This is a genomic window from Streptomyces odontomachi (assembly GCF_024435355.1).
GTDB classification, from domain to species: domain Bacteria; phylum Actinomycetota; class Actinomycetes; order Streptomycetales; family Streptomycetaceae; genus Streptomyces; species Streptomyces odontomachi.
The window spans coordinates 115,054-172,724 of the sequence record NZ_JAMJWG010000018.1 but is presented as its reverse complement, the minus strand read 5'-3'; the positions used below and the strand labels follow the sequence as shown (position 1 = coordinate 172,724).

Genomic DNA, 57,671 nt, shown 5'->3' with positions numbered 1-57,671 from the left:
GGTCAACCAGGTGATGCAGCGCGACGTGCCCACCCCGACCTTCATGCGGGCGCCGGGCGAGGCGCCGGGGTCGTTCGCGCTGGAGGCGGCGTTCGACGAGCTCGCCGAGCGGGCCGGCATCGACCCCATCGCGCTGCGCGCCCGCAACGACCCCAAGACCGGCCCGGTGTCCGGGATGCCGTTCAGCACCCGCAAGCTCATGGCCTGCTTCGAGGAGGGCGCCCGCAGGTTCGGCTGGGCGGACCGGGACCCGCGTCCCGGACAGCGTCGCGACGGGCGCTGGCTGCTCGGGACCGGCACCGCGGCCGCGTCCTTCCCGTCGGGGTCCGCCCCCTCCACGGCGGCGGTGACGGCGGAGCCGGACGGCACCTTCACCGTGCGGATCACGGCGTCGGACGTCGGCACCGGTGCGCGGACCGCGCTGACGCTCGTCGCGGCCGACGTGCTCGACGTGCCCTCGGACCGGGTGCGCGTCCGGATCGGGGACAGCGACTTCGGCCAGGCGTTCATCTCCGGCGGCTCCATGGGCACCCGCTCCTGGTCGTGGGCGGTCGAGACCGCCGCACGTGACCTGCGCGAGCAACTGGCCCTGGGCGGCGTCGTCCCACCGGAGGGCATCACGGCGCGCTCGGACACCGCCGACGCCATCGGCGCGCTCGCGGCACGCGAACGGCACACGTTCGGAGCGCAGTTCGCGGAGGTCGCCGTGGACGTCGGCACCGGCGAGGTACGGGTGCGCCGGATGCTCGGCATCTTCGCGGCCGGCCGTATCGTCAACCCGCTGACCGCGCGCAACCAGCTGGTCGGCGGGATGGCCTGGGGCATCTCCATGGCACTGCACGAGGAGGCGGCCAGGGACCCCGCCTTCGGCGGCCTGATCGGCGCCGACTTCGCCGGCTACCACATCGCCGCGCACGCCGACATCCCGAACATCGAGGCGGACTGGGTGGACGACACCGACCCGGACGACCCGGTCGGGATCAAGGGCGTCGGTGAGGTCGGCATCGTGGGCGCCGCGGCGGCCGTCGCCAACGCGGTGTGGCACGCCACCGGCGTACGGCACCGGAACCTGCCGATCAGGCCCGACCGCGTGCTGACGGCGGGCACGGGAGCACCCCGTGCTTGATCTGGCCGGGCAGCTGAGCCGCTGGGTCGAGGAGGGCCGGGCCTTCGCCGTGGCGACCGTGGTGGCCGTCCAGGGCAGCGCACCGCGCGACCCGGGCGCCTGCCTCGCCGTGGACGGCGCCGGCACGGCCATCGGCTCGGTCTCGGGCGGCTGCGTGGAGGGTGCCGTCTACGACCTGTGCGTCCAGGCGCTCGAGGACGGCCGGACGGTGCGCGAACAGTTCGGCTACAGCGACGAGGACGCGTTCGCCGTCGGGCTGACCTGCGGCGGCACCATCGACGTCCTGGTCACCCCGGTCGGCGCCGACGCGCCCGCCCGTGGGCTCCTCGCCGCCGCGCTGTCGGCCGCCGCCCAAGGCCGGGCGGCGGCCCTCGCCCGGGTCGCCGAAGGCCCCGCCGAACTGCTCGGCAGGGCACTGCTCGTGCACCCCGACGGTGCGTACGAGGGCAGCCTGGGCGGCGCCGCCGAGCTGGACCGCAAGGCGGCGGCCGACGTCGGGGCCCTGCTGGACACCGGCCGTACCGGCATGGTGGGGCTCGCGGCGGACGGCCGGCTCTGCCCCGACGGCTTCACCCTGTTCGTGGAGTCGCAGGTGCCACCGCCCCGCATGATCGTGTTCGGCGCGATCGACTTCGCCGCGGCGCTGGTACGCGCCGGCCGGTTCCTCGGCTACCACGTGACCGTGTGCGACGCCCGGCCCGTGTTCGCCACCCGGTCCCGATTCCCCGACGCGGACGACATCGTGGTCGACTGGCCGCACCGCTACCTGCGCAGCACCGAGACCGACGCGCGCACGGTGCTCTGCGTGCTCACCCATGACGCCAAGTTCGACGTGCCGCTCCTGGAAACGGCCCTGCGGATGCCGGTCGCGTTCGTCGGGGCGATGGGCTCGCGCCGCACCCACGCGGACCGCAACCGGCGGTTGCGAGCAGCCGGCGTCACCGATGCGGAGCTGGCCCGGCTGCGGTCACCCATCGGCCTGGACCTGGGCGCCCGTACTCCCGAGGAGACCGCCCTGTCCATCGCGGCGGAGATCGTCGCGGCCCGCCGCGGCGGCACCGGCGTCCCGCTGACCGGTTCGGACGCCCCCATCCACCGCGACACGGAGCGGCACGGACGGGGCGTCGCGGTCGCCTGAGTGCGTGCGGGGCGGCCTGGCCGGTCGGGCGGCTTGACCGGTCGCCCCGCACGGGCCCGCTGCGGTCGGCGGGTGCGCGGCGTGCCCTGCTACGTGCTGGCGAACGGTGCCGTGACCTGCCGGATGTGGTCGAGGGTGCCCCAGCGGTTGCCCTCGTGGGCGAGCGTGCTCAGCATCTCCCGCAGGTTCAGGATCCGCAGGCGGTCGCGCCAGCCGTCGCCGAGCGGGTGCACCTCGCGGTACGCGCCGAAGAACCGGTCCCGCTCGTCCGGGGTTGCGGCGGGAAGGAACATGCTCAGGTCGACGTCGGGCCACGTCCAGGAGACGGCGGGGTCGATGAAGGCGGGGTGCCCGCCGGCGGTCATCATCACGTTGCCGCGCCACAGGTCGCCGTGCGTGAGCACCGGTGGGGTCGGCGGCACCAGCTCCGGCAGCCGGTCGCAGATCCGCTCTATGGCCGCCCGGTCGGCGGCGGTGAGCGTCTCCTGCACCTGCGGCTCGGGCAGGTAGCGCAGGATGCGCCGGGTGGCGAAGAACTCGTGGCCGTCGTCGCACCAGGCGTTCTCCTGCGGCAGCAGCCCCAGCCAGCCGTCCTGCGGCCAGCCGTGCCGCTCGCCGCGTACGGTGTGCAGGGCGGCCACCGCGCGGCCGGCGGCCTCCCAGAAACCGGCCGGGACGTCCTCCAGCGGCCGGAGCTCCTTCATCATCAGCAGCCGGTCACTGACATGGCAGACCTCGGGCACGGCAAGGCCCCCGGTGCCACCCAGCACCGCAAGGCCCTCGGCCTCGCAACGGTAAAGGCCGTCGGGCGCCGCCGGAGCGTACTTGACCACTCGCCGGGTGCCGTCGCGCCAGGTCACCAGCGACACCGTGTTCACCACGCCGCCGGTGAGCACGTCGGCCTCGACCACGTCATCGTCGAGGCCATCGGCGCGCAGCCGGTCCCGCAACCCGTTCAGCACGGGTGCAGTATGCCGGGCCTCACGGCGCGTCCGACAGGGCACGCAGCCGGAGCGCGAGATGGAGTTCGAGTGCGCGCTCCGGCTGGTTCCAGTCGGGGCCGAGCAGGGTCTGGATCCGGTCCAGGCGCTGCACCACGGTGTTGACGTGGACGTGCAGCGTGTCCTTGGCGCGGGTGAGGACCTGCCCTGCGGTGAAGTAGGCGTCGAGGGTGCGCACCAGCTCGGTGCCGCGTTGCGCGTCGTACCGCAGCAGCGGGCCGAGGGTGGCGTCGACGAAGTCGCGTGCGTCCCGGCCGCCGCCCAGCACCACCCCGAGGAAGCCGAGTTCGGGCGTGCTGGCGCCCTCGCCCGTGCGCCCCAGCGCCGTCATGACGTGCAGGCAGCGGGAGGCCTCCGCATGGGCCGCGACCACCTCACCGGCACCGCTCGCCGGACCGGCGGCGGCCACGGTCACCGGTGCCGCGGCGAAGGTGCTCAGCCGGGCCGCCATCTCCCGGGCCACCGCCCCCGTGTCGACGACCGGTGCGAAGGACCCGGCGCCGGCCGTGTCGTCGCCGGCCGGGTCCGGTTCGGCCGGCAGCAGCAGCACCAGCGTGCCGCGGTACTCGGTGCCGACCCCGCCGGGACGGCCGGCGGCGAAGCCCGAGACGGCGGCCGCGGTGAGCCGTTCGCGTGCCGGCTGCGCCGCCTGGGCGACCAGTACGAGATGCGGGCGCCGAAGGTCGATGCCGAGCCGGCGGCCCCGTTCCATCAGGCCGGTGGCGTCCTGGTCGGGGGTGTCGAGGAGGTCGGCGACGAAGTTCCCGCGCAGCCGGTTCTCGGTCTCGGCGGCCCTGCGGCGCAGCAGGAGCAGCAGCCCGGTGACGACGGCGGCACGCTCGAAGAGCCGGCGGTCGGCGTCCTGGAGCGGACGGCCGGCGTGCAGGACGAGGGTGGCCAGCAGCTCCTGCCCGGCCAGCACCGCGCAGACCCATCCCGTGCCGCGCTGCACCGCGCGTGCCGCGGCCCGTGACTCCTCAGCGGCGGCGGACAGCTCGTCGGCGGCGAACAGCCCGTGTGCGGTGCGGGGTTCCTCCGTCGGGAAGCCTTCTGCCGGGCGCGACGGCGGGCCGCTTGCCGCGGAGGGCCCTGCGGAGGCCGGGGGTTTTGCCGCGGTGGAGGGTTCCGCTGCCGGGTACCTGCGCTCGGCCGCGTACCGCTGCGACGGTGACGTGTCGTGTGCGGCGTACCCGCTCTCCGGGTCGGCGGGGGCCCTGGTGACGGGGCGGTCCGGGAACGGGCGGCCGTCCCGGTCGTTCCCGGCCAGCAGGGCACCGGCCGGATCGTGCAGGGTGATCGGGGCGTCCAGCAGGGTGGCCAGGGCGGTCGCGACATCGGGCAGGTCCCCGCCGCGCAGGACCAGGTCGGTGAGCCGGTCATGGGCCTCTTCGGCGCGCCGCAGGGCGGCGGCGTTCTCGCGGATGGTGCGGTTGGCCGACTCCAGTTCCCGCAGGGCGTGCCGGGTCTCGGCCACCGTGCTGGCGTTGTCGATGGCGATCGCCGCATGGGCGGCCAGGGAGAGCAGCAACGCGATCTCGTCCTGGCTGAACGCGCGGGGCGCACGGTCGGCCGCGAACAGCACGCCGATGACCTTCCCGGCGGCGCCCCTGCGGGAGCCCAGCAGGAGGGGCACCCCCAGGATGGCGACCAGTCCCTCGTCCAGGACGCCCGCGTCGATGGTCCCGGTGTGCCTGAAGCGGACGTCGGTGCGGTAGTCCGGGGTCGCGTACGGCCTTGCGGTCTGGGCGACGAGACCGCCGAGCCCGTCGCCGAGGCTGAGCCGCAGCCGCTGGAAGAGCGGGGATATGGAGCCGTCCGTCACCCGCATGTAGGTGTCGCCCGCCTCCTCGTCCGGCAGGGTCAGGTAGGCGGTGTCGGTGCGCAGCAGGCTGCGGGCCCGCCGCACGATGGCCCGCAGCACGGTGTCCAGGTCGGTGGAGGCGGCGAGGTCGCCCGCGGTGTCGAACAGTGCGGCCAGCTCCAGCTCGCGTCTGCGGTGCTGGTGGAGCGAGCTACGGATGCGCAGCGCGGCCTCGGCCGCCTCCTCCACCTGGCGCAACTCCGCCGCCCCGACCTGCTGCGCCCGGGCCTCCGAGACGACGGCGCTCAGCGCCTCCGCGGGCGCGCCGGCGTCCAGCAGGTCCAGCAGTCGTCTCAGGTGCGGTGCGGCGGACGGGGGTCGTGGCATGGCGGCTACTCGGGTCGGGCAGGGCGGGCGGATGGGCGTGCCCTCCCCGGCCCGCGCGGCGGGTGGGGAGGGCGGGTACGCGTCGATGGGGCGCAGACGCGACCACTCTAGGTGCCCCTCACCTGGCGGGGCACCTCGTGGCGCCCTGGACGGGCCCCTCATCCGGTGGCCCGCGCGGACCGCACGGCCGGCGCGGCTCTCAGGCAGAGGGAGCCGGCGCGGCTCTCACGCAGAGGGCTCGACGGCGCTCTCGTGCACTGCGGCCGGCGCGTGCCGCCCCGCGTCGTGTTCCGGCGCGACGGCGGCCAGGTCGCTTCCCCGGGTCTCCCGTCCGGCGAGCACCGCGATGATGGTGATCACGGCCGCAGCGGCCACGTACAGGGAGATCGTCCCCGAGCCGTGCGTCGAGCCGAGCAGGGCGGTGGCGATCAGGGGTGCCGGGGCACCGGCGGCCACCGAGGAGAGCTGCGCCCCGATGGACGCCCCCGAGTAGCGCATCCTGGTCGCGAACAGCTCGGAGAAGAAGGCCGCCTGCGGCGCGTACATGGCGCTGTGGAAGATCAGGCCCACGGTGACGGCGGTGATCAGGGCCGCGTACGACCTGGTGTCCGCGAGCGCGAAGAACGCCCAGACCCAGGCGCCGGTGCCGACGGCACCGAAGAGGTAGACGGGCTTGCGGCCGATCCGGTCGGAGAGCGCACCGAAGACGGGGATCAGGCAGAACTGGATGGCCGAGCCGATGAGCACCGCGTTCAGCGCGGTCTGCTTCGGCATCTCCAGGTGGTCGACGCAGTACACCAGGACGAACGCGGTGATGATGTAGTACGAGATGTTCTCCGCCATCCGTGCGCCCATGGCGACCAGGATGTCCCTCCAGTGCAGGCGTATGACGTCGAGGAACGGCGGCCGTTCGGCACGCTCCTTGGCCTTGCGCGCTTCCGCCTGGGCGAGCGCGGCCTTGAAGAGCGGCGACTCGTCGACGCTCAGCCGGATCCAGAGCCCGATGCCCACCAGTACCGCGGACACCAGGAACGCCACCCGCCAGCCCCATGACTCGAAGGCCGCCGAACTGATGTTGCCGGTCAGCAGGGAGAGCACGCCGACGGCCAGCAGGTTGCCGGCCGGCGCACCGCCCTGCGGCCAGGACGCCCAGAAGCCCCGACGACGCGCATCGCCGTGCTCCGAGACGAGCAGCACGGCGCCGCCCCACTCACCGCCGAGCGCGAAGCCCTGGATGAGCCGCAGCAGGGTCAGGATGATGGGAGCGGCCACGCCGATCGTGTGGTAGTCCGGCACGCAGCCGATCAGAACGGTCGAGCCACCCATCATCATCAGGCTGGTGACCAGCAGTTTCTTCCGGCCGATCCGGTCCCCGAAGTGCCCGAAGACAACCGCGCCCAGCGGCCGGGCGGCAAAGCCGATGGCATAGGTGAGGAAGGACAGCAGGGTGCCGGTGAGCGGGTCGGAGTCGGGGAAGAACACCTTGCCGAACACCAGGGCGGCGGCGGAGCCGTAGAGGAAGTAGTCGTACCACTCGACGGTGGTGCCGATCAGGCTCGCGGCGACGATGCGCTTCAGCCGCGGCGGGGTGGCGGGAGCCGCGCCGTGCGGGCTCGATGAGGTAGGGGCAGTCACGAGGCATCACCTTGCGAGCGATCGGAGGCGGACGGACACCGGCGCCGGGACAGCGCCGGGGGGCGCCGGTGGGCCGGGGGAGGGGAGTGGACGGCGGTGCGGGCCGGTGGGGAGCAGCCGTGGGTGTCGGGAGAGTGCGAGCGGAAAGTCGTCGTGCGGTTACTTCGCGTGGCGGCGCGTGGTCGTGCGGCGACAGGGCGGCGGGGGTCCGGCGGTGGGGCGGGCGGTCGGCCGGGTGTCGGTGGACGGCCGGCGGGTGTCGGTGGACGGTCCGTGAGCTGCCGCGGGTGGGTCAGTGGGCGGTCCAGCCGCCGTCGAGGACGAGGTCGGCGCCGGTGACGTACGCGGTGCCGGGGCCGCACAACCACACCACGGTGCGGGCCACTTCCTCGGGTTCGATCAGCCGCTTGATGGCGGGGCGCTCCAGCAGCACGGTGCTCACCACCTCGCTCTCCGGGATGCCGTGCACCTCGGCCTGCCGGGCGATCTGCCGCTCGACCAGCGGGGTGCGGACATAGGCGGGGTTCACGCAGTTGCTGGTCACGCCGTGCGGGGCGCCCTCCAGGGCCACGACCTTGCTGAGCCCTTCCAGGGCGTGCTTGGCCGCGACGTAGGCGCTCTTGTACGGGCTGGCCCGCAGGCCGTGCACGGAGGAGATGTTGACCACCCGGCCCCAGCCGCGTTCGTACATGCCGGGCAGGGTGCGGTGCAGGATCCGGAAGGGCGCCTCGACCATGATGCGCTGCATGGTGGCGAACGTGTCCGGGTCCAGTTCGTGCACCGGTGCCACCCGTTGCAGGCCCGCGTTGTTCACCACGATGTCCGCGTCCGCCGGAAGGCCGTCGACGGCCGCCGGGTCGGACAGGTCGGCCGGGTACGCGGTGCCGCCCACCTCGGAGGCGACCTTCTCGGCGCCCTCCGCGTCGACGTCCACCACCTGCACGTGCGCACCCTCGGCCGCGAGCGCGACCGCGCAGGCCCTTCCGATGCCGCTGGCGGCACCCGTGACCATGGCCGTCCGGCCGCCCAGCAGGCCGTCGGCGGTGGCGCTGGATGTCTGCCGCGTGCCGACGGCCGGGGCCGGCGACGGCTCATTCGTACGCTCCATGGGCGTCACCGTAGAAGCGCGCGGTGGGACGGCCCTATGGTGCCGTCCCACACAAAGCGTCGGAGGCAGGTGGCCTTCGACGCCATGACACGACGAATACGTCGTCGGTGCCTGTATCGGTGCCTGTATCGGGTGCTTGTGCCTCTGCCTCTGCCTGTGCCTCTGCCTGTGCCTGTGTCCGTGTCGACGGCGTACCGTTGCGCGCGGACGTCCACTCGGGCCGCGCGCCGCTCGCCCGTGCGCCGTCATCCGCGTACCCTGCGGGACACCGTCCCCCGCCCATCGCCGGTGCGCCGCGGCGAAGTTGGCCGGTGCACCGCCGATGGCGCCGCGCCCCATGCCGTGGCCTGACAGGGTGTGAGTTCGCCACATAGGCGCGGCCCTTGGCCGGACGTACCTTCTCCCTCACGGACGACGGCGGCTGCGTATCGCCCCACCACCGGCCGTCGGCACCGCCGGCTGCCCGCAGCGCGCCGTCCTGACCCCACAACGGTCCGGGAGCCCCCATGAGACTGTCGTTCTCCCCTGCCCCGCCACGCCCGCTCGCCTGGCCACGCCGGCTCGCCGCGGCGTGCGTCCTGGCCCTGCTGGCGGCGCTGGCCAATCTGACCGGCCCGCTGGCACGGCCCGCCGCCGCACAGTCCGACCTGCAAGCCGGCCTGCAACAGGTCACCAGCTTCGGCTCCAACCCCGGCAATCTCTCGATGTACATCTACGTACCGGACGGCCTGCCGGCCGGTGCACCGCTCGTCGTGGCGCTGCACGGCTGTACCCAGAGCGCGAACGACTACTACAGCCACTCGGGTTGGCCGCAGCTGGCCGACCGCTGGCAGTTCGCCGTGGTCTTCCCCCAGACGTCGTCCGCGAACAACATCCAGTCCTGCTTCCAGTGGTTCGACTCCACCAAGGACACCCGGGGCAAGGGTGAGGCCGCCTCGATCGCCAGCATGGTCGACAAGGCCGCGACCGACCACTCCTCCGACCGCTCCCGGATCTTCGTCACCGGGCTCTCGGCCGGCGCCGGCATGACCGCCGACCTGCTCGCCGACTACCCCGACGTGTTCGCCGGCGGCTCCATCGCCTCCGGGCTGCCCGCCCAGTGCGCCACCACCCTGACGGCCGCCAGCGGCTGCCAGCTCAACGACCAGAAGCTCAGCCCCGCGGCGTGGGGCGACAAGGTCCGCGCCTCCGACCCGGGCTACCAGGGACCCTGGCCCCGGGTCGCGATCTGGCACGGCACCTCCGACTACACCGTGGCACCCGTCAACGGCACGGAACTGCGGGACCAGTGGACCAACGTGTGGGGCATCAGCCAGACCCCCAGCGCCACGCAGAGCCTGCCGGGCAACACCACGGAGACCCTCTACAACGACCCGTCCGGCGCCGCCGCCGTCGCCCTGTTCTCCATCTCGGGCATGGGCCACGGCCTCGCCGTCGACCCCGGCAGCGGCGACACCCAGTGCGGCAGCACCGGCGCCTACTACCTGGACACCATCTGCTCCAGCTACTACACCGGCCTGTTCTGGGGCCTGGACGGCAACGCGCCGGGCGACGGGGGCGGCGGCACCCTCCCGGCTCCCACCGGCCTCACCGTCACCGGCACCACCGACACCTCCGTCACCCTGAACTGGTCGGCGGTCAGCGGCGCAAGCTCCTACACGGTGTACCGCAACGGGACCGCGGTCGGCACCACCACCGGCACCTCACGCACCGACACCGGCCTGACCCCCGCCACCTCCTACCGCTACACGGTCGCGGCGGCCGACTCCTCCGGCGCCGTCGGCGTCACCTCGGCCGCCGTGACGGCGACCACCACCGGGTCCGCCGCCGCCTGCTTCACGGCCAGCAACTACGCCCACGTCGCGGCCGGCCGCGCCCACACCACGGGCGGGCACGCCTACGCGAACGGCTCCGAGCAGGACCTCGGCCTGTACAACACCTTCACCACCCACACGCTCAAGCAGACCGCATCCAACTACTACGTCATCGCCGACGGCACCTGCTGAGACGTCCTCACGACGTCTTCGGGGCCGACCGTCCAGAGGGGCGCGCGGCCGCCAGACCGCCGTCCGGCAGCCGTGTCGCCGTTCGCCCCGTGCACCGATCCTGGAGGACCCCCATGCGTCCGCGCCTGCGCGACCTCACTCTCGCCGCCCTGGTCCTGGCCGCCTCCGCGCTGGCGCCCGCACCCGCGCTCGGGCAGGACCCACCGCCATCGGCCACCTCCTGCCCGGGGGCGGCCCGGGTCAGCGTGCCCGGTGCCGAGCGGCAACAGGCCGCCTGCCTGCCGGACATGACCACCGCGGCCCTGGCCGGCACGCCCTACACCGACACCGCCGACCAGGCGGGCCTGGCGGCGCAGGGCACGCACAACCCGACCGGGGCGCCGGGCGTGCAGATCGACGGCTACTTCCCCGACACCTCGCACACCAACCCCGAGCACGGCTGGAACCACGACGCGCAGTTCGTGATCCGGCTGCCCGACCACTGGAACGGCGGCCTGGTCGTCACCGGCGCCCCCGGCAACCGCAAGCAGTACTCCACCGACGCCCTCATCTCCGACCAGGTGGTGGCCGCGGGATACGCCTACGCCGCCACCGACAAGGGCAACACGGGGCCCGACTTCTACCGTGACGGCCGCCGGCCGGGCGACGCGCTCGCCGAATGGAACGCCCGCACCACCCAACTCACCCGTGCCGCCCAACGCGTCGTCCACCAGCGCTACGGCACGACACCGCGCCGTACCTACATGACCGGCATCTCCAACGGCGGCTACCTGACCCGCTGGCAGCTGGAACACCAACCGCGCCTCTACGACGGCGGCGTGGACTGGGAGGGCACCCTGTGGACCGCCCGGGGGCCGAACCCGCTGACCGTGCTGCCGACCGCCGTCGCCTACGGCAGCGGCGCAGCCACCCCGTCGGACATGTACGCGGCCGGGTTCGCGCCCGGATCCGAGTTCCTGTGGCCCTACCACCAGAGCGCCTACTGGGGGCTGACGCAGAAGGTCTACCGCGCCGTGTTCGACCCCGGTTACGACCCGGACTGCCCCGGTGCCTCGGCCGGCTCCAGCACCGCGGAGATCCTGGCGCCCTGTGCCTCGGACGCCCGCTACGACTACGCACGGCGCCCGGCCGCCGTGCACGCCGCGGTGGCCCGGGTGGGCCTGACCGGCGCCATCGAACGGCCGCTCCTCACCCTGCACGGCGACCTGGACACGCTGCTGCCGATCGCCACCGACTCGGCCGTCTACGACCGCATGGTGCGGGCCGCCGGAAGCGGCGCCCTGCACCGCTTCTACACCGTGGCGGGCGGCAACCACGTCGACGGGCTCCACGACTCGTTCCCGGACCGGGTACGTCCCATGCTGCCCTGTTACCGCTCGGCCTTCGCCGCGCTCACCGCATGGGTGGAGCACCACACGCCGCCGCCGTCGGACCGCGTCGTGCGCCCCGTCCCCGGCACCGACTCCGTCAACACCTGCCCCCTGCGCTGAGCGGCTCGCCCGGCCCGGACCCCGACCGGCGCCGGAGACGACACTTGCCGGGGCCGCGTTCCGCGATCAGGACGCGGCCCCGGCCATCAGGGCGCGGTTGCGCTCCTGGAGGCCGCGCGGCATACGCCCGACCAGGTCCGTGAGGGTCACCGCGCGCAGCGTGGCCCGCCAGGCGTCGTAGGCCTCGCTCATCACGCTGCTGACCCCGCAGGGGCGTGTGCACTGCTCCGGCCTGAGCGCGCCGGTGCCGCGCTGCCGGATCTCCTGGCAGACGAACGGCTCCCCCGAGCCCTCGATGGCGTCGACTACGTCCAGCATCGTGATCCGCTCTGCGGCGCGTGCCAACCGGTAGCCGCCCCGCGGACCCGTCGTGGCATGCAGGATGCCGGCCCGCGTCATGGCCTGGAGGTGCTTGGCGAGATAGGTGTCGGGCAGGCCGTAGTGCGCGGCGAGACCCTCCCGCCGGACCGACGTTCCCTCGGGCGCCAGCGCCAGCAACGTGGCACAGTGCACGCCCCACTCCACCCCTTGAGACAGCTTCATGAGGCCATTCTCCTATTGCGGACATTGAATGTCCGTGATAACTGTATCTAGGCATCTCGTCAATCGCAGTCACGGGGGAGGGGAGCGGTGTGCCGCAGCGAGGACCACGCACAGCTTCAGGCCGGGGAGCACGTCGACGCGCACCGGGAGACCCGACGGCGCCCGCGCCGCAACGCCCCGTGCCACGACCGGGCACGGTGCTCGCGGTGCTGCTGTCGGGCTGGTTCCTGACCCAGTTCGACTTCTTCGTGGTGAACGTCGCCGCCGACACCTTCCGGCGCGGGCTCGGCGCGGGGCCGGCCGAGCTGGAGCTGATCGTCGGCGGCTATGCGTTCAGCTACGCCGCCGGGATGATCACCGGCGGCCGGCTGGGCGACCGGTTCGGGCACCGTCGGGTGTTCGTGGCCGGCGTCCTCGCGTTCACCGCGGCCTCGCTGCTGTGCGGCGTGGCGCAGGTCCCCTTCGCCCTGGTCGTCGCCCGGCTGCTCCAGGGGCTCGCCGGCGCCCTGATGGTGCCGCAGGTCCTGGCACTGATCACCGCCGTCTTCCCGCCGCACGCCAGGGGGCGGGCGCTGGGCTGGTACGGGGCCGTGGGCGGGCTCGGCTCGATCGCCGGGCAGGTACTGGGCGGGCTGCTGCTGGACGCCGACGTCCTCGGGCTCGGTTGGCGGGTGATCTTCCTGGTGAACGTGCCCGTGGGCGGCGTCGCCGCGGTCCTGGCCGCCCGGCTGCTGCCCGAGCCCGGGACGGCGCGCGGCCGGGCGGACGGCCAGGACCCGGTCGGGGCGGTGGGGCTCGCCGCCGGTCTCGCGCTGCTGCTTCTGCCGCTGGTGCTGGGGCGTGAGCAGGGCTGGCCGGCCTGGACCTGGATCAGCATGGTCACGGGCGCCGTGCTGGTGGGTCTCGTCGCACGGTGGCAGCGGCGCCTGGCCGCCCACGGTGGCGCGCCGGTGCTGGACGTGACGCTCTTCCGGTCGCGCTCCTACCTCGCCGGGATCGGGGCCGTCATCGCGTTCATGCTGTTCTTCGCCTCGTTCATGTTCACCCTGTCCCTGCTGTTGCAGGGCGGGCTCGGCCTCGGCGCGCTCCAGGCCGGGCTGGTGTTCGCGCCGATGGGCGTGCTGTTCTCCGTCACCGCGTTGCTCGGCCCCCGCCTCGTCGAACGGTACGGGCCGCTGGTCACCGTGTACGGCTGCGGGATCGTCGCCCTGGGCCTGCTCCTGCTCGCGCTGCGGCTGGACGTCGCCGGCGGTCGGGTCGGGACGGGCTGGATCGTCGTCGCCCTGGCGCTGGTCGGGCTCGGCGACGGCCTGGTGCTGCCCCGTCTGATCGGCATCGCGCTGACGGACGTCAGACCGGGGCGGGCGGGCGTCGGCGCGGCCGTGCTCTCCACCGCCCAGCAGTTCGCGGGCGCGGCCGGGGTGGCCGTGCTCGGCACCGTCTACTTCGCCGCGGCGGGACCGGGCGGGGACGCCGTCCGGGGGATGCAGCGGACCGTACCGCTCGACATCGTCCTCATCGCCGTGGTGGCCCTGCTGGTCGCCCGCCTCACCGGTACCGCCCGTCGACGGCGCCGTCCCTCGGACGACCGGAACCCGTGACGAGTGGCATGGCTTTCCCGCTCTGTCAGCCGTTCGCTCATCGGTTCACGCGATGGTGCGATCATGTGCCCCTGTGCGGATGCCCGCGATGGCCCCGGGTAGCCCCGGCGCATGACGCAGCCGTTCACCCTGCCGCACTTCTACATGCCGTATCCCGCCCGCCTGAATCCGCACCTCGACCGGGCACGCGTGCACGCCCGGGCGTGGGCGCGCGAGATGGGCATGCTGGAAGGCTCCGGCATCTGGGAACAGGCCGACCTCGACGCGCACGACTACGCGTTGCTGTGTGCCTACACCCACCCGGACTGCGACGGCCCCGCCCTTTCGCTGATCACCGACTGGTACGTGTGGGTGTTCTTCTTCGACGACCACTTCCTGGAGACGTTCAAGCGCACCCGGGACCGGGTGGGCGGCAAGGCGTACCTGGACCGGCTGCCGCTGTTCATGCCGATGGCCGGCGGGGCACCGGTGCCCGCGCCGGCCAACCCGGTGGAGGCGGGCCTGGCCGACCTGTGGGCGCGCACGGTGCCGGCCATGTCGCGGGCCTGGCGGGAACGTTTCGCGCTGAGCACCGAGAACCTGTTGAACGAGTCCCTCTGGGAGCTGTCCAACATGGGCGAGGGCCGGATCGCCAACCCGGTCGAGTACATCGAGATGCGCCGCAAGGTCGGTGGTGCCCCCTGGTCGGCAGGGCTGGTCGAGTACGCCACCGCCGAGGTGCCCGCACGGGTGGCACGGTCACGTCCGCTGCGGGTGTTGATGGAGACCTTCGCTGACGCCGTCCACCTGCGCAACGACCTCTTCTCCTACCAGCGCGAGGTGGAGGACGAGGGCGAGCTGAGCAATGGCGTGCTGGTCCTGGAGACCTTCTTCGGCTGCACCACCCAGGAGGCCGCCGACGCGGTCAACGACATCCTCACCGCCCGGCTGCACCAGTTCGAGCACACCGCCTTCACCGAGGTCCCCGCGCTCGTCGCCGAGCAAGGCCTCACCCCAAGGGAACTGGCCACCGTCGCCGCGTACACCAAGGGCCTACAGGACTGGCAGTCCGGCGGCCACGAATGGCACCTGCGCTCCAGCCGGTACATGAACGAGGGCGCGCTCGCCACCACCCCGCTCGGCGGCCCGAAGGGCCTGGGCACCGCCACCGCCGACGTGCCCGCACTGCTCACCGCGGTCGGAGCCGAGCGGCTGCGCCGCTACGCGCACACGCCCTTCAAGCGGGTCGGCCCGTTGCGGGAGCCGGACCTCGCCCTGCCGTACCGGCTCACGCTCAACCCCCACCTGCCGGGCGCGCGGCACCGGGCGGCCGCCTGGTCCGAGCGCATGGGCCTGCTCGGCGAAGGCGTCTGGGACGAGGGCAGGCTGGCGGCGTACGACCTCACGCTCTGTGCCGCCGGCATCCACCCGGACGCCACCGAGGACGAACTCGACCTCAGCTCCGCCTGGCTCGTCTGGGGCACCTACGGCGACGACTACTACCCGCTGGTCTTCGGGCCCAGCCGCGACCTGCCGGCCGCCCGGCTGTGCACGGAGCGACTGCTGGCCTGCATGCCGCTGGACGCGGGTGCCGCGGCACCGCCACCCGCGAACGCCCTGGAGCGCGGCCTGGTCGACCTGTGGCTGCGCACCACGGTCAGCATGGACACCGAAGCCCGCCGCACCGTGCGGGCCTCCGTCGACGTGATGCTTCAGGGCTGGTTGTGGGAGCTGTCCAACCAGGCGCAGCACCGCATCCCCGACCCGGTGGACTACATCGAGATGCGCCGGGCCACCTTCGGCTCCCAACTCACCATGAACCTGTGCCGCCTGGGCCACGGCCCGGCCGTCCCCCCGGAGGTCTACCGCACCGGACCGGTGCGCTCCCTGGAGAACTCCGCCGTCGACTACGCCTGCCTGCTCAACGACATCTTCTCGTACCGGAAGGAGATCGAGTACGCGGGCGAGATCCACAACGCCCTGCTGGTCGTGGAGAACTTCTTCGGCTGCGACACCGACCGGGCCCACACCATCGTGGCCGATCTGATGGCGCAGCGCATGCGGCAGTTCCAGCACGTGGTCGCGCACGAGTTCCCGGTGCTGTACGAGGACTTCGAGCTGTCCGACGAAGCGCGCGCCGCCCTGGACGGCTATGTGGCCCAGCTCCAGGACTGGATGGCGGGCATCCGCCACTGGCACCGGAACTGCCGTCGCTACTCCGAACCCGAGCTGGCCCGGCGCCGGATGGCACCGCCCGTGCCCGCGCTGCCGCTGCACGGCGCTCAGCGGGCGCTGCCGGGGGTCCCCCCAGGGTCGGCGAAGACGCCCGCCAGCATGCCGGTCGCCTGGCCCACCTCGATGAGGTAGCCGTCCGGGTCACGCAGGTAGCAGCGGATCTCGGCCTTGCGGTCGATCGGCGGGGTGAGGAACGTGGCGCCCTTGGCGCTCCAGTCCCGGTGACAGGCCGCGATGTCGGCGACCCGGATGTTGAGGAAGCTCGTCGCCGTCGTCGGATCGGTGGGCGGACGCAGGGTGACGTCCGGCTTGTCGGGGGTGGGGCCGCCACCGGGGTTCATGATGATCCAGGCGTTGGCGAGCTGCACGATGCACGGGTTCTCGTCCAGCACCACCTTCCCGCCGAGCACGTCGGCGTAGAAGGCCCGGGAGCGGGCGACGTCCGAGACCGTCAGGAAGTGGGTCAGCAGCATGCCGGTCTTCGGGACCGGCCAGTCCTCGGTGCGCATGGCGGGGGCTTCCCTGTCCTGTGTGTGCGGGCGGGCGGATGGTTCGGGGTCTTGCGGGGGCCGGCGGTTCCGGAGGGTCCGGCGTGCGCCCACCGGCGCCTTGCTACTTCGGTGCCAGCCGGCGCGTCAGGTCCGACAGGTTGCCGAGCACCTGGCGGACCAACCCGGCCGCCGTCCGGTCGGTCAGCCGCCCGCCGTCGTCGAAGCGCTCGTGCGCCCGGCTGACCAGCACCTCCGGCTGCGGCACCGCGTAGCAGCCGTTGTACGTGAGCGTCTGCCGCAGTTGGGGCTGCGCACGGCTCGTCCCCGTCATGCCGGGGCTCGCCCCCATGATGGCCACCGGCTTGCCCTGCATCGGCGACTGCCGGGACGGTCGCGACGCCCAGTCCAGGGCGTTCTTCAGCACCCCCGGCATGCCGTGCTGGTACTCGGGGGTGACGATCAGCAGTGCGTCGGCCGCCATGATCTGCTGCTTGAAAGCGGTCACCGGCTCGGGATCGCCCTGCTGCTCGACGTCCTGGTTGAAGAGGGGGATCGGCGCCAGATCGGCGATCTCGACGGTCATGCCTTCGGGAGCGAGCTTCTGGGCGGCATGCAGCAGCATGCGATTGTACGAACCGGCCCGCAGGCTGCCCGCGAACCCGAGGACCCGCAGCCCCTCGCCGTTCATGCGACCTCCCTCCGGTCCTCCGGTCCTCCGGGGCGACCCGCTCTCCTTCTCCCGTGCGTTCCGCGAGGCGCCCGGCCCCGTCGTCGCCGTCGCCCGGCGTGCGACGGCGTACCACCGCGGCCCGGTCACAGTAACGACTCGCGACGGGGGAACCCGCGTTCCCGGCGGCGCGCCACACCCTGATCGTCCAACGATCCTCCGAACGGCCCGTGCCGCGGGTTCGGCGCGCCTGCCGCCACCGTGTCCCGCCCCTGTGCGGCGCGATATCCGCTGGCACGGTGCGGTGCGGGCGGGCAGGATGCTGCGGAAAACGTCCGAGTCGTGCGGCTCCGGGCGGGTGGTACCGGTGGCCCTGCGGGGGCCGTTGTCCGTAGCCTGTGAAGGTCGCAGCCCGTCCGTCGACCTCGCCGCCCTCACCAGGCCTGGAGGCCTTGAATGACCGGCATGTCCGCGCAGTCCACAGCTCCTGCGCCCTTCACCGCCGACGACTACCAGGGCCGCATGGCGCGTGCCGCGTCCGCCGCAGCGGCCGCCGGCCTCGCCGGCCTGCTGGTCGCCCCGGGACCCGACCTCGTCTGGCTGACCGGCTACCGCCCCACCGCGGACACCGAGCGGCTGACCCTGCTGGTGATCGTGCCGGACCAGGACCCGGTGCTCGTGGTGCCCACCCTGGAGGCGGGCGACGCGGCGCACGCCCCGGGCGCCCCCGCGCTCACCCTGCGGGACTGGCGGGACGGCCAGGACCCCTACGCCGCCGTGCCGCTGACCGGCACCGACGGCCGGTACGGCATCAGCGACAACGCCTGGGCGATGCACCTGCTGGGCCTGCAACGCCGCGCGCCCGCCACCTCGTACGCCGCCCTGAGCGAGGCCCTGCCGATGCTGCGGGCCGTCAAGGACGACGCCGAGCTGGGCCGCCTCACCGCCGCCGGCGCCGCCGCCGACGCGGCCTACCAGGAGATCAAGCAGGTCGCCTTCGAGGGACGCAGGGAGACCGACATCGCGGGCGACCTGGCCCGCCTGCTGCGCCGGTTCGGGCACGCACAGGTCGACTTCACGGTGGTCGGCTCGGGTCCCAACGGCGCCGACCCGCACCACGAGGCGGGGGAGCGGATCGTCCAGCAGGGGGACATGGTCGTCCTGGACTTCGGCGGCCTCATGCACGGCTACGGGTCCGACACCACCCGCACCGTGCACGTGGGCGAGCCGTCCGACGAGGAGCGGCGGGTGCACGAGGTGGTGCGCGAGGCGCAGCAGCGCGCGGTGGAAGCCGTGCGCCCGGGCGCGGCCTGCCAGGACATCGACCGGGCGGCCCGCGAGGTGATCACGCAGGCCGGATACGGCGACCGTTTCATCCACCGCACCGGCCACGGCATCGGCGTCACCACCCACGAACCGCCCTACATGATCGAAGGCGAACGGCAGCCGCTGGTGCCCGGCATGTGCTTCTCGGTGGAGCCGGGCATCTACCTGCCCGGCCGCTTCGGAGTGCGCATCGAGGACATCGTCACCGTCACGGAGGACGGTGCCAGGCGACTCAACAACACGCCGCGGGAGCTGGCGGTCGTGCACTGAGCGGTCGACGATCATGTCCCAGGACGACCAGCGAGCGGCGGTAGGGCGCAGACCGCCGACCCGGGACGCGGTGCGCCGGCTCGCGCGCAGCGCGCTCGCCGGCGCGCAGGGCACGGGCTGGTCCGACGGCGGCGACGGCGGCACCCGGTCGGGCCGGAACCGGGCCGCGGGTCCCGTCGAACCCGAGGTGCGGCCCGCCGACGAGGCCGGTTTCACCTGGTGGGTGGGGAGCCGTCAGGTGCTGCGGCTCGCCCCGGACCAGGACGCCACCACCCGGCTGCGCCGTGAGGTCCGGCTGCGCGACCTCGTACGGCCCTACGTGGAGGTGCCGCTGCCGGTCAGCGTCGCGGCCGGTTCCTGGACCGGCGCCCTGAGCTACACGCTCGACACCCGGCTGCCGGGCGGCGCAGCGGCCGACCGCACGGTGTCCGCGGCCGGCGAGTCCGACCTGGCACAGCTGCTCACCGGCCTCGGAAAGGTGCCCATGGGGCGGGCCGCGGCGCTCGGGCTGCCGGTGCTCCGGCCCCGCTCGCTGCGCGGCGTACGCGCCGAAGCGGAGCGCGCGGCCCGGCAACTGGGCGGGACGGGCCGGTTCGGCGCCGGCCGGTTCGCCCCGCTCGGCGCGGCCGCCCTCGAGCAGCTCACCCCACGTCCCCACGGCGTCGTCGTCCACCACGACCTGGCCGGCCCCCATCTGCGGGTGACCGACGACGGTCGGGTGTGCGGGGTGCTCGGCTGGGCCGCCGCCGCCATCGGCGACCCGGCCGAGGACATCGCCGGCCTGGCGATCTCCCTGGGCGCCCCGATCGCGGTGCGCGCGGCGACGCTCGCCGGGTACGGGGCGCGCGAATGCCTGCGCGGGCTGTGGCTGGCCCGCTGCGACGTGGTGATCCGGCTCGCCGCCTGGCAGCGCCCCGGGCCCGGTGTGCAGACCGGGTGGCCCGCTGCCGGCGGCGGACCGGGCGAGGGCGTCACCGTCCGGTCCGAGGCCGCCGGGGCGGAGCTGCGCGCCGCGTGCCAGCGCGCCTGGGAGCCGATCCTGCTGGAACGGCTCACCGGGGAGGAGACGGGGCAGTGGTGAGGAGCGGTCCGCCTGCGGCCGGCGGCCCTGCTACGCCAGGCGCGTGCCGGTGCCGGCTTTCCCGCACTCGTCTCGCTACCCGCGCGCCGGTGCCTCCGCCCGCGCCGGGCAGCTCCGCGCGCGCCACCCGCGCCCGCGCATTCCGCCCCCGCCGCCCCCGCCGCCCGCGCCACGCCCCCCGCTCACGTCCGTCGACTACGCCGGCCCCAGCACGGCGCACGATTCGCCCGGCAGGTGGAGCAGCCCGTCCGGGCCGGGGGGCGCCGTGGTCTGCGGGCGCCAGGCGGCCAGTACCGCCCACGGGTGGCGGCCCACCGGGACGGATGCGGGCCGGGAGCCGAGGTTCACCGCGGTCCGCAGCTCGCCGCGCCGTACGACACACCACCGGGCCTGCTCGTCGTGGTCGACCCGGACCGCCGAGAGGTCCGGGTCGCGCAGGTCGGGACGGGCGTGGCGGAGTGCGATCAGGTCGCGGTACCAGGCGAGCAGGCCGGCGTGCGGCGCGCGCTCCGGCTCGGACCAGTCCAGGCAGGAGCGGTCCCGGGTCGCCGGGTCCTGCGGGTCGGGGATGTCCGTCTCGGCCCAGCCGTGCGCCGCGAACTCGTGCCGCCGGCCCAGGCGTACCGCCTCGGCGAGCTCGGGATCGGTGTGGTCGGTGAAGAACTGCCAGGGCGTGCCCGCGCCCCATTCCTCGCCCATGAACAGCATCGGCGTGAACGGCGCGGTGAGGGTGAGCGCTGCCGCGCAGGCCAGCAGCCCGGGCGAGAGCGATGCGCTGAGCCGGTCGCCGGTGGCGCGGTTGCCGATCTGGTCGTGCGTCTGCGCGTAGCCGAGCAGCCGGTGCGCGGGGACCAGGGCGCGGTCCAGTGGCCTGCCGTGGCGCCGCCCGCGAAACCTCGAGTGGCCGCCGTCATGGAAGAAGCCGTGCGTCAGGGTCCTGGCGAGCGCGGCGAGCGGCGCGGTGGCGAAGTCCGCGTAGTAGCCGTCCGTCTCTCCCGTCAGGGCGGTGTGCAGGGCGTGGTGGAAGTCGTCGTTCCACTGGGCGTGCATCCCGAGGCCGCCCTTGGCGCGTGGCGTGATGACCCGGGGGTCGTTCAGGTCCGATTCGGCGATCAGGAAGAGCGGCCGGTCCACCTCGACGGCGAGCGCGTCAACGGCCGCTGACAGCTCCTCCAGGAACGGGTACGCACGGGTGTCGTGCAGGGCGTGCACGGCGTCCAGGCGCAGACCGTCGAGCCGGTAGTCACGCAGCCAGGCCAGGGCGCTGCCGATGAAGTAGGCACGCACCTCGTCCGAGCCGGGCGCGTCCAGGTTGACCGCGGCGCCCCACGGGGTGGCGTGGGTGTCGGTGAAGTACGGGCCGTACGCGGGCAGATGGTTGCCGGAGGGTCCGAGGTGGTTGTGCACGACGTCCAGGACGACGCCCAGACCGTGCTCATGGGCCGTGTCGACGAAGCGTTTCAGCGCCTCGGGACCGCCGTAGGGCTCGTGCACGGCCCAGGGGGCGACCCCGTCGTAGCCCCAGCCGTGCCGGCCGGGGAAGGGGCACACCGGCATCAACTCCACGTGGGTGACGCCGAGCCGGGCCAGCCGCGCAAGCCGCCCGGCGGCCGCGTCCAGCGTGCCCTGCGGGGTGAACGTGCCCACGTGCAGCTCGTACAGCACGGCGCCCCGCAGCGGGCGCCCCGCCCAGGCCACCCGCCACCGGTAGTGCCGGTGGTCGACGACGGCGCTGAGCCCGTCGGGCCCGTCCGGCTGGCGTGCGGAGCGCGGATCGGGGAGCACCGGGCCGCCGTCGAGGCGGAAGCCGTACCGCGTGCCGTCCGCCGCATCGGTCTGCGCCGTCCACCAACCGGCACGGTGCCCCACACGTCGCATCGGGCATGTGCCGTCGGCCAGCTGGAGGTCGATCCGTCCGGCCTGCGGCGCCCACACCTCGAACGTCATGTCAAGCGTCCCCCTCGTCTACCGGCGGCACTGCGGTGCGGTGCGGCGCGGCGGTCCGCACGCCGTCCGCCGGATCCGCCCGCCCGTGGGGCGTAACGACGGGATGCGGCCCGGGGATGTGGCCCAGGCGGACGCGGGAGGCCGGATGGTGCGCAGGAGTACCCCGGAGGTGTCAGAGGACGGTAACGGCCCTGTCCCAGCTGTGCTGACGAAATTCGGTCACACTGCCTCTTTCTGTGCGTTGGTGCTGGTCAGCTGAGGGGACGGGGTGGCAGGAGCAATGGCGGCAACTTCTGGACAGGCCGCCGGCCCTGACCGAGAATCGGCAGGGTGACGTCGTCTTTCGAGCCCAATCTCACCCCCGCGCGGATGTCCGACGCCGAGCGCGACAAGACGCTGAAGGCTCTCAGGGAAGGCGCCGCCCAGGGAAAGCTGTCGTACGAGACTTTCCTGACGCGCATGGAGCGTGCCCTGGCCGCCCGCGACGCCCATGAGCTCGCCGTGCTCACCGCCGACCTCCAGACCGAGGGCCGCTGGTCGCGGATGCTGTTCGGCACCGTCGGCGCGGTGTCCGGGTTCACCGAGCGGCTGCGCAGGGCCTGGCAGGCCGAGCGGCTGCCCAAGCTGCTGCTGCCGGCGCCGTCCGAGATGCATCCGCTGCGGATCGGTCGTGATCCGCGCAACGGGCTCCGGCTCAGCCACGAGACGGTGTCCCTGGTCCACGCCGAGCTGTCCCGGCAGGGCGGCGTCTGGGTGCTGCGCGATCTGGGCTCGACCAACGGCACGGTGGTGAACGGCCGCCGTGTGGTGGGCGCCGCCGTGGTACGCGACGGTGACCAGGTCAGCTTCGGGGAGATGTCCTTCCGGCTGTCGACGGACTGACGACGCACGCGCGATCACCCGGCACGGTCACCTGGTCAGAGCGGCTCCCGGGCCTGCCGCGCCGCCGCCAGTACCGTGCATGCCTGGTGCGCCACCTGGTGTTCGACCGGCACCCACCGTGCCCGGAAGCATTCCGCGAAGGCCCCGCACCAGTCGGTGACGAGCCGCTCGAGCCGTGGCGCCGCGCTGTCCCCGGCCGCCTCCAGGACCCGCAGCAGCATCGCCGCCGCACGCAGCGGTAGCCGCCGCCCGAAGGCGTCGACGCTGCGCACGTACGCCACCGTGGCGCCGGGCGGCGGCGGTTGCCCCCAGTCCGCGACGAGGCCGGGGATGAGGCCGAGCGCCCAGCGTGCCGCCCGCAGGAGCGGGCCCTCGGCCTCCGGCAGCCGTGGCAGCGCCTCCGCCAGGATGTCCTCGACCCGCCGCCCGTCCGTGCACAGCCGCTGCGTCACGCGGCGCAGTTCCTCGGCCGGCGCGGGGTGCGGCGTCACATCGTCGACGAGATCGCTCGCCCACATCGGCACTTCCACGATCGCGGTCAGCCCGCCGTAGCGGTGCGCGTGGTGCCAGGTGCTCTGCCGCACGTCGTCCGGCAGGCTCGGGAACGCGCCCTTGGTGTCCGCCGCGGGCATCACGTTGACGCCGGGTCCCGACGCGAGCCAACCGACGGCGTCCGAGGCGTCGGCCTCCAGCGGGATGTTCAGCTGCGCCGCCGACTTGGCGAACGGCTCGGCGAGCCCCGGGATGTCCTTGGTCAGCTGCACCCAGCTGCCGCCCAGTTCGGTGCAGTGCAGGGAGACCTGGAGGTAGGGCCGTAACTCGTCGATGACGCCGGTGAGCGTACGGGTCTCCGGCGGCAGGAGGTCCGGCGGCAGCATGGACGGGGACCACTCCGGCTGTTCGGCACCGGCCGGCCGGTAGAACTGCCGGTGGTACTCGAGCAGCGTGCGGGGCGCGGGCGTACGGTGCAGCGCGGCGCCGTCCGGGTCGGCACAGAGCAGGAAGTGCCAGGCGGTACCGGCGCGTAGTTCCCGCTCGCTCAGTGCACGCTCTGCGAGGTGCAGCAGCGTCGAGCCGCCGGTCGGCTCGTTGGCGTGCGCCCCGGCGACCACCAGGACCGCCCGGTCGGCCGTACCGACCGACAGCAGGTACAAGGGCCGCCCGGCCCGCGACGCACCGACCTGTCGCAACCGGCCGAGCCCGGGGTGCCGGGCCACCAAGGCCCTGGCGGACGACACGAGTTCGGGCACACTCGGATACCGCTGCTCCATCAGGTGACACACCCCCTGGGTCCGCCTGAGGTTGCGCACCCGCAGTACCCCATGCCGCGCCAGCGCTGTCAAGGCGTACACGCGGCGCGGCCGGGCCTTGGCGAACCCTGTTCCGTCCAAGCTGGAAACGTTTCTTCTGATGATTCGACTGGGGCGTTACGCAAAGCCGCGGCGGTGACCGGCGTCCCGTAGGCGGCAGCCGGCGCCGGTCCCCCGGAGGGTGCTTGCGGCGCTGAACGCGGGACCTTTGACGGAACCGGTGAGCCGTTGCCAGGCGGTGGACCGTACGTCGGTGCCGTCGCTGCACACTCGGGGTGCCTACTCGTCCGCCCGCGCCTCCAGGTCCCCGTCCGCCTCGTCCACCCGCGCCACCCCGTCGACCCGTTCCAGGAGCGCCACCGGAGCCGTGGCGAACAGGTCCGCCAGCGGGACGGTGCCGGTGAACTCCCGGCCGGTGGTGAGCAGATCGCGCCAGCGGCCCGCGGGCAGCGGCAGCTCGGTGTCCCGCCAGCCGCCGGCCTCGGCGAGACGCAGCGACAGCCGGGTGACGGCGGTCAGTACCGCGTGAGAGCGCAGGAAGGCCAGGCAGTGCACGGCGGCCGGGCCGTGCGCCTCGACCGGCTCGTAGGTCGCGGTGTCCCCGAACGCCGCACGACGCCGGGCCCGTAGCCGCAGCGCGGTCGCGGTGAGGGCGGCCTTCTGGGCCGAGAGGTCGGGAGACGGGTCGCCCGTCGGCAGCGGCATCGGGAGCGCCGCGTCGCCGCGCGCCGGCGCGCGGTTGTCCGGGTCGACCAGGGCGCGGTAGTCGCCCTCCGTGCCCTGGTACAGGTCGGGGACCCCGGGCATCGTCAGGTGCAGCAGGGCGGCGGCCAGCACACCGGCCCGCACGTGGGGCGCCAGGTCGGCGGCGAACCGTGTCACCAGGTGGTGCGCGGGTCCGCAGGGCCCGGCCGCCACGAAGGCGTCCACCGCCTGCTCGTACGCCTCGTCCGGGTCGGTCCAGGAGGTGCGCAGGCCCGCCTCGCGCACCTGCTTGAGCAGCGCCCGCCGCATCCGGTCCACCGGCGGGACGTCGTGCTCCCCGAGGCCGACGGCGGTCTGCCAGGCCACCCACGCCACCGCGGGATCGGGCGCGGCGGCGGCGCCGGCGCCGGCCGTGTCGACGGTCGACTCGGCGAGCAGGTCGGCCCACCGCTGCGGGCACTGGGTGAGCAGCGCGATCCTGGCCCGCACGTCGGCACTGCGCTTGGTGTCGTGCGTGGACAGCACGGTGCCGGTCAGCGGCCAGTCGCGCTGCATGCGCGCGCAGAAGGCGTGGAAGGCCTCCGGCGGCACGGCGGGTGCGACGGGGGCGCCGCCGACCTCGGTGGCCGACAGCAGCGGCACGTAGCGGTAGTACGCCGTGTCCTCCACGGCCTTGGCGCGCAGCGCGGAGGCGGTCTGCGCGAACCGGGCCCGGAAGGCGTCCCGCTCGGGCCCCTGCCCGATCCTGCCCAGCAGCAGCCCCCGTACGGCGTCGACGGCCGCCGCCTCCTCCGGCACCGCGAACACCTCACGGGCCTGCCGCGCGGCCTGCTCGGACAGGACGGCGGCGGCGTCCGCGTCGGTGTACGGGCGGTACACCGGCAGCCGGACCAGCAGCTCGCGCAGCGCCATGCGCAGGGTCCAGGGCGCATGGTCGCGCAGGGCGGGGTCGGCGGCGCAGAGGCGGGCGCAGGCGCGCGTGAGGCGGTCCAGCTCGGCGGCCAGCTCGTCGATGATCACCTTGTAGGCGGCGCGCCGTACCGTGGCGTCCCAGTCGCCGCCGCGCTCCGCCGACGGCGCGACGAAGCGGCGGTAGAGCCCGAGTAGTTCGCCCGCGCCGGCCGGATCGGTGAGGACGCCGTCCACGTGCCGCAGCGCGTCGTATCCGGTGGTGCCGGCGACCTGCCAGGCGGCGGGCAGCCGCTCGCCGTCCGCCAGGATCTTCTCGGTGACCGTCCAGCGTCCGCCGGTCGCCTCGTGCAGCCGGGCGAGATAGCCGCCGGGGTCGGCGAGCCCGTCCACGTGGTCGACGCGCAGCCCGTCGATCACGCCCTCGGCCATCAGCCGGAGGACCGTCGCATGGGTGCGCCGGAACACCTCCGGATCCTCCACGCGCACCCCGATCAGGTCCGAGATGGTGAAGAACCGCCGGTAGTTGAGCTCGGTCCGGGCCAGCCGCCACCAGCACAGCCGGTACCACTGGGCGTCCAGCAGCTGCGGCAGAGGCAGGTGCTGGGTGCCCTCCCGGAGCGGGAACACCTGTTCGTTCTGGGCGGGGTGGGCGTCCGCTGCGGCTGGCGGGCGGTAGCACAGCGCCTTCTCGCCGTCCGGACTGCCGAGCGTGTCCACCCGCAGCCGGTCCAGCTGCTGGCCGAGCGGTCGGGCGAGCACCGGCAGCAGCACCTGGCCGTCCCGGGCCTGCCAGTCGATGTCGAACCAGCGGGCGTACGGCGAGCCGGGGCCTTCCTTGAGGACCTGCCACAGCGCGCGGTTGTGGCGGGGGAGCGCCGCCATGTGGTTCGGCACGATGTCCACCACCAGGCCGAGCCCGTGCCGGTGCGCGGCGCGCGCGAGCGACCGCAGGCCCGGCTCCCCGCCGAGCTCCGCGCGCACCCGCGCGTGGTCCACGACGTCGTACCCGTGCGGCGACCCGGGCACGGCCTCCAGCACCGGCGACAGATGCAGATGGGACACGCCCAGCGCAGCAAGGTACGGGACGGTCTCCTCGGCCGCGGCGAACGGGAACGCGGGCTGCACCTGGAGGCGGTAGGTGGCGGTCGGCACGGTGTGCCTTCCGGCGGACGTAGGGGGGTTCATGGCCTCTACGTACCCCTCGCGGTGGGGGTGCGCCACGTGGGTGACCCGTGCGGGTGGGTGGACGTCGTCACGGGCCCGACGACCATGGGCTACGGCGCGCCGTAGGGGCCCGGTGCCGTGACGTTGTGCGGCTCCGCCTCGTGGGGCGCGGAAGGCGCAAAAAGGGGCGCCGGGAACTGCGCGATCGGCCACGACGAGGCCGTCGGGTCGTCACCGTCCCAGTGGGGCTGTTTCTGTCGTATCCGGACCACCAGGCCGGTGGGGGCTGGTCGCGCAGTTCCCCGCGCCCCTTTTTTGGCGCCTTCGGCGCCCCTCGCGGCGGAGCCGCATACGGAACAGGGCCCGGCGCCCCTTCGGAGCGTCAAGCCGGCCGCTGGAGTACCGTCAGACTGCGGTCCACCAGGAGTAGGCGGTCGCCGGCCTTGACCTTCGGGCCGGTGCCGGGGGGTACCCCGTCCGAGCGTGCCGTGTCCACCACGACCTCCCACTGCCGGCCGTGGTTGACCGGGATCACGAAGTGCAGCGGTCCCGGGGACGCGTTGAACATCAGCAGGAACGAGTCGTCGTGGATCCGCTCGCCGCGCGGTCCCGGCTCGGAGATCGCGTTGCCGTTGAGGAACACGGTCAGGGCCCTGGCCTGCGCCGCGCTCCAGTCCCTTCGGGTCATCTCGTCGCCCTCGGGGGTGAACCAGGCGATGTCCGACAGCTCGTCGTGGGTGCCCTGCATGGGCCGTCCGTGGAAGAACCTGCGCCGGCGGAAGACCGGATGGTTGCGGCGCAGCCACACCATCGCCCGGGTGAAGGCGAGCCAGCGCTGACCGGTCTCGGGGTCGTCGCCCTCGCCGGTGTCCCACGGCACCCAGGTCAGCTCGCTGTCCTGGCAGTACGCGTTGTTGTTGCCGCGCTGGGTGCGGGCGAACTCGTCGCCGTGGCTGAGCATCGGCACGCCCTGGGAGAGCATCAGGGTGGCGATGAAGTTGCGCATCTGCCGCTCGCGCAGCTCCAGCACGGCGCGATCCTCGGTGCCGCCTTCCGCGCCGCAGTTCCAGGAGCGGTTGTGGCTCTCGCCGTCGCGGTTGTCCTCGCCGTTGGCCCCGTTGCGCTTGTGGTTGTACGACACCAGGTCGTGCAGGGTGAACCCGTCGTGGCAGGTCACGAAGTTGATGGAGGCCAGCGGGCGGCGACCGTCGTCCTGGTAGAGGTCGGATGAGCCGGTCAGCCGGGACGCGAACTCCGCGAGGGTGCGCGGCTCGCCCCGCCACAGGTCGCGCACCGTGTCGCGGTACTTGCCGTTCCACTCGGTCCACATCGGCGGAAAGTTGCCCACCTGGTAGCCGCCCTCGCCGACGTCCCAGGGCTCGGCGATCAGCTTGACCTGGGACACCACCGGGTCCTGCTGCACCAGGTCGAAGAACGACGACAGCCGGTCCACCTCGTGGAACTGCCGGGCCAGGGTCGCCGCCAGGTCGAAGCGGAAGCCGTCGACGTGCATCTCGGTGACCCAGTAGCGCAGCGAGTCCATGATCAGCTGGAGCACGTGCGGGGAGCGCATCAGCAGGGAGTTCCCGGTGCCGGTGGTGTCCATGTAGTACCGGGCGTCGTCCGTGAGGCGGTAGTACGAGGCGTTGTCCAGGCCGCGGAAGGAGAGCGTGGGGCCGAGGTGGTTGCCCTCGGCGGTGTGGTTGTAGACCACGTCCAGGATGACCTCGATGCCCGCCTCGTGCAGCGAGCGGACCGCCGACTTGAACTCCAGCACCTGCTGTCCGCGGTCCCCCCAGGAGGCGTACGCGTTGTGCGGCGCGAAGAACCCGATGGTGTTGTACCCCCAGTAGTTGGTCAGCCCCATCTCCACCAGCCGGTGGTCGTGCACGAACTGGTGCACCGGCATCAGCTCCAGCGCCGTCACGCCCAACTGGGTGAGGTGCTCCAGGATGGCCGGATGGGTGAGCGCCGCGTACGTGCCGCGCAGTTCGTCGGGGAGCGCGGGATGCAGCATCGTCAGGCCCTTCACATGGGCCTCGTAGATCACCGTGCGGTGGTACTCGGTGCGCGGCGGGCGGTCGTCGCCCCAGTCGAAGTACGGATTGACGACGACCGACGTCATGGTGTGCGGGGCGGAGTCCATGTCGTTACGCCGATCGGGTGAGCCGAACGGATAGTCGTAGACCTCCTCGCCCCAGGAGACCTGCCCGCTGATCGCACGCGCGTACGGATCGAGCAGGAGCTTCGTGGGATTGCAGCGCAGGCCGCGCTCCGGCGCGAACGGGCCGTGCACGCGGAAGCCGTACCGCTGCCCGGGCATGATCCCGGGCAGATAGGCATGGCGTACGAACGCGTCGGTCTCGCGTAGCTCCACCCGCGTCTCCGAGCCGCCATCGTCCAGCAGGCACAGCTCGACGCGGTGCGCGGCCTCCGAGAAGACCGCGAAATTGGTGCCGGCGCCGTCGTACGTGGCACCGAGGGGGTACGCCTGCCCAGGCCAGACCTGCATGAATACGACCCTTCCGCTCCCGCTCAGGACCCCGGCTGCAACGGCCCGGGGGCCGCCCGGCCCCGAGTCTCCACGAAAGTGGTCATACGTCCTAGGAATTCCGCCCTTTACCCCGAATGACCACCCATCCGCACAGTGCGGAGTGAGAACGGGTCCCTTGGCCGGTGTGGCGACCGGAGGGGTCGAACGGGTCGTCTCGCGCCGGCGGACCGCCCGTACGTGCCCACGTCGCCACGCCGGCGCCGCCGCCCCGCACGCCGGGCCGGTACCTCCCCGCCCGCTGCGTCAGATCGCGTTGATCGCCGCGGGCGCCCGCTCGGCTCGCGCCAGCGCCCTCAGCAGCGCGCTCTGGCCGTGCCGCCGGGCGGCGAGCCGGGCCAGCAGCACGAGTACCGGGTCGAAGGCGGCCTGCGGGAGCTCCTGGACGGGGCGGCCGACGCTGACGGCGAGGTCGTCCCGGTGCACGGCGAGCTCCAGCATCCGGGTGACCAGGAAGTCGTCGAGACGCAGCGCCCAGCCCGTCTGCGGCATGAACACGACCTGGTCGTCCGCACACTCCGCAAGCCTGTGCTGGTCGGCCAGCGCGGTGCGGGCCAGCCCCACCAACCGCGACGCCCCCTGGGACGCGTGGTCCTCGCCCCGCTTCCGGATGCCGGCGTTGACCTCCCCGTCCAGCGGCGCGTCGATCCAGGCGGCCCGGGCATAGTGCTCCAGCAGTGGGATCGGCACCTCGTGGGTCTCCCGCAGAGCGGGGTCGACGCAGATCCGGAGGGCGGAGCCGACACTGAAGATCTGAGCGGCGAGGTGGCCGGCGAGAGCGCCGACCGTCATCTCGGCCAACGCACTGGGCCGCTCCCACGCCGCGGCGACCTCCGGAGCCTCCAGCAGCGCCACTGCCTGTTCCGCGGCGCCCAGGTAGCCGTCCATGACGCTCATCGGCCCTCCGTGATCATGTGTCCGGTCCGGCTCCCATCCTGCCCGAGACCGGCGATGCGCTGCCCCGGGGCGACGCGCCGTGGGAGGATGCCCGCCCCGGAGGGCACAGCCCGGTAATAACAGCCCGGTAATATCCGCACCCACCCTGGGCATCCGCCTGGGAATGGAGAGTTGGGAAAACAGCCGGTGCATCCGGCTGCACCGCCCACCGCCCGCGGAGTACCCTCCTTGATCGTTGAACGGGCAGGCTCGGGGGAGCGGAAGGCGGGTGCACGGGTGAGCTCGGGAGGGCTGGGGCTGCCCCCTGGTGACGACGATCGTGGGGGGATCCCCTCGGACGTCCCACCCGGTGGCGTGTCCCTGGCACGGCCAGTCGAGATGGAGTCCCAGATCGGTCCCGAACTGGACTGGGGCGCCGAGGACTGGAGCGAGGTGCGCACCCGCGCCCAGCGCGCCGGCCGTGCCTACATCTGGTTGAACCTCGTCGAACAGCGCCTGCGCACCGTCGTCTCCGCCGTCCTGCGGCCGATCTACGAACCCGTGCACGGCCAGGAGGACTGGGTGGTGGCCGCGGCGGGTCCGGCCGGCCAGGAGTGGGTGCAGCGTGCCGTCGCGGTGCGCGAGGTCAGCCGCCGCAAGGGCTACCTGCTGGACCCCGCCGACGACAACGTCATCAGCTTCCTGACGTTGCCCCAGCTGCGCGAGCTGATGGTGCAGCACTGGCCGTGCTTCGAGCCGTACGTCGACGACCGGCGCGATGTCGAGCTGGCCCTCGACGAGCTGGAGGTCGCCCGGAACGTGGTCTCCCGCAACCGTGCCCTGTCCGAGACCGTGCTGGCCCAGGCCGAGCGCGCCTCGGCCCGGCTGCTGGAGATGCTGGGCGCCGGATCCGACCTGCCGTCCGCACGCCGGCTGCCCGTCGACGCCGTCGAGGACCTGGTCGGCGACCGGTACGCGGACGTGGTCGGCGTCCACCCCGACCGGGTGCGACTGCTGCGGCAGTTCCCCGCCGAGGACATCTTCGGCGGCGCCCGCCGGCTCGACGCGATCGGCATCGGTCTCAACCTGCTGGTGCAGAACTTCTCCGGGCGCCGTCTGATGCGCCTGGCCGAGTCCGGCTGCCGTGTCCGGCTGCTCTTCCTCAACCCGGCGAGCAGCGCCATCAAGCGCCGTGAGCGCGAACTCGGCCTCAAGCGCGGCGAGCTGAGCCGCACCGTCGAGATGAACATCCTGCACATGCGGCGGGTCAGGGCCCGGCTGCGTGACCCCGGAGCCTTCGCCATCCAGGTCTTCGACGAGACCCCGCGGTTCACCGCCTACCTCGTCGACGGCGACGGCCCGGACGGTGTGGCGGTCGTCCAGTCGTACCTGCGCAGGACGCGCGGCATGGAGGCGCCGGTGATGGTGCTGCGCGGCGGCGAGCGCCTGGTCAAGCCGGGGGAGACGGCAGAGTCGCAGGAGGGCAGTCTCTTCGCCACCTACCGCGAGGAGTTCGAGCTGACCTGGGGCGATGGGCGACCGGTGTCCTGACGCCCACGGCCGGTGCCCGTGACGTCCGGGTCCTGGGCACCGGCGCAAGCGGAATGGTCTCCGCCTGATTGTCAGTGCGCCGTGCGACCGTGAGATCACTCGGGGACACGCCGCGGCGCCGCAAGGATGGGCCGCGCCCTTCTCCCGTGCCGCTCCGCCCTGCGCGAAGCGCGCCGGGCTGTGCGGGCGGGGGCTGCGCGTCGTACGGGACACGGGGACGATTCGCACCCAAGGGGGACACATGGGTTGGCACACGGAGCCGCTGCTCGGATTCGACCTGGAGACGACGGGCACGGACCCCGCCGAAGCGCGGATCGTGACGGCCGCGGTGATCGAGATCAGGGCGGATGAGCTGCGCGGCCGCCGCGAGTGGCTGGCCGACCCCGGCATCCCCATCCCCCCGGAGGCCATCGCCGTGCACGGCATCAGCGACGAGCGCGCCGCCGCCGGCCGCCCCGCCGCCCAGGTCGCCGACGCCCTCGCCGACGTGCTGGTCACCGCCTGGCGTACCGGCGTCCCGGTCGTCGCGTACAACGCCTCGTTCGACCTGACACTGCTCTCCGCCGAGCTGCGCCGCCACGGACTGCCCGCGCTGCGCGACCGGCTGGGCGGCGCGGACCCGGCGCCCGTCATAGACCCGTACACGATCGACCGCACCGTGGACCGCTACCGCCGCGGCAAGCGCACCCTCCAAGCGGTCTGCGCGGAGTACGGCATCGCGCTGGAGGGAGCCCATGACGCGGCGGCCGACGCGCTCGCCGCCGCCCGCCTCGCCTGCGCGATAGCCGTCCGGCACCCCAAGGTGGCGGAGCTCGCAGCCGCGGACCTGCACCTGCGCCAGATCGGGTGGTCGGCCCGGCGCGCCGCCGACTTCCAGACGTACCTGCGCCGCCAGGGCGATCCGGAGGCGGTGGTGGACGGCCGGTGGCCCCTGCGGGAGCTGCCGGACCTCGTGAGCTGATCCGGCAGCCGCGGTGCGGCGGCCCGGCGGGGGGTGCCGCGGCGTGCCCCGAGGGGCACGGGGCCGTGACGCGGTGCGCCGCGTGCGCTGGTGTCCTGTGTCCCCGACCGCCTGCGCCCACCTGCCGGCGGTCGAGACGGTCGGGGCCACCCCTCGGGACGGTCGGGCGAGACGGTCGGGGGCTGCCCCTCGGGGCGGCGGCCGCCTGCCGTTTCGTCGTGGCCGGCCGGGCTCCACCATGGCCGGGCGCGCGGTTCTTCGCGCCCCCGTGAGGCGCGTCAGGCCTTGGCCGTCAACCAGACCGTGGTGTCCGGCGGGAGCTGGTCGCCGGAGATCTCGCTGCTGGTGAGGACCACGTCACCGGACGGCAGCGGCACCGAGCGCGCGGACATGTTCGTCACGCACTGCCAACCGGAGGAGCGCCCGAAGTGCAGCACGTCCTGCGAGGAGTCGAACCAGCTGAGCGTCTCGTCGCCGAGCAGCTCGCGGCGCAGCCGCAGCGCGGCCCGGTAGAGCTCGAGCGTCGAACCCTCGACACCGTCCTGCGCCTCCACCGACAGCGGCCCGAAGACCGCGGGCTGCGGCAGCCACGCACCACCGGACCCGAAGCCGTACGACGCGCCGCCGCGCGTCCACGGCAGCGGCACCCGGCAGCCGTCGCGGCCCTTGCGCCCCCGCTTCGTCTGCTCCCACACCGGATCCTGGAGCGCCTCGACGGGCAGGTCGGCGACCTCCGGAAGCCCCAGTTCCTCACCCTGGTACAGGTACGAGGAGCCGGGCAGCGCCAGCATCAGCAGGGTCGCCGCGCGCGCCCGGCGCCGCCCGAGCGCCGGGTCGGCGACCGGCCGGGCACCGTCCGACAGCAGCCAGGCGTTCAGATCGGTGCGGGCCGGCAGCGCGAGCCGGGAGGCATGCCGTACGACGTCGTGGTTGGACAGCACCCAGGTCGCCGACGCGCCCGCCACCTTCGCGGCGTCCAGCGAGCCGGCGATGACCTCCCGCAGCTTCGCTGTCGACCAGTCGGTCTCCAGGTACTCGAAGTTGAACGCCTGGCCCAGCTCGTCGGCGCGGGCGTAGAGCACCCGCCGCTCGTTCTTCACCCATGCCTCGGCCACCGCCATCCGCGGCGGCGTGTAGGAGTCGAACACCTTGCGCCAGTCGCGGTAGATCTCGTGCACCTCGTCCCGGTCGAGGAACGGGTGGGTGCCCGGCTCCACCGCGTTCTGCATGCCACGGAACTGGTCGGGGCCCAGGTCGCGCAGTGGCTCGGCGAGGTCCTTCGCCAGACCGTGGGCGACGTCGATGCGGTAGCCGTCCACCCCGCGGTCCGACCAGAACCGCAGGGTGCGCCGGAAGTCCTCCCGCACCTCCTCGTTCCCCCAGTTGAAGTCGGGCTGCTCGGGGGTGAACAGATGCAGGTACCACTGCCCGTCGGGCACCCGCCGCCAGGCGCTCCCGCCGAACGTGGACTCCCAGTCGGTGGGCGGCAGCTCACCCCTGTCGCCGCGCCCGTCCCTGAAGACATACCGGTCGCGCGCGGCGGAGCCGGGCCCGGCGGCAAGCGCTTCCTGGAACCAGACGTGCTGGTCGGACGAGTGGTTCGGAACGATGTCGACGATCACCTTGACGCCGAGTCGGTGCGCTTCGGCGACCATCGCGTCGAAGTCGTCGAGCGTGCCGAGCCGGGGGTCGACGTCCCGGTAGTCGGCGACGTCGTAGCCGCCGTCCTTCAGCTCGGACGGGTAGAACGGGCTGAGCCACAGCGCGTCCACGCCCAGCCTGGCCAGATGGCCCAGGCGCCGGGTGATGCCGGGTATGTCGCCGATGCCGTCGCCGTTGCCGTCGGCGAAACTGCGCGGATACACCTGGTAGATGACGGCCTGCCGCCACCAGTTCGGGTCCTGTGAGGACTGGTCCAGCGAGGCGTGCTCGGTCACGAGGACTCCTTCGAGATGCAGCGGATGAGAGGAGACGAGGGGGTGGCGGAGGGGAAGCGCACGTGGGGGGGCGAGGCGGCGTCGGCGAGGAGGGGTCGGCGAGGACGAGGCGGCGGGCACAGGCAGAGGGCGACAGGCAGAGGGCGACAGGGCGCGGGGGAGCCGGCCGGTGGAGGCCGGCCGGCGCCCGCACCCTGTCAGCCCTTCACCGCTCCCGACGGCGAGGGCCGTGCGGAACTCGGGTCCGGACGGGCCGCCCTCGAAGCCGGGCCGCGGGCCCGCCCCGATCCGGCCGGCCAACGACGACGGGCCGGGGTTGTCGCCGACGCCCCCACGCATACGTCCAGTTGCGCAGGAACACCCATGAGGGTTCTGCGGCTCGAGGTCATGGATGCGGCGCTCCAGGGGTGGCTGGGAGAGGGGTTGGGGGAGCCTGTCTGACAACGCTTGCACGCTAGGGAGAGTCGGATGAGCGTGTCAATGGATCGCGTGGGAGAAGAATCGGCCGGTCTTTGTGTGACTGTGGCTGTATTGACGCGGCAACTCTCGTGAAAATGGGGTGGTTTGGGTTCCCCGTGACGGATGAGGTTCCGGATGGTCATGCTCCGCTTCGTATGACAGCGCTGTCACACAAGGGCGTCAACGGGGCATGCCCTGTGTTACGTTCCCGGCATGCCCCCCGCCCAGCGACACCCCACGATGGCCGATGTGGCCGAGCGTGCCGGCGTGTCCGTCTCCACCGTCTCGCGCGCCCTGCGTGGCCTGTCCACCGTCTCGCCCGACGCGCGACGCCGGGTGGACGAGGCCGTCCGCGCGCTGTCGTTCGTGGTCTCCCGCCAGGCCGCCAGTCTCGTCACCGGCAAGACCGGTGCGGTGGCGGTGCTGGCGCCCACCCTCAAGTCCTGGTTCGTCGGCTCGGCCCTCGCCGGCCTCGGCGCCGCGCTCCGCGACACCGGCCTCGACCTGCTCGTCTACAGCGTCAGCGACCTCGCCGACCGAGCCGTGTTCTTCGACCGGCTGCCGGCCCGCCGCAACGCCGACGCGCTCCTCGTGGTCTCCTTCGACCTCACCGCCGAGGAGAGCGCCCGCCTCGACGACCTCGGCATGCCCGTCGTGTACGTCAGCCAGCAGGCCGAGGGCCGCGCCAGCGTGTACGTCGACGATGTCGCGGGCGCCCGGCACGGCGTACGGCACCTCGTCAACCTGGGGCACCGCAGGATCGCCTACGTCCATGCCGCGCGCGGCCCGTCCGGGTTCTCCTTCAGCTCCCGGCGCCGCCTGCTCGGCTACCGCGAGGCACTGGCCGAAGCGGGCATCGAGCGCGACGAGAGCCTCGTCGTCGAGGTGCGGGCCAGCGGCCGGCGGGGCGCGGAGGAGGCGGTCGGTGCGCTGCTCGGGCTGCGCGAGCCGCCCACCGCGATCTTCGCGGAGATCGACCAGGTCGCCATCGAGGTGATGGGGGTGCTGCGCGGCGCGGGACTCGACGTGCCCGGCAGCGTCTCCGTGCTCGGGTTCGACGACCACGAGATGGCCGAGTGGATGCAGTTGTCGACGATCGCCCAGCCGGCGGAGGAGATCGGCCGGGTGGCCGGCGAGCTGGCCCGGGCCCTCATCGACGCCCCCGACGCGGACCCGGCTCGGCATGTCGTGCTGCCGACCCGGTTGATTCCGCGCGCCAGCACGGGGGCGCCCCGAGGGGGCGGGGGGAACGGTGCGGGCGACCCGCCCCCGGCGGATGGCCCGGATGCGACGGTGCCTGCCCCCGCCCGGCGGTGAGGCGGCTCGGCGACCTCTCCCAGGGATGCGGTTTCCGGAGCCCGGGGACCGCGCACGGTGCCACCCGTGCCGTCGGGTCGCCCTCGCCGGAGCGGTGCGCCGGGTGGCCGGCCACCGCCGGTGCCGCTAGCGTCACCGTGTGGATGAGGACGAACGGCTGTCGCACGCCTCGTCGTTCGGCGCGGCGGCGGTCGCCTACGCCGAGCACCGCCCGGACTACGCGCATGCCGCGGTGCGTTGGGCGCTCCAGCACGCGCCCGGCCCGCGCGTGCTCGACCTCGGCGCCGGGACCGGCAAGTTGACCGCCACGCTGGTCGCCCTGGGTGCCGACGTCGTCGCGGTCGAGCCCGACCCGAGGATGCTGACCGAGCTTCGCCGCCGCCTACCGGACGTCCGTGCCCGCTCCGGGAGCGCCGAGGCGATACCGCTGCCGGACGCCTCCGTCGACGCCGTGCTGGCCGGCAACGCCCTGCACTGGTTCGACATGGCCGTCGCGGGACCCGAGATCGCCAGGGTCCTCGCGCCGGGCGGCGTCCTGGCCGGCCTGTGGAACCTCATGGACGACCGGGTCGAGTGGGTGGGCGGGCTTGCCCGGATCAGCGGGGGCGCGGCCGTCGGCCCGCGTGACACGCCCGCCGGCTGGCGCGCCGAGACGGCCGGCATGCACCTCCCCAAGACCGGCGCTGCGGCCCGGTTCGGCTCGCCGGAGCAGGCCACGTTCCCGCACGGTCAGCGCCGCACCGCCGACTCTCTCGTCGCGACCCTCGCAACGCGCGCGGGAGTGCTGGTCATGCCGGAACCGGAACGAGAGGTCACGCTCGGCCGGATCCGCGCTGCCCTCGCGAGCAGACCGGAGACCGCCCGCGGCGAGTTCACCCTCCCGATGCTGACCGGCGCGCTGCGCGTCCGGCGGCTGTGACACGGCACACGTCCGCAACGCACCACATGTCCGCAACGAGGACGGCGACCCGGTGCCCCAACGACCTGCCGAGGCGGCGTGCCGGGTGAGGCGTCCCGGGGGAGGCGGGCCGGTGAAGGGTCAGGCGAGGTGGCCGGTGAAGGCCGTCTGGAAGTAGGCCCTGTGTAGGGACGCGCTCTGACAGCGCGCCGGTCACGCATGCGCTGCCGCTGGCCGGGTCCCTGGTGACCGGCCAGCGGCGGGCCCACGTCCTGTCGTGGACGGACGCTTCTAGAACGGATACCACCGCACCGTCGCGTCCCCGTCCCGCAGGGACGCCACGCGGCGGCGGAACTCCTTGAGCGCCTTCGGGTTGCTGGGCGCATGCTGGGCGACCCAGGCGCAGCTGGCCGTCTCGCGGGCGCCGCGCAGCACCGCGCACCCCTCCCAGGTGCGCACGTCCCAGCCGTACGCGTCGGTGAACTCGCCGTAGACCGTGGCCCCGAGCCCGTACCGGTCACAGCTGAGCGCCATCACGACCAGGTCGTGTTCCCGCAGGTCCGAGGAGAACGTCTCCAGGTCCACCAGGACGGGCCCCTCCGGACCCACATGGACGTTGCGGGGGAGCGCGTCGCCGTGGATCGGACCTGCCGGCAGGTGCGGCGTCAGCGCGGCGGCCTCGGACGCGAAGGAGTCGCGGCGCGCGCGCAGGTACGCCGCGTCCGCCGGGTCGATGGCGTCGCCGGCGAGCCGCAGCCAGCGCTCGACCCCGCCGAGCAGTTCGCGGCGCGGCAGCGGGAACTCGGGCTCGGGCAGGGCGTGCACCTGGCGCAGCAGTATGGCCAGGTCCTGGGGCCCGGCCGGACGCACCGGGTCCGACAGCCGCTGCCACACCGTCACCGGGTGGCCGTCGACGAGCAGCGCCTCGGGCTCCGCTGCCCGCGCCGCGGGCACGTCGGCCGCGGCCAGCCAGCGCGCGACACGCAGCTCACGCCGTGCCCGCTCCAGCAACTCCGCGTCCCGCCCGACCTTGACCACCACGTCATCGGCCGCGAACACCGCGTTCTCGCCCAGCGCCAGCAGCCGTGCCTCGGTCACCGTGCCCGGCGGCAGCAGCCGCGCCGCGTCCAGCACCTCACGTGCCCGTGCCTCGTCCACCGTGTCGCCTCCCACCTCGTGCTACGCCCGCCCCGCACCGGGCCGGACGGCCGCCAGTGTCCCATGTGCGTCGTTCCTCGAGCCGATCCGCTGTCAGAGGGCCGCGTTAGCGTTCGGTTCCGACGCACCCCACCCCACGCAACACCTGGAGGAGCCGTGGTGGCCGCTGAATTCTCGCCGATACCGGAGCTGAACCTCCTCAAGGACTTCGAGGACACCATGGAGGCCGCGTATTTCTCGGACGGCTTCGAGCTGTGGCAGTACGGTGGCCCGGACCCCGGACTCGTGGCGGACTGGATCGGCCTGAAGGCCCCCCTGAGCCCGCGCGAGCAGGACCGCGTGGACCGGCTCGTGCCCTTCGCGCAGGCCACCGGATCGGGGTCCTTCTACGCGCTGTGGCGGTGCGACGACCGTCCGGACCTCGGCACGCTTCCTGTGGTCTGCTTCGGCGACGAGGGCGATCTGGACGTCGTCGCGGCCGGATTGCAACCGTTCTTCCAGACGCTCGCCTGCGACAACGAGTGCTTCCTGGCCGACTGGGAGGACGAGGCGGACAAGGACGAGGACGACGAGGAGCACGGCAGGGAACTCGCCCAGGGGCACGCGGAGTTTCTCGCCTGGCTGGAGCGGACCTTCGACCTCGGCCTGCCGGAAGACCCGCTGGCGGACCCCCATCCCCTCACGGACGCGGCACGCAGGGCGTACGGCCGGCGCCTCGCCACCTGGTTGCAGGAGGTCTCGCCGGGCGGCACGTTCGAGATCCCCGTTCCGCCCTACCGGTAGGGACGGCACCCTTCCGCCGGGCGTGCCCTCCCTCGTGACCCGGGCCGCGCACCGCACCTTGACGCAACGTCGCCGCGTCAGCACCATGACGGAGTCCACCGGGGTGGCCGGACGGCGGCCGATGAGGCGGGCCGGGCGCCCATGAGCGCCTCGAAGGAGTCGATCCCGTTGACCCTGGCCACCGAGGCGCCCCGGTCGGTGCGGGGCACGCCACCACGTGAGGCGCACCGCGGTGCCGATCACGGCGCCTGGTTCCTGGTGCTGCCCGCGCTCGTGCCGATCCTCATCCTGAGCGTGGCGCCACTGCTCTACGGCATCGTGCTCGCCTTCACCGACGCCCAGTCGGGGCGCACCGCGGCGACCCGCTGGACGGGCCTGGTCAACTTCAGCGACCTGCTGCACGACACGCTCTTCTGGGAGTCGTTCCGCATCGGGCTGCTGTGGGCCGTCGGCGTCACCGTGCCGCAGTTCCTGCTCGCCCTCGGCCTTGCGCTGCTGCTCAACCAGGACCTGCGGATGCGCTGGCTGGCCCGGGCGCTGGCGATCATCCCCTGGGCGATGCCGGAGGTCGTGGTCGGCATCATGTGGCGCCTCGTCTACCACCCGGATGCCGGCGTGCTCAACGAGACGCTGCGCCGGCTCGGGCTCGGCGGCAACCACGACTGGCTGACGTCCCTGGGCACCGCGCTGCCCGCCGTGATCGTCGTCGGGGTCTGGTCCGGCCTGCCGCAGACCACCGTCGCACTGCTCGCCGGCCTCCAGCACACCCCGCGCGACCTGCACGAGGCCGCCGCGCTGGACGGCGCGGGCGCCTGGCGCCGCTTCACCACGGTGACCTGGCCCGCGCTGCGCCCGATCGCGCTCGCGATCAGCTCGCTCAACTTCATCTGGAACTTCAACTCCTTCGCCCTGGTGTACGTGCTCACCAACGGCGGTCCGGGCGGGCGCACCCGGCTGCCGATGCTGTTCGCGTATGAGGAGGCGTTCCGTTACGGGCAGTTCGGCTATGCGGCCGCCATGGGCTGCGTCATGGTCGCCGTGATCTCGGTGATCCTGGCCTGCTACCTGGCCGGCCGGTTGCGGGGAGGCGACGAGTGAGCGGCGGGGCGACGGTGCGAGCGGGGGACAAGGCCCCGAAGGCGGCGGCGGCCGGTCCTGCCGGTGGGCTGCGGACCCGGCGGGCGGCGCGTGCGGGACAGTACGTGGCGCTGCTGGCCTATCTCGCCTTCCTGGTCTTCCCGTTCCTGTGGCTGGTGTCGACGGCGTTCAAGCCGCCGCGCGAGCTGGGCAGCCTGCACCCCACCTGGATCCCGCAGGACCCGACGCTCGCCAACTTCCGTCAGGCCTTCGCCGAGCAACCGCTGCTGCGGGCCGGGCGCAACTCCCTGCTGGCGGCGGTGGGCGCGGCCCTGATCGCGGTGGCCGTCGCCACCCCGATGGCGTACGTGCTGGCGCGCCGGCGCGGGTTGCTGGCGCGGGCGGCGACCGGCTGGGTCGTGGTCAGCCAGGCGTTCCCCTTCGTGCTGATCATCATCCCGCTGTTCCTGCTGCTGAAGGACCTCCACCAGATCGACTCGCTGCCCGGCCTGACCCTGGTCTACGTGGTCTGGGCCCTGCCGTTCGCGCTGTGGATGCTGGTGGGGTACGTACGGGCGGTGCCCGTCGAGCTGGAGGAGGCGGCCGCGGTGGACGGCGCGGGACGGGCCCGGATCCTGCGGTCGGTCGTCGCACCGCTCCTGGTGCCCGGCATGGTGGCGACCGGCCTCTTCGCCTTCGTCAGCGCGTGGAACGAGTTCTTCTTCGCCCTCGTCCTGCTGAAGTCGCCGGACCACCAGACGCTCCCGGTGGTGCTCACCCACTTCATCGGTGCGGAGGGCGTCGCCGACCTCGGCCCGCTCGCCGCCGCCGCGTTCCTCGCCACGCTGCCCTCGCTGGTGATCTTCGCGATCATCCAGCGCCGGATCACGGGCGGCGTGCTGGCGGGGGCGGTGAAGCACTGATGCGGTCAGCCGGTCAGCCGGTCAGCCGGTCAGCCGGTCGGCCGGTCGGCCGGTCAGTCGGTCAGCCAGGTGGTGCCCTCCGGGGTGGTGCCCCCCGCCCTCGACGATGGGGCCAGGGAAAGCCGCCTGAGCGCCCCTGCACCGGCCCTCCCCTGACCCACCAGGCCCCACTACGCTCCCGCCCATGCTGCCGACAGCTGTCTTCGCCGCCGTTCCGTACGTCCTCGCGGCGCTCCCGTTCCTCCTGGGCGCGCTCTGCCTCTACGGCGGCCTCAGCGGCCTGCGCCACGCCAACCGCCTGCGCCGCACGGGCGTTCGCGCGGAAGGCGAGGTCGTCCGCATCGAGGAGAACCGGCACGGCGACGTCGGCAGCTCCAGGCCGCAATACCCGGTCGTCTCATGGACCACGTCGGACGGCACCCCGATGGAGACGCGCTCCCCGATCGGCGTCTCCCACGCTCCCCGCTTTCAACCAGGCGCCCGCATCACCCTCCACTACGACCCGTCCGACCCGGCGGCGAACTGGGCCATCGACGGCTTCGGCACGACGTCCGCCCGCATCGGCATCGCGGTGGGCACCGTCCTCGTCGCCTTCGGCCTGTGGCTTGCCTGGTTGATGGCTTAGGCCGGGGTGCCGGCGATGCGGGCGGCGGCAAGTGGTCACCGCCGGCGGGCCGCCGTTCACCCAGACACTTGATCGATGGCGCCGTCCGGTGCGACGGGGAGAATGCGGCCATGCACATCCGAACCGTGCGCCTGGAGGAACTGCCCGTCCTTCAGGACATCGAGAGGGCTGCCGGGCAGTGTTTCCGAGACATCGGCATGCCGGAGATCGCGGAGGACGAGCCGCTCTCGCTCGCTGAACTCGCCGCCTACCGGCACGCCGGGCTGGCCTGGGTCGTGGCCGGTGACACCGACGTACCGGTCGCCTACCTGATCGCCGACCGGGTCGACGGCAACCTCCATGTCGAGCAGGTCTCGGTGCACCCGGGCAGCGCGCGGCGTGGTGTGGGTCGGTCGCTGCTGGACCATCTGGCGGGCCACGCCACGAGCGAGGGCGTACCCGCCTTGACCCTGACCACGTTCACCCACGTCCCGTGGAACGCCCCGTACTACGCTCGCTGCGGTTTTCGGCTCATGGACGACAGCAGGCTCACTTCCGGTCTGCGGAAGATCTGTGAGCGCGAAGCGGCCCACGGCCTGGATCGATGGCCGCGGGCTTGCATGCGCCGGGCACTGTGACACCACGGCACCGTCGGTATCGGAAACGTCTCCTGACGGGACGCTGTCCGCTCGGATGCGGGATCAGGCCAGCTTGCGGCCCCACGCGGTGATCAGCGGTGCGAGCATGAGGTCCAGGTCGCCGCGCGCGAGGTTCGCGAGATGCGTCTCGATCTCCTCGGGCGTCGCCAGTCCAGCGGCCAGGAGCTGGTCGCGGACGTGCTGGACCGTGGCCGCCTCCAGGACCGCGCACGCGCGTGACGCGATGGGGAAGTAGGCCTCGGCGCCGACGTCCGTCAGGGCCGACTCGCGCAGCAGCCGGGGCAGCGTGCGACCGTACGCGAGGTCGGCCCCGCGCTCGGCCATCAGCGTGCGCATCCCGGTGCGCAGCCGGTTCGCCAGTGCTTCGGCGGGGCCGCTCTCGTCCGGGCAGGCGAGTGGCTGTAGGGCCGGGTCCCCGTCCTCGATCACCAGCCATCCGCCCGGCCGGAGCGCATCGATCATCACGCGCATCGCGGCAGCGCGATCCTTCAGGTGGACCAGCACCAGCCGGGCGTGGACCAGGTCGAACGTGTCGGCCGGAGGTGGGTCGTTGAGCACGTCGTGCCGGCGTACCTCGAGCGCGCCGCCGGCCGCGGGCTCGGCCCACGACACGTCGATGTCCGTGGCCAGCACCCGGCCGCCGGTGCCCACGCGCTCCGCCAGGCCGCGCGGTACCGAGACGCCGCCGGCTCCGACCTCCCAGCACCGCCAACCTTCGCCGAGCCCCAGGTCGTCGAGGTGACGAAAGGTCCACGGGTCGAACAACTCGGCGAGCGCCACGAACCGTTCGCCGGCCTCCGGGCGACGGTTGTCGAGCAGATAGCGGTTCACCACACCAGTATGGCCCGGCCGACGTCGCGCAGCCACCAGACGTCGGCGAACGTCACGGTCGGGCCGTTGTGCGGCGTGCGCCGGGCAGGCGGGCTGGGAGGTTACTGCCTCACCGACGGCGCAGCGGCTACCAGCGGGCGACGAGCGTCTCCTCGTTGCCCCGATTGCGGTACAGCCAGGTGGTCCCCGGCGCGACGCTCCCTGTCAAGTAGGCGACGATGGGATCCCGCTGTGTGGCGCTGTCGAGCTCGCCGAGCAGCTTCAGGGCGTCGGGCAGGGGGAAGAAGGCGGCCTGTTCGATGTCGTCGTCCTCGGGCGCGACATCTCCCGACCACTCGTCGATCTCGAAGGCGGCAGCCAGCGCCGAGGGGTGCCGCTCGGAGTCGATGTGCATGAGGAATGCGGTCCGTACCGGGACCCCGACCAGCAGCCCCGTCTCCTCCCGCAGCTCACGCCGGAGGGCTTCGTGCATGAGCTCGCCGTCCTCGACCCCGCCGCCGGGGAGGGACCAGTAGAGCGCACCGCCGGCGCCAAGGCTCTCCCGCACGAGCAGGATCTCGTTGCGTCTGCGGATGATGCCGATGACCAGTTGCACCCGTGGTATCGGGACCTTCGTATCCTCCACCGTCATAGCGCCGACCGTACGGGGCAGACCGAGGCTTGCAGGCTCATGGGAGTGCTCCATGGGAGTGCTCATCAAAGGGGCTCGTCGGAGGGGCTCATTCGGCTCGGATCATCTCCGCCGCCTTCTCCCCGACCAGCACGCTCGGCGCGTGGGTGTTGCCGTGCGGGATCGTCGGGAACACCGAGGCGTCGGCAACGCGGAGTCCCGTGACGCCGTGGACGCGCAGTCGGGCGTCGACGACTCCGGTGGATTCCGATCCGATGCGGGCCGTGCAGGACGGGTGGTACGTGGTGGCGATGTTGCGTCGGATCTCGGCCTCGATTTCCGAGCGGCCGGTCGCCTGCCCGCCGGGGTGGAGTTCGCGCGTGGTGAGGCCGCGCACCGGCTGTGAATTGGCCACTTCACGTGCCCTTTCGATACCCGCGACCATCGAGTCCAGCTCTGCCGGGTCAGAGAAGTAGTTGAACGTCAGAGCGGGCTTTTCGGCCGGATCGGCGCTCCGTAGCCGCACCTGGCCGCGGCTGCGGGAACCCACCAGTGAAAGCGCGATCGCATAGGCCGGCTTGTCGTGGGTCGCGAATCCGTGGTCCCAGAAGAACACCGGCGCGCCGAACATCTGCATGTCGGGCGCGGCTTCTCCCGGACGCGTACGGAAGAACGCCACCGCCTCGCCGACATTCGACGTCAACAACCCGCGTCGCGTGAGGAAATACTTCGCCAGTTGGACCGGCGACTGTGCCTTCGCGAGCGTTCCGCGCGCCGTGGTCTCGAAATTCGCCGCGTAGAACGGGTGGTCCATCATGTGCGATCCGACATTCGGGTTGTCGACGACAACCCGGATCCCGTGCTGCGTGAGGTGATCGGCCGGCCCGATCCCGGACAGCATCAGGATCTGCGGGGTGTTGAAAGCGCCCGCTGACACCACGACCTCGCGATCGGCCCGGTAGAAGTCCTGCCGTCCGGCACGTGTGGCCTCGACGCCTACGGCACGTCCGTCCTCGATGCGTAGCCGGTGGACGTGGGCGCCCGTGAGCACGGTGAAGTTCGGGCGCTTGCGTGCCGGCGTCACGAAGCCATCGGCGGTGGTCCAGCGCATGCCGCGCTTCTGCGTCACCTGGTTGAGGCCGACACCGATCTGCTCCGCGCCGTTGAAGTCGTCGTTACGCGGCATTCCGGTGGCGATCATGCCTTCGACGAGGGTCTCGCTGAGGGGGTTCGGCGAGCGGAGGTCCTCGACGTGCAACGGGCCGTGTGCGCCGTGGTATTCACTTTCGCCCCGCGAGTTGCACTCCGACTTCTTGAACAGGGGAAGCACCTCGTCGTACGACCATCCCGTCGCACCGGACTTCGCCCATCCGTCGTAGTCGTGCCGGCTTCCGCGGATGTACATCATCGCGTTCATCCCGCTGCAACCGCCGAGGTATTTGGCCCTGGGGTGATAGATCGAACGGCTATTCAGATGGGGCTCGGGCTCGGTGCCGTAGTTCCAGTCGAGGTTTGTCCGGAACTGGGTCGCGAACGCCGCTGGGATCTTGACGTTCGTCGGCTTCTCGGCGCCGCCTGCCTCGATCAGGAGGACCCGTACGTCCGGATCCTCCGAGAGCCTCCCGGCCACGACTGCGCCTGCCGACCCCGCACCCACCACGATGTAGTCGAACGTCGCCATCAGCCCTCACCAGAGTCGTCGTCGGTCCGACCACGTTCGCACCCTCGGGCAGATCCTGCTTGGCATTGCATCCGATTTCGGACGCCGCATTGTGCGCTTGTTCACTCAGGTTTCCCGCGCGATGTCCGCGCCGCTCACCCCGGCTGGCATGCCTATCCGGCTGGGGGTCCGGGGGTCATCCCCCGGGAAAATGCAATACCTCGCCGCTATTTCCTTCGCCAGGGCCAGTCCCAGAAGACCGACGAGGAGCGGGACGCCCGGTCGCGCACGGCGTCGAGGGTCCCCGCCCGCAGGTCCGCGACGGCCGACTCGTCGCGGGCGACGACGAGTCTGTGCTGACCATGGTGACTCCGCGCGCCGATGTGGCCATGATGCGGTGCATGACTTGCGCCCTCCTGAGAGCCCAGCGTCTGGAACGAACCCTGGCCGGGGCGGTGCGGCACTGATGCGCGCACTCCGCACCGGGACGGGGTCCCGACGGCGCCCGCTCGCCGCCGCGGTGGCGGTGCTTGCCGTGCTGCTCGGCGGCTGTTCCTCCGCCGGCACCCGGGACGACGGCCGGGTCACCCTCGACTTCCAGTCGCTGGCCTGGCAGCAGGAGTCCGTCGCCGCCAACAAGGAGCTGGTGCGGGAGTGGAACGCGACGCACCCCGACGTCCGGGTGCGCTACGTCCAGGGCAACTGGGACACCGTGCACGACCAGCTGCTCACCTCCTTCGAGGGGGATGAGGCGCCGGACATCATCCACGACGCCTCCGACGACCTCGCCGACTTCGCCTACGGCGGTTACCTCGCCGATCTGCGCGGGCTGCTCCCGGCGTCGCTGACGGACGACATCCCGCAGCGCAGCTGGGACATGGCCACCTTCGGCAAGGGCGTGTACGGGGTGCCGTTCCTCCAGGAACCGCGCGTCCTCATCGCCGACGCCGACCGGCTGAAGCAGGCCGGGGTGCGCATTCCCACGGTCGAGAAGCCGTGGAGCTGGGAGGAGTTCCGCACCGTCAGCAAGCGGCTGAGCGGCAAGGGCCGCTACGGGGTCGCCTGGCCGCTGAAGGAACCCGTCTCCGCGGTCCTCAACATGTCCCTGTCCACCGGTGGCCAACTCTTCCACCGCGGCGCGGACGGCAAGGTGGCCATCCGGTTCGACGCGACCGACGAGGTCGTCCCGCGCACCGTGCACGACCAGGTCGCCCAGGACGGCAGCGCGTCGGCCGCGACGCTCGGCATGGGCGGCTCGGACACCCTGCCGGGCCTTTTCGGGGGTCGGTACGCGATGGTTCCGCTCGGCTTCTCCTACCGTCAGCAGATCGCCCAGCAGGCCCCCAAGGGCTTCCACTGGCGGGTGCTGCCCGCCCCCGCGGGCGCCGACGGGCTCACCCAGGGCGTCAGCCCGCAGACGCTGTCCGTCGCCGCGGACAGCCCGCACAAGAAGGAGGCGGCCGCTTTCATCGCCTTCCTGCTCAAGCCGCGGAACATGGTGCGGCTGGCGCTCGGCGACTGGCTGCTGCCGACCGGGCGCACGGCGCTGGCGGACCCGGCACTGCACACCGCCAAGGACGACTGGGCGACCGGCACCGCGCTCGCCGACCGGTTGCGGGCGGCGCCCGCGCAGTCCGTACGGGGCTATCCGGAGTGGAAGGACAAGGTCGCCACGCCCGCGTTCCAGGAGTACTTCAGCGGCGCGATCGGGCTGGCCGAGCTGCGTAGCCGTCTGGTGGACGACGGGAATCTGGTGCTGGCGCGCTACCAGCGCTGACCCGTGCCGCCGTCAGGCCTGCACGGTGGGCCGGACGACGATCTCGCTGATGTCGACGCCGTCGGGTTGCCCGATCGCGTACCCGATGGCGGAGGCGACGGCGGACGGCGGCATGGCGATGTCGTCGCGCTGCCGGGCCAGGGCCCGTGCTGCTTCGGGACTCGCCCCCTTGCCCACGCCCTCCGTGTCGGTGAACCCCGGCGAGACCAGGGTGACCCGCAGGTGGGGCCCCGATTCCTGCCGCAGCCCCTCGGTCAGCACCTTCACGGCCGTCTTGGTGGCCGCGTAGACGGCCTGCGGGGACTTCACGACATAGGCCGCCGTGGAGGCGACGTTGACGAACTGGCCGGAGCGCTGCCGCCGGAAGACGGGCAGCGCCGCCCCGATGCCGTTGAGCAGGCCGGTGACGTGGGTGGCGACCATGGCGTCCCAGTCGTCCTGGCGCAGCTCGTCGAACGGCGAGATCGCCATGGTGCCGGCGTTGGAGACCAGGACGTCGAGCCGGCCGAAGCGCGCGAGTGCCGTGTCCGTCAGGCGTCCGAGGTCCGCGCGGCGCGTCACGTCGACGACGGTCCCGGCAGCCGAGCCGCCCGCCGCCGTGATCCGGTCCACCACCGCGTTCAGCCGGTCTTCCCGCCGGGCGCCGAGCACCAGGTGGGCCCCTTGCTCGGCGAGGTGGGTCGCCGTCGCTTCACCGATGCCGCTGCTGGCGCCTGTGATCGCGACGACCTTGCCCTGGATACCTGACATGCTCGGCTGCCTTTCACGGGGTGTGCGCAGGTCATCGGGGTGGCCTAGAGTGAAGCGGGGGCGACCCCATTTGATTCCAGATTAAGTGGGGGCGTGCCCGGTTAGCAAGGTGGGCAGTCACGGAGAGGGGAGGGGACCGCTGATGGCCGACCGAGTGCAGCGACCGTTGCGGGCTGACGCGCGGCGCAACAGGGAGAAGATCCTCGCGGCCGCCGTGCGCGTGTTCGCGTCGGAGGGGCTCGACGCGCACCTGGAGCGGGTCGCCAAGGAGGCGGGCGTGGGGAGTGCGACCTTGTACCGCAACTTCCCCACCCGGGAGGCGCTGGTCGAGGCGGTCTACCGCAACGAGGTGGCCCAGCTGTGCGACGCGGCACCCGCGCTGCTCGCGGCGAAGCCGCCCGACGAGGCACTGCGCGTCTGGACGCGCCTCTTCCTGGACTACGTCACCGCCAAATACGGCATGATCGACGCCCTGCGCGCCATCGCGGCGACAGGGGACAACCCCTACGGTCGCAGTCGGGAAATGATCCAGTCCGCCATCGCCGCGCTCATGGACGCGTGCGCGGCCGCCGGAGTGATCCGCACCGACGTCGGCCCCGCCGACATCGCTGCCGCCCTCGAAGGCATCGCCCTCACCTCGGCCAGCCCCGAACGGCGGCAGCAGGCGGAACGCCTGCTCGACCTCACCCTGGACGGTCTCAGGGCGGGTGCGGCGAAGCCGTAGCGGCCGAGCCGGGCCCGGGTGCGTTCGTCCTTGGGGCGTTCGCCCCAGGCCCCGGGTGGTCGTCCTGCCGCGACTTCCTCGGCCGATGTCTTGACCGACCTGTACTTACAGGATTACATACCTAGCACCCCGGAGCGTCAGACCCCGGAACTTCAGACCCGGAACGTCAGGGAAGAGGGTCCCCATGTCGCAGGCCGCCACACCGCCCATCGCGCCGATGGCGCTGACGCTCGATGTCGCCGGAGGGCGGCTGAGCCCCGAAGGGCCCACGCTGACGCGCCGGATGAGCGATCTCGAAGGGCTCTTCGAGGACGCGGGTGCCTGGCGGGCCGCCCGGGACGCGGGCGATCCGGTGGTGTACGAGGTGACGTCGTCGCCGGTGCCGGAGGTGCCCCGGGAGCTGCCGCAGTCCGTCACCACGATCCGGCCCGGCGCGTGCGGCGGCGAGTTCTACATGACCAAGGGGCATCAGCACCCCGATCCGCAGGGCGAGATCTACCTCGGTCTGGCCGGTAGCGGTGGCCTGCTGATGTTCGACGGCGAGCGCACCGAGTGGCTCGACATGGCGCCCGGCACCGTCGGCTACATCCCGCCCGGCTGGGCGCACCGCTCGGTCAACACCGGCGACGAGCCGTACCGCTTCCTCGCCGTCTACCCCGGTTCGGCCGGACACGACTACGGCTGGGTGCTGGAGCACGGCATGGGCCGGCGGGTCCGGCGTGCCGCGCAGGGCGGGGTGTCCCTCGCCCCCTTCCACCGCTGAACGCGCCCTTCCACGGCTAAAGGAGCAGCACACTTATGGCACTTCGCAGCGTGACCCCGGCGGTGACGGCGCTGGCCACCGTGGTGGCCCTGGGCCTCGGGGTGGTCGGCGGCAAGGCCGCGTTCGGCGGCGACGACGAGGCGGGGGAGCAGGGCGGCGCCGCGGTGGCCGGCACCCGTGTCGACGTGATCGTCAAGGCCACCAACTCCGAGTTCTGGCAGTCGATGCTGGCCGGCAGCAAGAAGGCGGGCGACGACCTCGGTATCCGCCTCGGGCTCTTCGGGCCCACCGCGGAGACCGACATCGAACCGCAGATCCAGCTGGTCGAGGACGCCATATCGCGCGGCGCCCAGGCGATCGTGCTCGCCGCCAACTCCTCCACCGCGCTCGACAGCGTCATCGACAAGGCGCGCAAGGCCGGCATCAAGGTGATCACCGTCGACAACGCGGTGCACACCAAGACCGAGGGCTTCCTCGGCACCGACAACATCAAGGCGGGCCAGCAGGCCGGCGAGCGGCTCTGCAAGCTGATGACCGCACGCGGCAAGGCCGACGGGACCGTGCTGCACGAGACGTCGGTCTCCGGCGTCCAGGTGCTGACCGACCGCTTCGACGGGTTCAAGAAGGGGCTCGCGGCCGGCTGCCCCGACGCCAGGGTCAGCCAGACCCTGGCCAACAACAACGACGTCAACGCCGCCGTCGGGCAGGTCTCGGACGTCCTCGCCACCTCGCACTCGCTCGCCGGCGTCTTCGCCGACAACAACGTGTCCGGCATCGGCACCGCCAAGGCGATCCAGGAGAAGAAGGCAGAGGGCCGCGTCGACGTGGTGTCGTTCGACTCCGACCCGGCCGAGGTCGCCGCGGTGAAGACCGGAGCCATCGACGCGATCGTGGTCCAGAACCCGTTCTTCTTCGGCTACCAGGGCGTCGTCGAGGCCGCCATGGCGCACGCCGGCTCGCCCGCGCCGGTGAACCTCGACCCGGGGGCGGTGCTGGTGGACAGGAAGAACGTCGGCAGCGAGGACCTCAAGTCGCTGCTGAACCCGCCCAAGGTCAAGAAGTAGCCAGGGGAGTCGCCGTGTCCGCGCCCTCGTCACGTCCGTCCGGCCCCGACCGGCCGCAGCCCGCCCCCGCCCCCGTCGTCCGGCTGACCGGGGCCCGCAAGGAGTACGGTCCCGTCGTCGCGCTCGACGACGTCGACATCGACATACGGCCTGCCGAAGTGCACTGCCTGGCCGGCGAGAACGGTGCCGGGAAGTCGACGCTGATCCGGGTGCTCAGCGGGGCCGTCGCCCGCGACGGCGGCGGCTACGAGATCGCCGGGCGGTCCATGCCCCGGGTCCTCGCCCCCGCCGAGGCCCGGCTCGCCGGGATCGGGGTGGTGTACCAGGAGCTGAGCCTGCTGCCCGAACTGACGGTGCTCGACAACCTCCTGATGGGCCACTTCCCCAGCCGGTTCGGCGTGGTGTCCCGGCGCGCCCAGCGCCGCAGGGCCGAGGAGATGCTGGGCGCCCTGGGGCTCGCGGACGTCCCGCTGGACGCCCCCGTGTCCCGGCTGCCCACCGCCACCCGGCAACTGATCGAGATCGCCCGCGTGATCGGCGCCGACCCCCGGCTCGTCGTCTTCGACGAGCCGACCACCGCGCTCTCCGAGAAGGAGGCCGCCGCGCTGCTGGAGCGCATCCGGCACCTCAGGGACCGGGGCACCGCCGTCCTGTACATCACCCACCGCCTGGAGGAGATGTTCGAGATCGGCGACCGGGTCACGGTGCTCAGGGACGGCCGCAGCGTCGGCACCCACGACTTCACCGACCTGGACGAGAACGGGCTGATCGCCGCCATGGTGGGCCGCGAGGTCACCAACCTCTACCCGGGCCAGCGGCGGGCCCCGGGCCCGGTGCGGCTGGAGGTGCGCGGCCTCGTCCCGCAGGGGTTCCCCGCGCCGGTGGACCTGACCGTGCGCCAGGGGGAGATCGTCGGGCTCGCCGGGCTGCTCGGGGCCGGCCGCACCGAGATCCTGCGGGCCGTCTTCGGGGCGGAGCCGCCGGTGGCCGGCACCGTGCGGGTCGACGGCGAGAAGGCGGTGATCCGCTCGCCCCGTGACGCGGTACGGCGCGGCATCGCGCTGCTCACCGAGGACCGCAAGGAGTCGGGGCTGCTGCCGGAGCTGTCCGTCCGGGAGAACACCACCCTCGCGAGCCTCGGCGACTGCGCGGGCGCCGGCATCGTCAGCACCCGCCGCCAGCAGCTCAAGGCCGACACCGCCACCCGGGACCTGCGGCTGAAGTACGGCACCTGGGACGACCCCGTGGACTCGCTCTCCGGCGGCAACCAGCAGAAGGTGCTGCTCGGCCGGTGGCTGGGCACCGACGCCAGGGTGCTGCTGCTCGACGAGCCCACCAAAGGCGTCGACATCGGCGCGAAGTCCGACATCTACCGGATCATCGCCCGGCTGGCCGAGGCCGGCCTCGCCATCGTCGTCGTCTCCTCCTACCTGCCCGAACTGCTCGGCCTGTGCGACCGGATCGTCGTCGTACGCGAACGGCGCGTCGCCGGCGAGATCACGGCCGACGAGGCGACCGAACACCGGGTACTCCAGCTGGCCAGCCCCCGGCGCGAACACGTCGACGACGCGGCGCTGAGCCGCCGCCCCGACCCTCAGGAGCAGCCATGAAGACACCCCCGACCACGGCCGAGACGGCGGCGTCCGGCGCGGTGGAGGGCGGCGGAGCCGACGGAACCGACGAGCAGGAACCGCTCGGCCTGCGGGAGCTGCTCGGCCGCAACATCAGCGGCGTGCCCATCCTGGCGCTGCTCGTGATCGGCCTGAGCCTGTCCACCGACACCTTCCTGACCGGCACCAACCTCGACAACCTGGGCCGGCAGGTCTCCATCTACGCGATCATCGCGCTCGGCGAGCTGCTGGTGATCCTCACCGCCGGCATCGACCTGTCGGTCGGCTCGGTGGCCGGTCTCGCCGGGGTCGTCGCCGCCAAGACGGTCTTCGAGACCAGCTCCGGCGGCGCCACGCTCGGCGCCATCGTGCTCGGCCTGCTGGTGGGCGCGGCGGCGGGCGCGGTGAACGGTGCGCTGGTCGCGTTCTTCCGGATGCCGCCGTTCATCGTCACCCTCGGCATGCTGGGCGCGGCACGCGGCCTGACGCTGGTGTACACCCACGGCCGCACCATCCAGCCGCTGCCCGACGCCTTCCAGGAGATCGCGGGCGGCGCCACCCTCCACGTCGCCAACCTGATCTGGCTGACCCTCATCATCGCGCTCGCGGTCGGCTTCGCGCTGCACCGCACGGTCTGGGGCCGCTACGTGTACGCCGTCGGCTCCAACGCCGAGTCGGCCAGGCTCAGCGGGGTGCCGGTGCGCGGGGTGCTGGTCAGCGTGTACGCGCTGTCCGGTCTGGTCGCCGGCTTCGGCGGCATCCTGCTGGCCTCCCGGCTCGGCAACGGGGTGCCGACCTCCGGCACCGGATACGAGTTGCAGGCCATCGCCGCGTGCGTGATCGGCGGGGCGAGCCTGTTCGGGGCGCGCGGCACGGCGGTCGGCGCGCTGCTCGGCACGATCATCGTCGGCCTGCTCAACAACGGTGGCACGCTGCTCGCCATCGACCCCTTCTGGCTCCAGGTGGTCATCGGCGCCCTGATGGTGATCGCCGTCGGGCTCGACCAGTTGCAGAGCCGGCGCCCGCGTTCGGCCTCGATGGGAACCACATGATCATCTCGCATGACCTGGGCACCACCGGTGACAAGGCGTCCCTGCACGACACGCAGGGCCGCCCGCTCGCCACCTGCACCGTCGGCTATCCCACCGACTTCCGCGCCGGCGGCGTCGCCGAGCAGGACCCGGAGCACTGGTGGCGTGCGGTCTGCGAGGCCACCCGGCGGCTGCTCGCCGAGGCCGGCGCCGACCCGGGCGGCATCGCCGGTGTCGTGCTGTCCGGCCAGATGATGGGTGCCGTCTTCCTCGACGACGCGTTCCGCCCGGTGCGCCCCGCGATGATCTGGGCCGACCACCGCAGCACCGCCCAGAGCGACCGGCTCGTCGACGCGCTCGGCATGGCGTCGGCGTACGCCGAGCTGGGCCACCGGATCAACCCCACCTACTCGCTGACCAAGGTGATGTGGGTGCGCGAGAACGAGCCGGACGTGTGGGCCCGCACCCGGCACGTCTGCCTCGCCAAGGACCTGGTCACCCAGCGCCTCACCGGCCGCCTGGTGACCGACCCGTCCGACGCCTCCAGCACCAACGCCTACGATCAGCGCGCCGGCACCTGGTCGACACGGCTGCTGGCCGCCGCTGAGGTCCCCCTCGACCTGCTGCCCGAGATCGTGCCCGCCACGTCGGTCGCCGGCCGGGTGACCGAGCAGGCGGCCGGCGAGGTCGGCCTGCCGGCCGGCACGCCGGTGGTGACCGGCGGCGGCGACGGCCCGATGGCGGCCGTGGGCGCCGGGATCGTCGCCGCGTCGGACGGGCCGTACGCCTACCTGGGCTCCTCCTCGTGGATCTCGGTGGCCGCCGAGGCGCCGCTGCACGACCCGCGGATGCGCTCGATGACGTTCGACCACGTGGTGCCCGGGCACTACGTGCCCACCACCACGATGCAGGCCGGCGGCGCCTGCCTGGAGTGGGTCGTCGACCTGCTCGCACCCGGCCCCGGCCCGGACCGCTACGGTCCGTTGCTGGCAGCCGCAGGACAGGCACGGGCGGCCGACGAGGGACTGTTCTTCCTGCCGCACCTGCTCGGTGAGCGCTCGCCGTACTGGAACCCGGCCGCCGCCGGGGTCTTCGCCGGCCTCGAACGCCACCACGACCGGGGCCACCTGGTACGCGCCGTCCTGGAGGGCGTCGCGTTCAACCTGCGTACCTGCATCGGCGCCTTCACCGACGGCGGTATCGCGGTCGACGGGGTCGACGTGATCGGCGGCGGCGCCGGCAGCGACGTCTGGCTCCAGGTGCTCGCCGACGTGTGGGGGGTGCCGGTGCGCCGGCGCAGCATCGTCGAGGACGCGAACAGCCTGGGCGCCGCGGTGACCGCGCTGGTCGGCCTCGGTCTCGCCGAGGACTTCGGCGTCGCCCGCCAGCTCGCCGGCACCACCGCCGAGTTCGTCCCCGACACCCGGCGCAGCGCCCGCTACGCCGAGCAGCACCGGATCTTCCTGGATGCCTACGCACGGCTGGAACCGTGGTTCGACACCCGTACGAAGGGGGCCTCGTGACGCCGCCGCACCGCACGCACCGGGCGGTCGTGGTGACCTCCCGTTCGTTCTCCACCGGCAGCGCCGACCTGACGGGCCGGCTCACCGCCGCAGGACTGACGGTGCTGCGCGCCGATCCGGGCCATGACCCGGCGGCGCTGCGCGGCCCGCTCGGCGAGGCCGTCGCCTGGATCGCCGGGACCGCTCCCGTCACCGCCGCCCACCTGGCGCTGGCCCCCGCGCTCAGCGTGCTCGCCCGGCACGGCGTGGGCGTCGACGCCGTCGACCTCGACGCGGCACGGGACTCCGGCGTCACCGTCACGCACACCCCGGGAGCCAACAGCGAGGCCGTCGCCGAGCACACCCTGGCCCTGCTGCTGGCCGCGCTGCGCGCCGTCCCCGCGGGCGACGCGCGGGTACGGGCCGGGGTGTGGACCGTCACCCGGGGGCGTCAACTCGGTGCGGCCGTCGCCGGGGTCGTCGGTTTCGGGCGGATCGGCCGGGGCGTCACCGAGCGGCTGCGCGCCCTGGGGTGCACGGTGCTGGTGCACGACCCGTACGTGCCCGACGATGCCGTACGGGCCGCCGGCGCCCGGCCGGTCCCGCTCGACGAGCTGCGCTCAGCGGCCGACGTCGTCGCGCTGCACACGCCCGGTGGCCGGTTGCTCGTCGACGCCGACTGGACGGCCGCGGCCCGGGACGGTCAGGTGATCGTCAACACCGCGCGCGCCGACCTGGTGGACGAGACGGCGGTGGCCGACGCGCTGCGCAGCGGGCGGCTGTTCGGCTACGCCGCCGACACCCTCGCCACCGAGAGCCGTGCGGCCCACTCGCCCCTGCTCGCCGACGACCTGCGTGACCGGGTCGTCGTCACCCCGCACCTGGGCGCCCAGACCGAGCAGGCCGTCGACCGGATGGGCACCATGGCGGTGGACGGCGTGCTCGACGTGCTGGCGGGCCGCCGCCCGAGGTACCCGGTCGGCGCGGAGCCGTCGCCGGGTGGTCCGGCGGGTCGTGCGGTGACGGGTCGGGTCGCATGAGCGGGCGTGGTCGTCGTCGGATGCGGTTCGTCGGGGTGTCCATCGGGTGCTCGTCGATCATGCGGGTTTTCCGGGTTGGTCGGAGTTGTTTGGCCTGGAGGTGGGTGTGATGGGGTTCGACGTGCTGGCGGGCCGCCGCCCGAGGCACCCGGTCGGCGCGGAGCCGTCGCCGGGTGGTCCGGCGGGTCGTGCGGTGACGGGTCGGGTCGCATGAGCGGGCGTGGTCGTCGTCGGATGCGGTTTGTCGGCGTGTCCACCGGACACTCGTCGATCATGCGGGTCTTCCCCCGCTGGGCGGAGCTGCTCGGTCTGGACGTGGACCTGAGCGGACTCGACGTCCCGGTGGACGCACCGCCCGAGGAGTACCGCCGGGCCGCACTCGCGTTGCGCGACGACCCGGACTGCGCCGGCGCGCTGGTGACCACCCACAAGATCGCGCTGTACGAGGCCGCCGGTGACCTCTTCGACGGCTTCGACGACTTCGCCGTCACCTGCGGCGAGGTGTCCTCGGTGACGGTGCGCGACGGGCGGCTGTACGGCGCCGCCAAGGACCCGCTGACCGCCGGGCTCGCCCTGGAGGAGATGCTCACCGCCGACCACTTCGCCACCGGGGCCGAGGTGCTCTGCCTGGGCGCGGGCGGCGCGGGCACCGCGATCGCCTGGTACCTCACCCGGCGCGCCGACCCGCCCCGCACCCTGCACGTGCTGGACACCGTGCCCGAACGCCTGGCCCGTCTCACCGAGGTCGTCGGCGCCGGGCACGGCACCACCGTGCGCACCGCCGCCGCGCACCCGGAGCGCATCGCGGCCGTGCTGCACGACCTGCCGCCCGGCAGCCTGGTGATCAACGCGACGGGCCTCGGCAAGGACCGCCCCGGCAGCCCGCTGCCCGCCGGCGCCGTGCTGCCCCGCCGGGCCGTGGTGTGGGAGCTGAACTACCGGGGCGCCCTGGACCTCCTGCGGCAGGCCGAAGAGCAGCGGGCCGAGCGGGAGCTGACGGTGGTGGACGGCTGGCGGTACTTCGTGCACGGCTGGTCCCAGGCGATCGCCGAGATCTTCGGCATCCCGATGCCGCCCGAGGTCGTCGACGAACTCTCCGCCGCCGCCGAGGCGTTGCGATGACCGGGCAGCGCGTGGTGCGGACCGTCCTCGGCGACCTCGACCCCGGCGGGCTGGGCGCCGTCGACTACCACGAGCACCTGTTCCAGGTCACGCCGCTGCTGCCGGGCGACGAACTCGACGACGAGGCCGCGTCGACCCAGGAGGCCGGCTCGCTCAAGGAGTCCGGCGCGGACGCCATGGTCGAGGCCACCCCGACCGGCCTCGGGCAGCGCCCGTCCGCGGTGGCCCGGGTGTCGGCCGCCACGGGGCTCGCGATCGTGCACACCACCGGCGCCCACCGCGAGCCGCACTACGCCGCCGGCCACCCGCTGCTGGACGAGTCCGTGGACGGCCTGCGCCGACGCTTCCTGCACGACCTGCGCACCGGTCTTGCGGAGTCCGACGGCTCGCCCGCCACGGCGCCGGACGGCGGTCCGGTACGGGCCGGCCTCCTCAAGGCGGGCATCGGCTACTGGTCCGTCAGCCCCTTCGAGCGGCGGGTCATCGCCGCCGTCGGCGAGAGCGCGGCCGAGACCGGCGCCCCCGTCATGGTCCACCTGGAACACGGCAGCGCCGGCCATGAGGTGCTGGACCTGCTGGCCGGCCACGGCTGCCCCGCGGACCGGGTCGCGCTGGCGCACGCCGACCG

Annotated in this window: 46 protein-coding genes (2 of these 46 only partly in view); 28 read left to right on the top strand and 18 right to left on the bottom strand. The window is 73.1% G+C overall.

Annotated features, from left to right (window positions below; translation table 11 throughout):
* On the top strand, positions 1-1,126 hold the 3' portion of the coding sequence (locus tag NQO67_RS31410; RefSeq protein ID WP_255953726.1) for a xanthine dehydrogenase family protein molybdopterin-binding subunit. It extends 1,025 nt beyond the left edge of the window; only the last 1,126 of its 2,151 coding nucleotides appear in the window; the start codon falls outside the window, past its left edge; the stop codon is at positions 1,124-1,126.
* A complete protein-coding gene (locus NQO67_RS31405) occupies positions 1,119-2,264 on the top strand; it encodes an XdhC family protein (protein WP_255953725.1) in 1,146 nt (381 codons plus the stop codon). The genes NQO67_RS31410 and NQO67_RS31405 overlap by 8 nt, the downstream gene beginning before the upstream one ends.
* An 89-nt stretch (positions 2,265-2,353) precedes the next feature.
* Here the strand turns inward: NQO67_RS31405 and NQO67_RS31400 are convergent, their stop codons facing one another.
* From NQO67_RS31400 to NQO67_RS31385, 4 genes are all read right to left on the bottom strand, one after another.
* Entirely contained in the window at positions 2,354-3,226 is an 873-nt protein-coding gene (locus NQO67_RS31400) for a fructosamine kinase family protein (RefSeq protein ID WP_255953724.1), read from the bottom strand.
* Between the two features lie 19 nt (positions 3,227-3,245).
* Entirely contained in the window at positions 3,246-5,453 is a 2,208-nt protein-coding gene (locus NQO67_RS31395) for a helix-turn-helix domain-containing protein (RefSeq protein ID WP_255953723.1), read from the bottom strand.
* A gap of 225 nt (positions 5,454-5,678) precedes the next feature.
* Positions 5,679-7,088 carry an MFS transporter gene (locus tag NQO67_RS31390; RefSeq protein WP_255953722.1) on the bottom strand — a complete coding sequence of 470 codons (1,410 nt, stop codon included), beginning with the start codon at positions 7,086-7,088 and terminating at the stop codon, positions 5,679-5,681.
* 292 nt (positions 7,089-7,380) lie between these two features.
* Entirely contained in the window at positions 7,381-8,196 is an 816-nt protein-coding gene (locus NQO67_RS31385; protein ID WP_374119204.1) for an SDR family oxidoreductase, read from the bottom strand.
* 506 nt (positions 8,197-8,702) lie between these two features.
* Between NQO67_RS31385 and NQO67_RS31380 the strand changes: the two genes are divergently transcribed.
* Positions 8,703-10,202, top strand: coding sequence for an extracellular catalytic domain type 1 short-chain-length polyhydroxyalkanoate depolymerase (locus NQO67_RS31380; RefSeq protein ID WP_255953721.1), 1,500 nt, complete (start codon positions 8,703-8,705; stop codon positions 10,200-10,202).
* Between the two features lie 113 nt (positions 10,203-10,315).
* Positions 10,316-11,692: a tannase/feruloyl esterase family alpha/beta hydrolase gene (locus NQO67_RS31375; RefSeq protein ID WP_255953720.1), complete on the top strand. Its 1,377-nt coding sequence runs from the start codon at positions 10,316-10,318 to the stop codon at positions 11,690-11,692.
* A 66-nt stretch (positions 11,693-11,758) separates the two neighbouring features.
* On the opposite strand, the gene NQO67_RS31370 is transcribed toward NQO67_RS31375, so the two are convergent.
* The gene (locus tag NQO67_RS31370; protein ID WP_255953719.1) at positions 11,759-12,235 is read right to left on the bottom strand and encodes an RrF2 family transcriptional regulator; all 477 of its coding nucleotides are present in this window, start codon (positions 12,233-12,235) and stop codon (positions 11,759-11,761) included.
* Positions 12,236-12,414: 179 nt separating this feature from the next.
* On the opposite strand from NQO67_RS31370, the gene NQO67_RS31365 reads away from it, so the two are divergent.
* Entirely contained in the window at positions 12,415-13,836 is a 1,422-nt protein-coding gene (locus tag NQO67_RS31365; RefSeq protein WP_255953718.1) for an MFS transporter, read from the top strand.
* 111 nt (positions 13,837-13,947) lie between these two features.
* Complete coding sequence (gene cyc2 / locus NQO67_RS31360; protein WP_255953717.1) at positions 13,948-16,182, top strand: germacradienol/geosmin synthase Cyc2; 2,235 nt, start codon at positions 13,948-13,950, stop codon at positions 16,180-16,182.
* Here cyc2 and NQO67_RS31355 read toward each other — a convergent pair.
* Positions 16,098-16,559, bottom strand: coding sequence for a VOC family protein (locus tag NQO67_RS31355; RefSeq protein ID WP_255953716.1), 462 nt, complete (start codon positions 16,557-16,559; stop codon positions 16,098-16,100). The two genes, cyc2 and NQO67_RS31355, sit on opposite strands and share 85 nt — an antisense overlap.
* Positions 16,560-16,662: 103 nt before the next feature.
* Positions 16,663-17,229: an NADPH-dependent FMN reductase gene (locus tag NQO67_RS31350; protein WP_255953715.1), complete on the bottom strand. Its 567-nt coding sequence runs from the start codon at positions 17,227-17,229 to the stop codon at positions 16,663-16,665.
* 435 nt (positions 17,230-17,664) lie between these two features.
* Between NQO67_RS31350 and NQO67_RS31345 the strand changes: the two genes are divergently transcribed.
* Both NQO67_RS31345 and NQO67_RS31340 read left to right on the top strand, forming a co-directional pair.
* A complete protein-coding gene (locus NQO67_RS31345; protein WP_255953714.1) occupies positions 17,665-18,804 on the top strand; it encodes an aminopeptidase P family protein in 1,140 nt (379 codons plus the stop codon).
* 13 nt (positions 18,805-18,817) lie between these two features.
* Complete coding sequence (locus NQO67_RS31340) at positions 18,818-19,885, top strand: phosphotransferase (protein ID WP_255953713.1); 1,068 nt, start codon at positions 18,818-18,820, stop codon at positions 19,883-19,885.
* Positions 19,886-20,080: 195 nt separating this feature from the next.
* On the opposite strand, the gene treZ is transcribed toward NQO67_RS31340, so the two are convergent.
* A complete protein-coding gene (gene treZ / locus NQO67_RS31335; protein WP_255953712.1) occupies positions 20,081-21,832 on the bottom strand; it encodes a malto-oligosyltrehalose trehalohydrolase in 1,752 nt (583 codons plus the stop codon).
* A gap of 330 nt (positions 21,833-22,162) precedes the next feature.
* On the opposite strand from treZ, the gene NQO67_RS31330 reads away from it, so the two are divergent.
* Positions 22,163-22,714: an FHA domain-containing protein gene (locus NQO67_RS31330; RefSeq protein WP_255953711.1), complete on the top strand. Its 552-nt coding sequence runs from the start codon at positions 22,163-22,165 to the stop codon at positions 22,712-22,714.
* Between the two features lie 35 nt (positions 22,715-22,749).
* Here the strand turns inward: NQO67_RS31330 and NQO67_RS31325 are convergent, their stop codons facing one another.
* The 4 genes from NQO67_RS31325 to NQO67_RS31310 form a co-directional block, all read right to left on the bottom strand.
* Positions 22,750-23,985 (bottom strand): M14 family zinc carboxypeptidase, encoded by a 1,236-nt coding sequence (locus tag NQO67_RS31325; RefSeq protein WP_305126509.1) that lies wholly within the window; start codon positions 23,983-23,985, stop codon positions 22,750-22,752.
* 318 nt (positions 23,986-24,303) lie between these two features.
* Positions 24,304-26,826: a malto-oligosyltrehalose synthase gene (gene treY, locus NQO67_RS31320; RefSeq protein ID WP_255953710.1), complete on the bottom strand. Its 2,523-nt coding sequence runs from the start codon at positions 26,824-26,826 to the stop codon at positions 24,304-24,306.
* A 361-nt stretch (positions 26,827-27,187) separates the two neighbouring features.
* Positions 27,188-29,317 (bottom strand): glycogen debranching protein GlgX, encoded by a 2,130-nt coding sequence (glgX, locus tag NQO67_RS31315; RefSeq protein WP_255953709.1) that lies wholly within the window; start codon positions 29,315-29,317, stop codon positions 27,188-27,190.
* A 285-nt stretch (positions 29,318-29,602) separates the two neighbouring features.
* Entirely contained in the window at positions 29,603-30,253 is a 651-nt protein-coding gene (locus tag NQO67_RS31310) for a maleylpyruvate isomerase N-terminal domain-containing protein (protein WP_255953708.1), read from the bottom strand.
* A gap of 276 nt (positions 30,254-30,529) precedes the next feature.
* Here NQO67_RS31310 and NQO67_RS31305 point away from each other — a divergent pair, with 276 nt between their 5' ends.
* Positions 30,530-31,783 carry a DUF5919 domain-containing protein gene (locus tag NQO67_RS31305; RefSeq protein ID WP_255953707.1) on the top strand — a complete coding sequence of 418 codons (1,254 nt, stop codon included), beginning with the start codon at positions 30,530-30,532 and terminating at the stop codon, positions 31,781-31,783.
* Between the two features lie 241 nt (positions 31,784-32,024).
* Complete coding sequence (locus NQO67_RS31300) at positions 32,025-32,744, top strand: 3'-5' exonuclease (RefSeq protein WP_255953706.1); 720 nt, start codon at positions 32,025-32,027, stop codon at positions 32,742-32,744.
* Positions 32,745-33,022: 278 nt separating this feature from the next.
* Here the strand turns inward: NQO67_RS31300 and NQO67_RS31295 are convergent, their stop codons facing one another.
* Entirely contained in the window at positions 33,023-34,681 is a 1,659-nt protein-coding gene (locus tag NQO67_RS31295; protein WP_255953705.1) for a glycoside hydrolase family 13 protein, read from the bottom strand.
* A gap of 672 nt (positions 34,682-35,353) precedes the next feature.
* On the opposite strand from NQO67_RS31295, the gene NQO67_RS31290 reads away from it, so the two are divergent.
* The gene (locus tag NQO67_RS31290; protein WP_308295719.1) at positions 35,354-36,457 is read left to right on the top strand and encodes a LacI family DNA-binding transcriptional regulator; all 1,104 of its coding nucleotides are present in this window, start codon (positions 35,354-35,356) and stop codon (positions 36,455-36,457) included.
* Positions 36,458-36,596: 139 nt separating this feature from the next.
* Positions 36,597-37,376 carry a class I SAM-dependent methyltransferase gene (locus NQO67_RS31285; protein ID WP_255953704.1) on the top strand — a complete coding sequence of 260 codons (780 nt, stop codon included), beginning with the start codon at positions 36,597-36,599 and terminating at the stop codon, positions 37,374-37,376.
* Positions 37,377-37,646: 270 nt separating this feature from the next.
* Here the strand turns inward: NQO67_RS31285 and NQO67_RS31280 are convergent, their stop codons facing one another.
* Positions 37,647-38,513 carry a phosphotransferase gene (locus NQO67_RS31280; protein WP_255953703.1) on the bottom strand — a complete coding sequence of 289 codons (867 nt, stop codon included), beginning with the start codon at positions 38,511-38,513 and terminating at the stop codon, positions 37,647-37,649.
* Positions 38,514-38,672: 159 nt separating this feature from the next.
* Between NQO67_RS31280 and NQO67_RS31275 the strand changes: the two genes are divergently transcribed.
* The 5 genes from NQO67_RS31275 to NQO67_RS31255 all read left to right on the top strand — a co-directional run bounded on the left by NQO67_RS31275 (position 38,673) and on the right by NQO67_RS31255 (position 42,538).
* On the top strand, positions 38,673-39,296 hold the full coding sequence (locus NQO67_RS31275) for a hypothetical protein (RefSeq protein ID WP_255953702.1): 624 nt from the start codon (positions 38,673-38,675) through the stop codon (positions 39,294-39,296).
* 168 nt (positions 39,297-39,464) lie between these two features.
* Entirely contained in the window at positions 39,465-40,394 is a 930-nt protein-coding gene (locus tag NQO67_RS31270; protein ID WP_374119209.1) for a carbohydrate ABC transporter permease, read from the top strand.
* A gap of 68 nt (positions 40,395-40,462) precedes the next feature.
* Positions 40,463-41,296 (top strand): carbohydrate ABC transporter permease, encoded by an 834-nt coding sequence (locus NQO67_RS31265; RefSeq protein ID WP_255953775.1) that lies wholly within the window; start codon positions 40,463-40,465, stop codon positions 41,294-41,296.
* A gap of 184 nt (positions 41,297-41,480) precedes the next feature.
* Complete coding sequence (locus NQO67_RS31260) at positions 41,481-41,921, top strand: DUF3592 domain-containing protein (protein WP_255953700.1); 441 nt, start codon at positions 41,481-41,483, stop codon at positions 41,919-41,921.
* A 110-nt stretch (positions 41,922-42,031) separates the two neighbouring features.
* Positions 42,032-42,538 (top strand): GNAT family N-acetyltransferase, encoded by a 507-nt coding sequence (locus NQO67_RS31255; RefSeq protein WP_255953699.1) that lies wholly within the window; start codon positions 42,032-42,034, stop codon positions 42,536-42,538.
* A 63-nt stretch (positions 42,539-42,601) separates the two neighbouring features.
* Here the strand turns inward: NQO67_RS31255 and NQO67_RS31250 are convergent, their stop codons facing one another.
* The 3 genes from NQO67_RS31250 to NQO67_RS31240 all read right to left on the bottom strand — a co-directional run bounded on the left by NQO67_RS31250 (position 42,602) and on the right by NQO67_RS31240 (position 45,681).
* The gene (locus NQO67_RS31250; RefSeq protein WP_255953698.1) at positions 42,602-43,390 is read right to left on the bottom strand and encodes a class I SAM-dependent methyltransferase; all 789 of its coding nucleotides are present in this window, start codon (positions 43,388-43,390) and stop codon (positions 42,602-42,604) included.
* Between the two features lie 127 nt (positions 43,391-43,517).
* Positions 43,518-44,021: an NUDIX hydrolase gene (locus NQO67_RS31245; RefSeq protein WP_255953697.1), complete on the bottom strand. Its 504-nt coding sequence runs from the start codon at positions 44,019-44,021 to the stop codon at positions 43,518-43,520.
* An 88-nt stretch (positions 44,022-44,109) separates the two neighbouring features.
* Positions 44,110-45,681, bottom strand: a complete 1,572-nt coding sequence (locus NQO67_RS31240) for a GMC family oxidoreductase (protein WP_255953696.1) — start codon at positions 45,679-45,681, stop codon at positions 44,110-44,112.
* A gap of 445 nt (positions 45,682-46,126) precedes the next feature.
* Between NQO67_RS31240 and NQO67_RS31235 the strand changes: the two genes are divergently transcribed.
* Entirely contained in the window at positions 46,127-47,437 is a 1,311-nt protein-coding gene (locus NQO67_RS31235) for an ABC transporter substrate-binding protein (protein ID WP_255953695.1), read from the top strand.
* A gap of 12 nt (positions 47,438-47,449) precedes the next feature.
* Here the strand turns inward: NQO67_RS31235 and NQO67_RS31230 are convergent, their stop codons facing one another.
* Positions 47,450-48,187, bottom strand: a complete 738-nt coding sequence (locus NQO67_RS31230) for an SDR family oxidoreductase (RefSeq protein WP_255953694.1) — start codon at positions 48,185-48,187, stop codon at positions 47,450-47,452.
* Between the two features lie 142 nt (positions 48,188-48,329).
* Here NQO67_RS31230 and NQO67_RS31225 point away from each other — a divergent pair, with 142 nt between their 5' ends.
* The 9 genes from NQO67_RS31225 to NQO67_RS31185 all read left to right on the top strand — a co-directional run.
* Positions 48,330-48,911 (top strand): TetR/AcrR family transcriptional regulator, encoded by a 582-nt coding sequence (locus NQO67_RS31225; RefSeq protein WP_255953693.1) that lies wholly within the window; start codon positions 48,330-48,332, stop codon positions 48,909-48,911.
* A 184-nt stretch (positions 48,912-49,095) separates the two neighbouring features.
* Entirely contained in the window at positions 49,096-49,674 is a 579-nt protein-coding gene (locus NQO67_RS31220; protein WP_255953692.1) for a glucose-6-phosphate isomerase family protein, read from the top strand.
* A 35-nt stretch (positions 49,675-49,709) separates the two neighbouring features.
* Positions 49,710-50,738, top strand: a complete 1,029-nt coding sequence (locus NQO67_RS31215) for an ABC transporter substrate-binding protein (RefSeq protein WP_255953691.1) — start codon at positions 49,710-49,712, stop codon at positions 50,736-50,738.
* Between the two features lie 14 nt (positions 50,739-50,752).
* Positions 50,753-52,348, top strand: coding sequence for a sugar ABC transporter ATP-binding protein (locus NQO67_RS31210; RefSeq protein ID WP_255953690.1), 1,596 nt, complete (start codon positions 50,753-50,755; stop codon positions 52,346-52,348).
* Positions 52,345-53,400: an ABC transporter permease gene (locus NQO67_RS31205; protein WP_255953689.1), complete on the top strand. Its 1,056-nt coding sequence runs from the start codon at positions 52,345-52,347 to the stop codon at positions 53,398-53,400. The genes NQO67_RS31210 and NQO67_RS31205 overlap by 4 nt, the downstream gene beginning before the upstream one ends.
* Entirely contained in the window at positions 53,397-54,902 is a 1,506-nt protein-coding gene (gene xylB, locus NQO67_RS31200) for a xylulokinase (RefSeq protein ID WP_255953688.1), read from the top strand. Before NQO67_RS31205 ends, xylB begins: the two co-directional genes overlap by 4 nt.
* Complete coding sequence (locus NQO67_RS31195; protein WP_255953687.1) at positions 54,899-55,921, top strand: NAD(P)-dependent oxidoreductase; 1,023 nt, start codon at positions 54,899-54,901, stop codon at positions 55,919-55,921. Before xylB ends, NQO67_RS31195 begins: the two co-directional genes overlap by 4 nt.
* A 249-nt stretch (positions 55,922-56,170) precedes the next feature.
* Positions 56,171-57,043, top strand: coding sequence for a shikimate dehydrogenase family protein (locus NQO67_RS31190; protein ID WP_255953686.1), 873 nt, complete (start codon positions 56,171-56,173; stop codon positions 57,041-57,043).
* A protein-coding gene (locus NQO67_RS31185; protein WP_255953685.1) for a phosphotriesterase family protein crosses the window boundary here: on the top strand, positions 57,040-57,671 show its 5' portion. It continues 376 nt past the right edge of the window; only the first 632 of its 1,008 coding nucleotides appear in the window; its start codon is at positions 57,040-57,042; the stop codon falls past the right edge of the window. Before NQO67_RS31190 ends, NQO67_RS31185 begins: the two co-directional genes overlap by 4 nt.

Bases quoted from the DNA above. Each gene is read 5' to 3' on its own strand.
- NQO67_RS31395 (WP_255953723.1), bottom strand. From the start codon at position 5,453: ATGCCACGACCCCCGTCCGCCGCACCGCACCTGAGACGACTGCTGGAC.
- NQO67_RS31385 (WP_374119204.1), bottom strand. From the start codon at position 8,196: ATGGAGCGTACGAATGAGCCGTCGCCGGCCCCGGCCGTCGGCACGCGG.
- NQO67_RS31380 (WP_255953721.1), top strand. From the start codon at position 8,703: ATGAGACTGTCGTTCTCCCCTGCCCCGCCACGCCCGCTCGCCTGGCCA.
- NQO67_RS31375 (WP_255953720.1), top strand. From the start codon at position 10,316: ATGCGTCCGCGCCTGCGCGACCTCACTCTCGCCGCCCTGGTCCTGGCC.
- NQO67_RS31370 (WP_255953719.1), bottom strand. From the start codon at position 12,235: ATGAAGCTGTCTCAAGGGGTGGAGTGGGGCGTGCACTGTGCCACGTTG.
- cyc2 (WP_255953717.1), top strand. From the start codon at position 13,948: ATGACGCAGCCGTTCACCCTGCCGCACTTCTACATGCCGTATCCCGCC.
- NQO67_RS31355 (WP_255953716.1), bottom strand. From the start codon at position 16,559: ATGCGCACCGAGGACTGGCCGGTCCCGAAGACCGGCATGCTGCTGACC.
- NQO67_RS31350 (WP_255953715.1), bottom strand. From the start codon at position 17,229: ATGAACGGCGAGGGGCTGCGGGTCCTCGGGTTCGCGGGCAGCCTGCGG.
- NQO67_RS31345 (WP_255953714.1), top strand. From the start codon at position 17,665: ATGACCGGCATGTCCGCGCAGTCCACAGCTCCTGCGCCCTTCACCGCC.
- NQO67_RS31340 (WP_255953713.1), top strand. From the start codon at position 18,818: ATGTCCCAGGACGACCAGCGAGCGGCGGTAGGGCGCAGACCGCCGACC.
- treZ (WP_255953712.1), bottom strand. From the start codon at position 21,832: ATGACGTTCGAGGTGTGGGCGCCGCAGGCCGGACGGATCGACCTCCAG.
- NQO67_RS31325 (WP_305126509.1), bottom strand. From the start codon at position 23,985: ATGGAGCAGCGGTATCCGAGTGTGCCCGAACTCGTGTCGTCCGCCAGG.
- treY (WP_255953710.1), bottom strand. From the start codon at position 26,826: ATGAACCCCCCTACGTCCGCCGGAAGGCACACCGTGCCGACCGCCACC.
- glgX (WP_255953709.1), bottom strand. From the start codon at position 29,317: ATGCAGGTCTGGCCTGGGCAGGCGTACCCCCTCGGTGCCACGTACGAC.
- NQO67_RS31310 (WP_255953708.1), bottom strand. From the start codon at position 30,253: ATGAGCGTCATGGACGGCTACCTGGGCGCCGCGGAACAGGCAGTGGCG.
- NQO67_RS31300 (WP_255953706.1), top strand. From the start codon at position 32,025: ATGGGTTGGCACACGGAGCCGCTGCTCGGATTCGACCTGGAGACGACG.
- NQO67_RS31290 (WP_308295719.1), top strand. From the start codon at position 35,354: ATGCCCCCCGCCCAGCGACACCCCACGATGGCCGATGTGGCCGAGCGT.
- NQO67_RS31260 (WP_255953700.1), top strand. From the start codon at position 41,481: ATGCTGCCGACAGCTGTCTTCGCCGCCGTTCCGTACGTCCTCGCGGCG.
- NQO67_RS31255 (WP_255953699.1), top strand. From the start codon at position 42,032: ATGCACATCCGAACCGTGCGCCTGGAGGAACTGCCCGTCCTTCAGGAC.
- NQO67_RS31245 (WP_255953697.1), bottom strand. From the start codon at position 44,021: ATGACGGTGGAGGATACGAAGGTCCCGATACCACGGGTGCAACTGGTC.
- NQO67_RS31240 (WP_255953696.1), bottom strand. From the start codon at position 45,681: ATGGCGACGTTCGACTACATCGTGGTGGGTGCGGGGTCGGCAGGCGCA.
- NQO67_RS31235 (WP_255953695.1), top strand. From the start codon at position 46,127: ATGCGCGCACTCCGCACCGGGACGGGGTCCCGACGGCGCCCGCTCGCC.
- NQO67_RS31230 (WP_255953694.1), bottom strand. From the start codon at position 48,187: ATGTCAGGTATCCAGGGCAAGGTCGTCGCGATCACAGGCGCCAGCAGC.
- NQO67_RS31225 (WP_255953693.1), top strand. From the start codon at position 48,330: ATGGCCGACCGAGTGCAGCGACCGTTGCGGGCTGACGCGCGGCGCAAC.
- NQO67_RS31220 (WP_255953692.1), top strand. From the start codon at position 49,096: ATGTCGCAGGCCGCCACACCGCCCATCGCGCCGATGGCGCTGACGCTC.
- NQO67_RS31215 (WP_255953691.1), top strand. From the start codon at position 49,710: ATGGCACTTCGCAGCGTGACCCCGGCGGTGACGGCGCTGGCCACCGTG.
- NQO67_RS31205 (WP_255953689.1), top strand. From the start codon at position 52,345: ATGAAGACACCCCCGACCACGGCCGAGACGGCGGCGTCCGGCGCGGTG.
- xylB (WP_255953688.1), top strand. From the start codon at position 53,397: ATGATCATCTCGCATGACCTGGGCACCACCGGTGACAAGGCGTCCCTG.